Source organism: Arthrobacter globiformis, from assembly GCF_030818015.1.
Lineage (GTDB): Bacteria > Actinomycetota > Actinomycetes > Actinomycetales > Micrococcaceae > Arthrobacter > Arthrobacter globiformis_C.
The window spans coordinates 796,196-850,828 of sequence record NZ_JAUSZX010000001.1 but is presented as its reverse complement, the minus strand read 5'-3'; the positions used below and the strand labels follow the sequence as shown (position 1 = coordinate 850,828).

The 54,633-nt window shown below is 66.0% G+C and carries 57 protein-coding genes and 3 tRNA genes (1 of these 60 running past the window's edge); 18 read left to right on the top strand and 42 right to left on the bottom strand.

Going from position 1 to position 54,633, the window contains the following annotated elements; all coding sequences use genetic code 11:
* From QFZ23_RS04010 to QFZ23_RS03970, 9 genes are all read right to left on the bottom strand, one after another.
* Positions 1–943, bottom strand: partial view of a LacI family DNA-binding transcriptional regulator gene (locus QFZ23_RS04010; protein WP_306920642.1) — the 5' portion only. It extends 119 nt beyond the left edge of the window; only the first 943 of its 1,062 coding nucleotides appear in the window; its start codon is at positions 941–943; its stop codon lies beyond the left edge, outside the window.
* A gap of 116 nt (positions 944–1,059) precedes the next feature.
* A complete protein-coding gene (locus tag QFZ23_RS04005; RefSeq protein ID WP_306920641.1) occupies positions 1,060–2,226 on the bottom strand; it encodes a Gfo/Idh/MocA family protein in 1,167 nt (388 codons plus the stop codon).
* 28 nt (positions 2,227–2,254) lie between these two features.
* Positions 2,255–3,115, bottom strand: a complete 861-nt coding sequence (locus QFZ23_RS04000) for a sugar phosphate isomerase/epimerase family protein (protein WP_306920640.1) — start codon at positions 3,113–3,115, stop codon at positions 2,255–2,257.
* A gap of 48 nt (positions 3,116–3,163) precedes the next feature.
* Positions 3,164–4,039, bottom strand: a complete 876-nt coding sequence (locus tag QFZ23_RS03995; RefSeq protein WP_306920639.1) for an ATP-binding cassette domain-containing protein — start codon at positions 4,037–4,039, stop codon at positions 3,164–3,166.
* Complete coding sequence (locus tag QFZ23_RS03990) at positions 4,036–5,901, bottom strand: dipeptide/oligopeptide/nickel ABC transporter permease/ATP-binding protein (RefSeq protein ID WP_306920638.1); 1,866 nt, start codon at positions 5,899–5,901, stop codon at positions 4,036–4,038. The genes QFZ23_RS03995 and QFZ23_RS03990 overlap by 4 nt, the downstream gene beginning before the upstream one ends.
* A complete protein-coding gene (locus QFZ23_RS03985) occupies positions 5,898–6,839 on the bottom strand; it encodes an ABC transporter permease (RefSeq protein ID WP_306920637.1) in 942 nt (313 codons plus the stop codon). Before QFZ23_RS03985 ends, QFZ23_RS03990 begins: the two co-directional genes overlap by 4 nt.
* A gap of 6 nt (positions 6,840–6,845) precedes the next feature.
* Entirely contained in the window at positions 6,846–8,375 is a 1,530-nt protein-coding gene (locus tag QFZ23_RS03980; protein ID WP_306920636.1) for an ABC transporter substrate-binding protein, read from the bottom strand.
* Positions 8,376–8,621: 246 nt separating this feature from the next.
* On the bottom strand, positions 8,622–9,629 hold the full coding sequence (locus QFZ23_RS03975; protein ID WP_306920635.1) for a Gfo/Idh/MocA family protein: 1,008 nt from the start codon (positions 9,627–9,629) through the stop codon (positions 8,622–8,624).
* Between the two features lie 57 nt (positions 9,630–9,686).
* Positions 9,687–10,532, bottom strand: a complete 846-nt coding sequence (locus QFZ23_RS03970) for a sugar phosphate isomerase/epimerase family protein (protein WP_306920634.1) — start codon at positions 10,530–10,532, stop codon at positions 9,687–9,689.
* Positions 10,533–10,731: 199 nt separating this feature from the next.
* On the opposite strand from QFZ23_RS03970, the gene QFZ23_RS03965 reads away from it, so the two are divergent.
* Both QFZ23_RS03965 and nadE read left to right on the top strand, forming a co-directional pair.
* Positions 10,732–11,754 (top strand): LacI family DNA-binding transcriptional regulator, encoded by a 1,023-nt coding sequence (locus QFZ23_RS03965; protein WP_306920633.1) that lies wholly within the window; start codon positions 10,732–10,734, stop codon positions 11,752–11,754.
* Between the two features lie 58 nt (positions 11,755–11,812).
* Positions 11,813–12,667, top strand: a complete 855-nt coding sequence (gene nadE, locus QFZ23_RS03960) for an ammonia-dependent NAD(+) synthetase (protein WP_306920632.1) — start codon at positions 11,813–11,815, stop codon at positions 12,665–12,667.
* Between the two features lie 22 nt (positions 12,668–12,689).
* On the opposite strand, the gene QFZ23_RS03955 is transcribed toward nadE, so the two are convergent.
* The 3 genes from QFZ23_RS03955 to QFZ23_RS03945 all read right to left on the bottom strand — a co-directional run bounded on the left by QFZ23_RS03955 (position 12,690) and on the right by QFZ23_RS03945 (position 15,797).
* On the bottom strand, positions 12,690–13,604 hold the full coding sequence (locus QFZ23_RS03955; protein ID WP_306920631.1) for an NADP-dependent oxidoreductase: 915 nt from the start codon (positions 13,602–13,604) through the stop codon (positions 12,690–12,692).
* A gap of 96 nt (positions 13,605–13,700) precedes the next feature.
* A complete protein-coding gene (locus QFZ23_RS03950) occupies positions 13,701–14,657 on the bottom strand; it encodes a cupredoxin domain-containing protein (RefSeq protein WP_306920630.1) in 957 nt (318 codons plus the stop codon).
* A gap of 357 nt (positions 14,658–15,014) precedes the next feature.
* Positions 15,015–15,797, bottom strand: a complete 783-nt coding sequence (locus QFZ23_RS03945; RefSeq protein WP_306920629.1) for an IclR family transcriptional regulator — start codon at positions 15,795–15,797, stop codon at positions 15,015–15,017.
* 175 nt (positions 15,798–15,972) lie between these two features.
* Here QFZ23_RS03945 and QFZ23_RS03940 point away from each other — a divergent pair, with 175 nt between their 5' ends.
* The gene (locus QFZ23_RS03940; protein WP_306920628.1) at positions 15,973–16,689 is read left to right on the top strand and encodes a CoA transferase subunit A; all 717 of its coding nucleotides are present in this window, start codon (positions 15,973–15,975) and stop codon (positions 16,687–16,689) included.
* Between the two features lie 60 nt (positions 16,690–16,749).
* On the top strand, positions 16,750–17,424 hold the full coding sequence (locus QFZ23_RS03935; protein ID WP_306920627.1) for a CoA transferase subunit B: 675 nt from the start codon (positions 16,750–16,752) through the stop codon (positions 17,422–17,424).
* 18 nt (positions 17,425–17,442) lie between these two features.
* Here the strand turns inward: QFZ23_RS03935 and QFZ23_RS03930 are convergent, their stop codons facing one another.
* Entirely contained in the window at positions 17,443–18,078 is a 636-nt protein-coding gene (locus QFZ23_RS03930; RefSeq protein WP_306920626.1) for an ankyrin repeat domain-containing protein, read from the bottom strand.
* A gap of 163 nt (positions 18,079–18,241) precedes the next feature.
* Complete coding sequence (locus QFZ23_RS03925) at positions 18,242–18,844, bottom strand: GlcG/HbpS family heme-binding protein (RefSeq protein WP_306920625.1); 603 nt, start codon at positions 18,842–18,844, stop codon at positions 18,242–18,244.
* Positions 18,845–19,098: 254 nt separating this feature from the next.
* On the opposite strand from QFZ23_RS03925, the gene QFZ23_RS03920 reads away from it, so the two are divergent.
* The 5 genes from QFZ23_RS03920 (at position 19,099) to QFZ23_RS03900 (ending at position 22,435) form a co-directional block, all read left to right on the top strand.
* A complete protein-coding gene (locus QFZ23_RS03920) occupies positions 19,099–20,298 on the top strand; it encodes a sensor histidine kinase (RefSeq protein WP_373427920.1) in 1,200 nt (399 codons plus the stop codon).
* A complete protein-coding gene (locus tag QFZ23_RS03915) occupies positions 20,295–20,921 on the top strand; it encodes a response regulator (RefSeq protein WP_306920623.1) in 627 nt (208 codons plus the stop codon). Before QFZ23_RS03920 ends, QFZ23_RS03915 begins: the two co-directional genes overlap by 4 nt.
* Positions 20,922–21,044: 123 nt before the next feature.
* Complete coding sequence (locus QFZ23_RS03910) at positions 21,045–21,365, top strand: putative quinol monooxygenase (protein WP_306920622.1); 321 nt, start codon at positions 21,045–21,047, stop codon at positions 21,363–21,365.
* A 184-nt stretch (positions 21,366–21,549) separates the two neighbouring features.
* On the top strand, positions 21,550–21,753 hold the full coding sequence (locus QFZ23_RS03905) for a cold-shock protein (RefSeq protein WP_003799085.1): 204 nt from the start codon (positions 21,550–21,552) through the stop codon (positions 21,751–21,753).
* Positions 21,754–21,847: 94 nt separating this feature from the next.
* Entirely contained in the window at positions 21,848–22,435 is a 588-nt protein-coding gene (locus QFZ23_RS03900; protein ID WP_306920621.1) for a DinB family protein, read from the top strand.
* A 39-nt stretch (positions 22,436–22,474) separates the two neighbouring features.
* Here QFZ23_RS03900 and QFZ23_RS03895 read toward each other — a convergent pair whose 3' ends face one another.
* Positions 22,475–23,680, bottom strand: coding sequence for an acyl-CoA dehydrogenase family protein (locus tag QFZ23_RS03895; protein ID WP_306920620.1), 1,206 nt, complete (start codon positions 23,678–23,680; stop codon positions 22,475–22,477).
* Between the two features lie 137 nt (positions 23,681–23,817).
* Between QFZ23_RS03895 and QFZ23_RS03890 the strand changes: the two genes are divergently transcribed.
* Complete coding sequence (locus tag QFZ23_RS03890) at positions 23,818–25,578, top strand: AMP-binding protein (RefSeq protein ID WP_306920619.1); 1,761 nt, start codon at positions 23,818–23,820, stop codon at positions 25,576–25,578.
* Positions 25,579–25,581: 3 nt separating this feature from the next.
* Entirely contained in the window at positions 25,582–26,088 is a 507-nt protein-coding gene (locus QFZ23_RS03885; protein ID WP_306920618.1) for a MarR family winged helix-turn-helix transcriptional regulator, read from the top strand.
* A 32-nt stretch (positions 26,089–26,120) separates the two neighbouring features.
* On the opposite strand, the gene QFZ23_RS03880 is transcribed toward QFZ23_RS03885, so the two are convergent.
* Both QFZ23_RS03880 and QFZ23_RS03875 read right to left on the bottom strand, forming a co-directional pair.
* Entirely contained in the window at positions 26,121–26,807 is a 687-nt protein-coding gene (locus tag QFZ23_RS03880; protein WP_306920617.1) for a PAS and ANTAR domain-containing protein, read from the bottom strand.
* A 17-nt stretch (positions 26,808–26,824) separates the two neighbouring features.
* Entirely contained in the window at positions 26,825–27,100 is a 276-nt protein-coding gene (locus tag QFZ23_RS03875; protein WP_306920616.1) for a YegP family protein, read from the bottom strand.
* Positions 27,101–27,442: 342 nt separating this feature from the next.
* Here QFZ23_RS03875 and QFZ23_RS03870 point away from each other — a divergent pair, with 342 nt between their 5' ends.
* On the top strand, positions 27,443–27,865 hold the full coding sequence (locus QFZ23_RS03870) for an ArsR/SmtB family transcription factor (protein ID WP_306920615.1): 423 nt from the start codon (positions 27,443–27,445) through the stop codon (positions 27,863–27,865).
* Here the strand turns inward: QFZ23_RS03870 and QFZ23_RS03865 are convergent.
* The 6 genes from QFZ23_RS03865 to QFZ23_RS03840 form a co-directional block, all read right to left on the bottom strand.
* Positions 27,862–28,125, bottom strand: a complete 264-nt coding sequence (locus QFZ23_RS03865; protein ID WP_306920614.1) for a hypothetical protein — start codon at positions 28,123–28,125, stop codon at positions 27,862–27,864. The two genes, QFZ23_RS03870 and QFZ23_RS03865, sit on opposite strands and share 4 nt — an antisense overlap.
* A gap of 153 nt (positions 28,126–28,278) precedes the next feature.
* Positions 28,279–29,034: a CPBP family glutamic-type intramembrane protease gene (locus tag QFZ23_RS03860; RefSeq protein WP_306926650.1), complete on the bottom strand. Its 756-nt coding sequence runs from the start codon at positions 29,032–29,034 to the stop codon at positions 28,279–28,281.
* Positions 29,035–29,096: 62 nt separating this feature from the next.
* Positions 29,097–29,876 carry an enoyl-CoA hydratase gene (locus QFZ23_RS03855; RefSeq protein ID WP_306920613.1) on the bottom strand — a complete coding sequence of 260 codons (780 nt, stop codon included), beginning with the start codon at positions 29,874–29,876 and terminating at the stop codon, positions 29,097–29,099.
* Between the two features lie 39 nt (positions 29,877–29,915).
* Positions 29,916–30,836, bottom strand: coding sequence for a 3-hydroxyisobutyrate dehydrogenase (mmsB, locus tag QFZ23_RS03850; protein ID WP_306920612.1), 921 nt, complete (start codon positions 30,834–30,836; stop codon positions 29,916–29,918).
* Positions 30,829–31,902, bottom strand: coding sequence for an enoyl-CoA hydratase/isomerase family protein (locus QFZ23_RS03845; protein ID WP_306926648.1), 1,074 nt, complete (start codon positions 31,900–31,902; stop codon positions 30,829–30,831). The genes mmsB and QFZ23_RS03845 overlap by 8 nt, the downstream gene beginning before the upstream one ends.
* 44 nt (positions 31,903–31,946) lie before the next feature.
* Entirely contained in the window at positions 31,947–33,446 is a 1,500-nt protein-coding gene (locus QFZ23_RS03840; RefSeq protein ID WP_306920611.1) for a CoA-acylating methylmalonate-semialdehyde dehydrogenase, read from the bottom strand.
* Positions 33,447–33,709: 263 nt separating this feature from the next.
* Between QFZ23_RS03840 and QFZ23_RS03835 the strand changes: the two genes are divergently transcribed.
* Together QFZ23_RS03835 and QFZ23_RS03830 are read left to right on the top strand one after the other, a co-directional pair.
* The gene (locus QFZ23_RS03835) at positions 33,710–34,516 is read left to right on the top strand and encodes an exodeoxyribonuclease III (protein ID WP_306920610.1); all 807 of its coding nucleotides are present in this window, start codon (positions 33,710–33,712) and stop codon (positions 34,514–34,516) included.
* Positions 34,517–34,549: 33 nt separating this feature from the next.
* Positions 34,550–35,449 (top strand): hypothetical protein, encoded by a 900-nt coding sequence (locus QFZ23_RS03830; RefSeq protein ID WP_306920609.1) that lies wholly within the window; start codon positions 34,550–34,552, stop codon positions 35,447–35,449.
* A 39-nt stretch (positions 35,450–35,488) separates the two neighbouring features.
* Here the strand turns inward: QFZ23_RS03830 and QFZ23_RS03825 are convergent, their stop codons facing one another.
* From QFZ23_RS03825 to QFZ23_RS03805, 5 genes are all read right to left on the bottom strand, one after another.
* Positions 35,489–36,544, bottom strand: a complete 1,056-nt coding sequence (locus QFZ23_RS03825; protein ID WP_306920608.1) for a LacI family DNA-binding transcriptional regulator — start codon at positions 36,542–36,544, stop codon at positions 35,489–35,491.
* A 79-nt stretch (positions 36,545–36,623) separates the two neighbouring features.
* The gene (locus QFZ23_RS03820) at positions 36,624–36,887 is read right to left on the bottom strand and encodes a hypothetical protein (RefSeq protein WP_306920607.1); all 264 of its coding nucleotides are present in this window, start codon (positions 36,885–36,887) and stop codon (positions 36,624–36,626) included.
* A complete protein-coding gene (locus QFZ23_RS03815) occupies positions 36,884–37,783 on the bottom strand; it encodes a carbohydrate ABC transporter permease (RefSeq protein WP_306920606.1) in 900 nt (299 codons plus the stop codon). The genes QFZ23_RS03820 and QFZ23_RS03815 overlap by 4 nt, the downstream gene beginning before the upstream one ends.
* Positions 37,780–38,817, bottom strand: coding sequence for a carbohydrate ABC transporter permease (locus QFZ23_RS03810; protein WP_306920605.1), 1,038 nt, complete (start codon positions 38,815–38,817; stop codon positions 37,780–37,782). Before QFZ23_RS03810 ends, QFZ23_RS03815 begins: the two co-directional genes overlap by 4 nt.
* A 7-nt stretch (positions 38,818–38,824) precedes the next feature.
* A complete protein-coding gene (locus QFZ23_RS03805) occupies positions 38,825–40,120 on the bottom strand; it encodes an ABC transporter substrate-binding protein (RefSeq protein WP_306920604.1) in 1,296 nt (431 codons plus the stop codon).
* A gap of 126 nt (positions 40,121–40,246) precedes the next feature.
* Here QFZ23_RS03805 and QFZ23_RS03800 point away from each other — a divergent pair, with 126 nt between their 5' ends.
* Positions 40,247–42,154, top strand: a complete 1,908-nt coding sequence (locus tag QFZ23_RS03800) for a glycoside hydrolase family 13 protein (protein ID WP_306920603.1) — start codon at positions 40,247–40,249, stop codon at positions 42,152–42,154.
* 58 nt (positions 42,155–42,212) lie between these two features.
* Here QFZ23_RS03800 and QFZ23_RS03795 read toward each other — a convergent pair whose 3' ends face one another.
* From QFZ23_RS03795 to QFZ23_RS03745, 11 genes are all read right to left on the bottom strand, one after another.
* On the bottom strand, positions 42,213–42,824 hold the full coding sequence (locus tag QFZ23_RS03795; RefSeq protein ID WP_306920602.1) for a hypothetical protein: 612 nt from the start codon (positions 42,822–42,824) through the stop codon (positions 42,213–42,215).
* The gene (locus QFZ23_RS03790) at positions 42,821–43,471 is read right to left on the bottom strand and encodes a hypothetical protein (RefSeq protein ID WP_373427842.1); all 651 of its coding nucleotides are present in this window, start codon (positions 43,469–43,471) and stop codon (positions 42,821–42,823) included. Before QFZ23_RS03790 ends, QFZ23_RS03795 begins: the two co-directional genes overlap by 4 nt.
* Positions 43,468–43,851 (bottom strand): hypothetical protein, encoded by a 384-nt coding sequence (locus QFZ23_RS03785; protein ID WP_306920601.1) that lies wholly within the window; start codon positions 43,849–43,851, stop codon positions 43,468–43,470. Before QFZ23_RS03785 ends, QFZ23_RS03790 begins: the two co-directional genes overlap by 4 nt.
* A gap of 13 nt (positions 43,852–43,864) precedes the next feature.
* A complete protein-coding gene (locus tag QFZ23_RS03780; protein ID WP_306920600.1) occupies positions 43,865–44,056 on the bottom strand; it encodes a DUF2273 domain-containing protein in 192 nt (63 codons plus the stop codon).
* Positions 44,053–44,508, bottom strand: a complete 456-nt coding sequence (locus QFZ23_RS03775; protein WP_306920599.1) for an Asp23/Gls24 family envelope stress response protein — start codon at positions 44,506–44,508, stop codon at positions 44,053–44,055. Before QFZ23_RS03775 ends, QFZ23_RS03780 begins: the two co-directional genes overlap by 4 nt.
* A 102-nt stretch (positions 44,509–44,610) precedes the next feature.
* The gene (locus QFZ23_RS03770) at positions 44,611–45,021 is read right to left on the bottom strand and encodes a hypothetical protein (protein ID WP_306920598.1); all 411 of its coding nucleotides are present in this window, start codon (positions 45,019–45,021) and stop codon (positions 44,611–44,613) included.
* Between the two features lie 306 nt (positions 45,022–45,327).
* A complete protein-coding gene (locus QFZ23_RS03765) occupies positions 45,328–46,923 on the bottom strand; it encodes a glycoside hydrolase family 68 protein (protein ID WP_306920597.1) in 1,596 nt (531 codons plus the stop codon).
* Between the two features lie 605 nt (positions 46,924–47,528).
* A tRNA-Phe gene (locus tag QFZ23_RS03760) sits at positions 47,529–47,604 on the bottom strand.
* 48 nt (positions 47,605–47,652) lie between these two features.
* Positions 47,653–47,726 (bottom strand) — tRNA-Asp (locus QFZ23_RS03755).
* A gap of 93 nt (positions 47,727–47,819) precedes the next feature.
* Positions 47,820–47,892, bottom strand: a tRNA-Glu gene (locus QFZ23_RS03750).
* 6 nt (positions 47,893–47,898) lie between these two features.
* On the bottom strand, positions 47,899–48,084 hold the full coding sequence (locus QFZ23_RS03745) for a hypothetical protein (protein ID WP_306920596.1): 186 nt from the start codon (positions 48,082–48,084) through the stop codon (positions 47,899–47,901).
* Between the two features lie 49 nt (positions 48,085–48,133).
* Here QFZ23_RS03745 and QFZ23_RS03740 point away from each other — a divergent pair, with 49 nt between their 5' ends.
* The 3 genes from QFZ23_RS03740 (at position 48,134) to QFZ23_RS03730 (ending at position 51,285) form a co-directional block, all read left to right on the top strand.
* Positions 48,134–49,117, top strand: coding sequence for a DMT family transporter (locus tag QFZ23_RS03740; protein WP_306920595.1), 984 nt, complete (start codon positions 48,134–48,136; stop codon positions 49,115–49,117).
* 10 nt (positions 49,118–49,127) lie between these two features.
* Positions 49,128–49,556: a metallopeptidase family protein gene (locus QFZ23_RS03735; RefSeq protein ID WP_306920594.1), complete on the top strand. Its 429-nt coding sequence runs from the start codon at positions 49,128–49,130 to the stop codon at positions 49,554–49,556.
* A 193-nt stretch (positions 49,557–49,749) separates the two neighbouring features.
* On the top strand, positions 49,750–51,285 hold the full coding sequence (locus QFZ23_RS03730; protein ID WP_306920593.1) for a C40 family peptidase: 1,536 nt from the start codon (positions 49,750–49,752) through the stop codon (positions 51,283–51,285).
* 51 nt (positions 51,286–51,336) lie between these two features.
* Here the strand turns inward: QFZ23_RS03730 and QFZ23_RS03725 are convergent, their stop codons facing one another.
* The 3 genes from QFZ23_RS03725 to QFZ23_RS03715 form a co-directional block, all read right to left on the bottom strand.
* Positions 51,337–52,086 (bottom strand): ABC transporter permease, encoded by a 750-nt coding sequence (locus QFZ23_RS03725; protein WP_373427919.1) that lies wholly within the window; start codon positions 52,084–52,086, stop codon positions 51,337–51,339.
* A 232-nt stretch (positions 52,087–52,318) separates the two neighbouring features.
* Positions 52,319–53,275 (bottom strand): ABC transporter ATP-binding protein, encoded by a 957-nt coding sequence (locus QFZ23_RS03720; protein WP_306920592.1) that lies wholly within the window; start codon positions 53,273–53,275, stop codon positions 52,319–52,321.
* Positions 53,276–53,439: 164 nt separating this feature from the next.
* Positions 53,440–54,612: a LolA family protein gene (locus tag QFZ23_RS03715; RefSeq protein WP_306920591.1), complete on the bottom strand. Its 1,173-nt coding sequence runs from the start codon at positions 54,610–54,612 to the stop codon at positions 53,440–53,442.
* Between the last annotated feature and the right edge of the window lie 21 nt (positions 54,613–54,633).

Below are 54,633 nucleotides of genomic sequence, written 5' to 3'. Positions count from 1 at the left end.
CCGATCCGCACTCCCCCAGTGGCGAACGCACTGTGGTGAGCGGCGGCGTGGTGAAGTCGGCGCCGAAGATGTCATCGAAGCCAACAATGCTGATCTGGTCCGGCACCACTACGCCGGCGGCCTGGAGTTCCTGCATGAGTCCGATGGCCAGGAGGTCGTTGTACGTCAGCACGGCCGTGGCGCCGCTGTCCCGGACCTCGCGCGCCACTTGCCTGCCGCCGTCGAGCGTTGGCTTGCCGGATTCCAGGCGCACCGCCCCGAGCCGGGACCACTCGCAGGCTGCCTGGACGCCTTCCCAGCGGCGGGCGGACATCCAGGACTGCGGCGGGCCGGCAACGAACGCGACCTTCTTGTGGCCGTTGGCCGCCAGGCTGCGGACCGCCTCGCTGATGCCCTTGTTGACGTCGGGAACCACGCAGGGCACGCCGTCGACCTCGCGGTTGATCACCACCACGGGCTTGTCGCGGGCCAGTGCGCGGATGTCGTCGTCGTCCATGCGGGGGCTGGCGAGGATGAGTCCGTCCGCGGTGGTCATCATCCGGCGGGCTGCGGTGAGCTCGGTGACGGCGGATTCGGCGGACTCCGCCAGCACCAGGGTGTAGTCCCGGAGCGTGGCCGTGGTTTCGGCGCCGCGGATGATGTCGAAGAACGTCGGGTTGGTGATGTCCGCGACGATAAGCCCGAAGGTGTTGGTGCGGCCGGTCGGCAGGGCGCGGGCGAAGGGATTTACCTGGTAGTTCAGCTCCGCCGCGGCATCCTCGATGAGCTTCTGCGTCTTGGCGCTGACCCGCCCCGGCTTGCTGAGCGCCCGCGAGACCGTCGACGGGTTGACTCCGGCAAGCCTGGCGATGTCGTAGATGGTGGCGTTGGGCTTGCCGTCCCGGGCGCGCTTCCTGGCTGGACCTTCAGGTGCGGCAGCTTCCGGCGTCTTGGGTTCAGTCACTGCCCCATCCTAACGAGGAACCCGCCCAACTAGGTCGCAGCAGTGGGCGTTCCCAGCGCTGGGAACGCCCACTGCTGCTACCCGGATGGGCGGGCACGTGGTTTGTCAGGTTCGGGCTACGAGCGCTCGGGGAACTTGCCCTCGACCGCGATGCGCTTGTTCAGCTCCGTCAGGAACTCGTCCTCGTCGAAGTCCAGGCCCACCTCGGTGCCGGTCCAGCTGGAGAGGTGGATGGCGTTGGCCAGGCGGACACCGTTGATGCCGTCGGGGCCCGGAGCCAGCAGCGGGGTGCCGTCCAGGATATTGGCCGCGAAGTTTTCCAGGACGCCGGAGTGTTGAGCACCCCAGGCGGAGTCGAACTCGATGACTTCGGTGGTGTAGTACTCCTCAGGATTCAGCTCACCCATGAACAGCTTGCGGACGTCGTCCATGCCCATGCCGTCGCTGAGTTCACGCTCGGGCTTCTTCAGGCGCGTCACCGTGGCGGTCTTGGAGTTTTCGACGACGATCTTGCCCTGGTCGCCCAGGATCTCGAAGCGGTCAGTACCCACGATGTCGTGCGTTGCAGTGACGAAAACGCCGGTGGCGCCGTTGCCATAGTCCACTACGGCGGTGACCTCGTCCTCGACGGCGATGTCGCGGCGGAAGCCGTAGGCAACCTTCGCGTAAACGGACTTGGGTACGCCGCAGATCCACTGCCACAGGTCCAGCTGGTGGGGTGCCTGGTTGACCAGGACGCCGCCGCCTTCGCCGCCCCAGGTGGCCCGCCATTCGCTGGAGTTGTAGTAGCCCTGCGGACGCCACCAGTTGGTGATGATCCAGTTGGTGCGGCGGATGGCGCCGATCTCGCCGTTGCTGACGATCTCCTTGAGCTTCCGGTAGAGCGGGTTGTTGCGCTGGTTGAACATGATGGCGAAGGACAGCTCCGGCTTGCCCGCGGCAAATTCGTTGAGCTCCTTGACCTGCTTGGTGTAAACGCCGGCCGGCTTCTCTACGAGGGCGTGGATGTTGCGCCTGAGCGTTTCAACGCCCATTTCCGGGTGCAGGAAGTGCGGGACGCAGGTAACGACGGCGTCCACGTCGCCGCTTTCCAGCATGGCGATGTAGTCGTCGTAGAAGGGCGTGGCTGGGTACTGCAACGCCGCCAACTCCTTTTTGGCGGGGTCCACATCGCAGATGGCGCCTATCTCCATATTGGGGACCAGTCCGTCGGTGATGAACTTGGCGTAGGCGCCGCCCTGCTGGCCCAGGCCGATGATGCCGAGGCGTACTTTCGTGCTCATGAGTGAATTCTCCGTAGTCAGTGGGTGGTTAGAAAAGGTCGGCGTGGCCGAGTGCCACCAGGTTGTCGTAGGAGGTCTGCAGCGCGTCCCACACGGTGCACCCGTAGAGTTCGTCCTGCTCCACCAGCATGTACGCGGCACCGGCAGCCTGCGCGGCGGGAACGATGGAGGCGAAGTCGAGGTTGCCCTCGCCCACTTCGGCGAACTGCACCACGTCCTTGAACTCGGCCATGAAGCCTGCGACATCGCCGGATTCCAGCAGCCCGAAGGCGGAATCTGGCAACTGTCCGATCCGGTAGTCCTTGAGGTGCACCATGGCGGTGCGTCCGGCGTACTTTTCCAGGGTCCGGACCGGGTCCAGGCCGCCGCGCTGTACCCAATGGACGTCGATTTCCATACCCATGGCAGGCGAGTTCTCCGCAATGATGTCCAGCATGTATTGGCCGTCGAACTTCGCGAACTCGATGTGGTGGTTGTGGTAGTACAGGCCGATGCCGTGCTCCTGCAGGCGCTCGGCGTACCCGTTGGCTGCCCTGGCGAACTCGACGACTGCATCGACGGACTTCATCGCGGGGAAAGGCAGCATGCCGATCCGCAGGAGGTTGGAGTCGAGACGCTTGGCGTCGTCCAGGATCTTGTCGAAGTCCTGACGGAGGGAATCCCCCGGCCGCCCTTGGGGCTTTTCCAGCATGACGGACAGCGCCGCGATATCGATGCCAAGTTCACTGCGGGCGCGGTCCAGTTCGGCCACGTTTTGCGGCGTCATCGGGATCTGGGAAATTTCGACGGCGTTGTAGCCGATCGCGCTGACCTTGCGGAGAGTTTCAAACGCCCCGATCTCTGCGAAGCTGTCCTTCAACATCATCGCCTGCACGCCTATTTTGGTCACGTTATTCCTCCGCTGTTGTACATGGTGTGTTAAATCCGGCGTCCGCCGCTAGGCGGGGACACCGGCCTGTTCGTTCTGCTGCCGCTGGATCTCAAGCAGCCTGTGCCGGTCCGCCCGGCGCTGTTCCTGCCGGTCCGGGTCGGGCACCGGGGATGCCAGCAGGAGCCGCTGCGTGTAGGGGTGCTCAGGGTCGCGGGTAACTGTCTCGGCCGGCCCCTGTTCGACGATTTCACCGTGGTACATCACTGCCACGCGGTGGCTGATGTGCCGCACCACGTCCAGGTCATGGGACACGAACAGGTACGAAACGCCGGTATCCCGCTGGATCTGCAGGAACAGGTCGAGAACGCGCGCCTGCGTGGACAGGTCCAGGGCGCTGACGGGTTCGTCGCAGACGATCAGCTTGGGTGAGAGTGCCAGGGCCCGGGCGATGGCGACCCGCTGGCGCTGGCCGCCGCTGAATTCGCGCGGCAGGCGGTGGATGGCGTCCGAGGGCAGCCCCACCTGGTCAAGCAGTTCCCTGACGCGTTTCCTGGCATCCGCCTGGTCCATGCCCTGCACCCCAAGGGGTTCGGCCAGGATGTCGCCGATCTCCAGGGCCGGGTTCAGGGAGGTGTAGGGGTCCTGGAAGACCACCTGCAGGTCGCGGCTCAGGATCCGCCGCTGCTTGCGGGTCGCATGGCTGATGTCCTGGCCTTCGAAAATGACCCTGCCGCCGGTTACCGGAGCGAGACCCAGGACAGCCCGGCCCAGGGTTGTCTTTCCGGAGCCGGATTCGCCCACCAGACCAAGGGTCTCGCCCTGGCCGATGGAGATGCTGATGTCCGTCAGCGCCCGGAATGGCCTGGCCCGGAATTTCTTGCTGGGGTACTCGACCACCAGGTTGTCCACCGTCAGCAGCGGCGCGCTTTCCGTGGTGCTCATGTGACCGGCTCCTTCTGGCTGGATACAAGCATGGACATGGGGGTTTTGCCTTCGAGCATGGACCCCAGCAACGTCCGGGTGTACTGCTCTTTCGGGTTACGGAGGATGTCGCGGACGGACCCTTCCTCTACGAGGCGCCCGTTCTGCATGACGGCTACCCGGTCGCAGAGGTCCGCGACCACGCCGAAGTTGTGGGTCACCAGGATGATGCCGATGTTCAGCCGCTGCTGCAGCTCGCGCAGGAGGTCCAGCACGTCGGCCTGCACGGTGACGTCCAGGGCCGTGGTGGGCTCGTCGGCGATCACCAGGTCGGGTTCGCAGCTGATGGCGCCGGCTATCAGCACGCGCTGGGCCATGCCACCGGAGACCTCGTGCGGGTAAGCGTCAAAGGTCCGTTTCGGGTTCACGATTCCGACGTCAGTGAGCAGCTTGAGAGCGCGGGCGGTCGCCTCGGCCTTGGAGATTCCGAGAACACGCACCATGGGCGTGACCAGCTGGTAGCCGATGGTGAAGGCCGGATCCAGGTTGCTCATGGGTTCCTGCGGGATGTAGGAGATCCTCCTGCCGCGCAGTTTGGACAGACGTTCCTGGCTGACCCGGTCCTCGCCCGGAGCAACGGTGTAGTTGCCGTCGAACTGGATGGAGCCGCCCACAATCCGGGCATTGTCCGGCAGCAGGCCCAGGATGGAGAACGCGGTCTGCGACTTGCCCGAGCCAGATTCACCGACGATGCCCAGGATCTCGCCCCGGTCCACGTGGAATGAGACATCGTCCACCACCTTCTTGAGGGAACCGTCCGCCTGCGGATATCCGACGCCGAGGTTGGTCACCTTGACGAGGTGGTGCTCGGTGCCGGCGTCGACGGCGGCCACGGACTTACGCGACTGACGCGCCTTGGCGGCTTCCGCCGTCGGGCTCGCTCCCGTGGCCGAAGACGCGGCCCTTTTCTTGCGGTGCTTGATCTTCTCGCCGTCTTCCAGGGCATCGCGGATGGCGTTGCCGAGGAGGACGAGGCCGCCGATGGTGAGCGCCATGGCGAGGGCCGGCCACAAGAGCAGTGTTGGCGTCAGATAGACGTTCTTGAAGCCTTCGGAGAGCATGACGCCCCACGTGGCCTTGGTGGGATCGCCGAGCCCCAGGAACTCGAGTCCGGACTGGATGGCGATCGCCACCCCGGCGATCGCCGCCGTCTGGATGATTATCGGAGCACGGACCACGGAGAAAATGTGGCGGGCGACGATGCTCAGGTCCGATAGGCCGGAGACACGTGCGGCATCGACGTAGAGCTCATTGCGCACCGACTGGACCGCAGTGCGGGTCAGTCGGAAGTAGGACGGGCTGATAAGGACGCCGAACGCGATCATGGAGATCCACACCGAAGGACCGAAGGCCGCGCGGATGGTGAGCAGCACGATCAGGCCTGGCAGGCTCATGAGGATGCTGACCACCCAGTTGGAAACTGCCTCAAACTTGCCGGCGTAATAGCCGGCGATCAGGCCTGCCGGCAGCCCGATGGCGATGGCAACCCCGGCGCAGAGCAGCGCGGAAAGGAGCGTCAGTTGCGCGCCGAAGAGTAGGCGGCTCCAGTTGTCACGTCCGGCGCTGTCCGTTCCCAGGATGTTCACCGAGTCGGGCGCCGCCAGGGTCTTGGTGATGTTCGCAAAGTTCTCCTCGAAGGGTGCCAGGACCGGGGCAAGGATGGCCAGCAACGCGATGCTCCCCAGGATCACCAAGGATGCGATGCCGAGGGGGTTCCTGAGGAGGCGGCGCAGAACGGTGGAACGGATCACGGTGCCGCTCTGGCCGGTGTAAGTGGAAGGACCGGGAGCGGCAACTGCGGCTGTTTCTACGGAATCGCTCATGACACACGCACTTTCGGATTGAGCCAACCATTGAGGACGTCCACCAGGAGGTTCACCACGATGACCACCACCACGGTGTACATCACCACACCCATGACCACGGGAAGGTCCGTTTGGCCGGTGGCGGTGACGGCGAGCGGGCCCATTCCTGGAAGGGCGAAAATCTGCTCGATGATCACCACGCCACCCAGCATGCCGATCAGCTGCAGGCTCAAAACAGTAAGACCTGCCGGAGCGGCACTGCGCAGCACGTGCTTGAAGAGGATTTCACGTTCTCCGATGCCTCGGCTGCGCAGCGTCCGGACGTAGTCCCGCTCGAGTTGCTTGATCACGGCGCTGCGGATCTGCTGTGCTCCGCCGGTCACGCCGTTGATCAGCAGGGCGATGACCGGAAGGGTCATGGAGTAGACCCAGGCCTCAGGACCCACCTCGGGAGAAATGGTGCTGGTGGCCGGGAAGAAGCCCAGCTGGATGGCCAGGAGGGTCACGAGGAACACACCGATCACGTAACCCGGGATGGAGTCGCCAACGATCGCACCCACTTGGACCACCCTGTCCACCCAGCCGCGCTTGACGGCTGCAGCAACGCCGATCAGCGCCGCGCAGATGGCGATCAGGATCATTGCGGCGAAAACCATGGTCATGGTCACCGGGATTCGGGTGGCCAGGGAGTTGGCCACCGGCTCGGACGTGAACCAGGAGGTTCCCAGGTTCCCGCTCAAGGCGTCGCCCAACCAGGCGAAGTAACGGGTCACGAGGGGCTGATCGAGTCCCAGCTCCTGTTCCTTCAAAGCCACCTGTTCGGGGGTGGCCTGGTCGCCCAGGATGTTGCGGGCGATGCTGCCGCTGGATGTGTACAGCAGGGTGAAGGTGAGCGCCGAGACTACGAACAACACCACCAGACCGCTGCCCAGCCGTTTCGCAATGAACTTGATCATGGGGCCCTACTTGGCAGGCGAGTAGTTGTAGATGGACGGAACGGCCTGCTGCGCCTGCGGCGTCACCTCAACCTTGGAGTTGTGGTAGTACATCTGGTTTACGCGGAACAGTGGAGCGAACCATGCCTGTTCCACCACGTACTTGTTGACGTCCCGGGCCAGCGTGCCCGCATCATCGCCACCCGTGCGCACAGCCTGGATCTTGGCCTCGAGCTCCGGGGTGGTGTTCTTGAACGGGTTGTACAGGGCCTTGGTGGAGACGATCTGGTCAATCGCAACCGTGGGCTCGCCCTGGAAGAGGTTGTAGAACATAGCCGTGTACTTCTTCGCTGCAACGTCTGCGGTGAAGGTGTTGGTGATCGCGGCGCCGGGCTTCAGGGTGATGCCAACGTCCGCCAGTTGTTGCTGAAGGACGGAAATCAGGGTTTCAGCTCCCGGAAGGGTGGGGACGTCCAGAGTCACGCCGTTCTCGAAGCCGGCTTCCTTCAGCAGCGCTTTGGCCTTGGCGGGGTCGTAGCTGTAGAAGTTTTCCAGTTCTTCTGTCCATGCACCGCTGTCCTTGCCAAAAGGCTGCGAGGTGGCAGTGCCCTGGCCGAGCATGACCTGGTCCAGGATGGTCTTGCGGTCAAACGCATAGTTGATGGCCTGGCGGACCTTGACATTGGCCAGGGCGGGGTTCTTGGCGCCGGCGCGGTCCAGGAGGAGCAGGCCGGACCAGTCAACCTGGTTGGTTTCGAGCTTCATCTTGGCGCCCTCGGCCTGCTTGCCGTTCTTGGGATCCAGCAGGGTGGCGTCGATCTGGCCGGAAACCAAAGCGTTAGTGCGGGCTGTGGGATCGGTAAGGATCTTGAGGGTTAGCTTCCGGTACTTCTGGAGGTCCTTGTTCCAGTAGCCCTCGCGGGCAGTGAAGACGGTCTGTGAGTCTTTCACGGAGGCTGCCTTGTCCATCACGTACGGGCCGGAGCCCACTGGCACGGTCTTGATGGCGTCGGTGCCCAGAGCCTTGGGGCTTCCCATCAGGCCAGCTGCCTGGCTCAGGAAGTATTCCAGGGCGGGCTCAGTGGCACTGAGGTTGATGTCGATGGTGTCCGCGTCCACCACGGCAACGTCGGACACAGAAGCCAGCTGGGCCATCTGGGGACCATTTGCCTTCTTGAAGTGGTCGAGGTTGGCCTTGGCTGCCTCGGCGTCGAACTTGGCGCCGTCGCTGAACGTGACGTCGGTCCGGAGGTCCACGGTGAGCTTCGTGTTGGTGGCGTTGTACTTCCACTTCGTGGCCAGCATGGGGCTGAGCTTGCCGTCCGGTTCGCGCAGGATCAGGGTGTCGTACGCTGCTTGGTACGGCTGCAGGGCATGGCCGACGTGGGCCTGGGCGGGATCCCAGGAAGTGATGTCCCGGAGGGTGCCCAGGGTCAGCGCCGTGGAGGCATTGCCGCCGCCGTTTGAGCCAGCACCGGCCCCTCCGCCACATGCGGTGAGCGCCAGCGAGGCACTGAATACAAGCGCGGCTGCTGCCGCCTTGGGACCTAACTTCATTGTGGGCTCCTATTGAGTCTTTTGCCTGATGTGAACCAGAACAAAGAGGTGTGGTGTGCACCACATGTTTCTGGGTGTGGGATTTACAGTACGGACTTTGAGCGCTTCTGGCAACCGATTGTCAAAAGTTTCTGAAGTTGTTGCCACGATGTCCCTTTAACGGCCTGAACCAGTGGGTCGGCTCATGAGAACGGCCGGAAACCTGACTGGGTTTCCGGCCGAAATCGGGGCTCTGCCCCGGAAGGCTCAGCCCACGCGCTGGGACAGCTCCGGGTAACTCTGGGCGTAGATCTCCTTGACGATCCGGAGCGACTTTCCTGCTTCCGCCGGGTTGATCCAGAACGGTGCAGGGTCGCCCAGCTTGGCGTAGAAATCCTTGATGAGCAGCTCATGGGAGACACCCCAGTAGGAGCGTCCCCCGGTTTCGAGCACCCGCTCGCGGATGATCTCCACCGAGCCGTCGGCGTAGCTAACCGTGAGGTCGCCGCGCAGGCTGAGCGTCGCCTCCTCCATTACGATGTCCAGCGTTACTGGGGCATTGACGGCGTTGGCCAGCGTCCCGTAGAAGACGCTCCGGGCACCGCTTTCATGCTCGGCGACGAATTCGGCCGTGTCCTCCACCTCGATCACACCGGACAGCGAGCGCGTTGACGCCCGACCTTCCACTTTGGCTACATCGCCCACCAGCCACTGCAGCAGGTCAACTGTGTGGATGGCCTGGTTCATCATCAGGCCGCCGCCGCCTTCAGCCCAGGTGCCACGCCACGGGCGGTCGCGGTAGTAGTCGCCGGACCGGTGCCACATCACGGTGGCCGAGGCGCCGAGCACCTGCCCCAGCCCGCCGTCGTCGAGCATTTTGCGCATGGCTTGCGACGTCGCGTTGTAGCGGTTCTGAAAGCAGACCGCGATCTTGGCCGGACTCCGCCCTGCCGCCTCGATCAGCCGCCGCCCCTCTTCGAGCGTGTGCGCGAGCGGCTTCTCGACGATCACGTTGACGCCTCGCTCCAGGCAGTCCGCCGCCAGCGGCGCGTGAAGGTGGTGCGGCGTGCAGATATGCACGACGTCGGGACGCACCTTCTCGAGCAGATCCAGGTGGTTCGCGTAGCCGGGTACGCCGTAGGCAGCTGTCACCACCTCCAACCGTCCGGGGTCGGTGTCGCAGACCGCCACCAAGCGGGCGTCGCCCATGGTTGCGAGCGCACCGAAATGGACGCTCGAAACGTCACCGCAACCGATGACGGCGGTTGTAATCATGCGAAGCTCCTTCGACGGATTGCGTGGCTGAACCGGTGTTGCTAATGCGGCGGGCCGTCAGGCCAGGGTCACGCCGTTCTTCGCGGCCAGGCCGGCAAGGGCGCGGGCCGCGATTCCGAAGGCCACCGGCCCGGAGAATCCGCCGAGCTCGTGGGCGCTGGCCAGGTGCGGCTCCAGCGACGCGAAGCCGGCGAAACCGTCGTCCTTGAGTGCGGCGATGGTGGCATCCAGTTCGCCGTCGCCCTCGCCGGCGGGAACCACTTCACCGGTAGTGGCGATGGCGTCCTTGACTTGGAAGTACTCAAGGTAGGGACGCAGCATGGCGTAGCCCTCGGTGTAGGGCTTGACGCCCACCTGTACGAAGTTGGCGTTATCCCACGCGACGCGCAGGGCCGGCGAGTCGACGGTCTGCATGATGTCCAGGACGCGCTCCGGGGTATCGCCGTAAATGCCCTTTTCGTTTTCATGGAGCAGGACGATGCCCGAGGCCGTGGCCTCCTCTGCCAGGGCCGCCATGCGTTCCATCACGGCATCTCGGACATCTTCCTGGCCCTGCCCCTCCGCACGGTAGAAGGAGAAGATGCGGACATATTTGGTGTCCAAGCCCTTAGCTACCGAAATGATCTGGCGGAGCCGCGTGACCTCATGTTCAAGGGGCAGGCTCACGTCAACCTTGCCGACGGGGCTGGCGACGGCGGAGACCTTGAGGCCCTTCTCATCCAGGATCGTCTTGAGCCGCTCCACGGCATCCTGCTCGAGCTCGGACACGTTGGTGCCCCACGCACTGCGGACTTCGATGTGGCTGGCACCGAGGGCCAGCAACACCGCGGCCTGGATGGCCGGATCAGGGTCTACTTCGTCGCCGAAACCGGACAGGCTCCACACGGCATTGGGTTGAGTCATGAAATCTCCTTGGTAGTCCCGGCACATTCCATACCGAGCAGGCGCGGTGATGCAGTTCACAGGAATGTCTTGCCCCTGAGTCTAGCCAGCATGGCATCTGATTGACAACCGATTGCCATAAAATGGCAAACATGCAATCCTTGTTCCAAGCTGTGGCAGCGGTCACAGCCGAAGATCTGACGTTCAGAAAGGAACGCCCATGGCGATGCAACCAGTGGCAGCAGGCCGGCCTGCCACCATCCATGACATCGCCGCCTTGTGCGGCGTCGCCGCGTCAACAGTGTCACGGGCCCTGACCAACCCGGACCGCGTCAATGTCCGCACCCGGCAGCGGATCCAGGCGGCCGCCGTCGAACTCAACTACACACCGAATTCGCAGGCGAAGGCGCTCAGTTCCGGCCGCACCGGCGCCGTGGGCGTCATGGTTCCGGACATCACCAACCCGTTCTATTTCGACCTCATCAGGGGTACTCAGCTCCAGCTCAAGGCGGCCGGGTACACCCAGCTTCTGGTGGACACCGAGGAATCGGACGAGGTTGAGGCCAGCACTTTGGAGCAGCTGCGCAAGAGCGCCGACGGCGTGATCGTGGCAGCCTCCCGACTCAATGACGATACCCTCGCCGCTGCCGCCGCCCGGATGCCCATGGTCACGATCAACCGTGACGTTTCCGGTGTCCCCGCGGTCATCATCGACACGCCTGCCGCCACCAGCCAGGCTCTCGACCACCTCATCTCGCTGGGCCACTCCCGGGTGGCATACATCGCCGGCCCGGCAACCTCCCAGTCCAGCACCCGGCGGTGGGCCACGCTGTCCGATGCGGCGGAAGAGCGCGGCGTGGAGGTGCGCAGGCTGGGTCCCTTCGCCCCGAAGACGCAATCCGGTGCCGCGGCCGCCGACGCGGCCGTGCACAGCGGCGTCACGGCCTGCATCGCCTTCAACGACCTCATCGCCATCGGAATGCTCCAGCGCCTCCGCGAACGCGGTCTCAGGGTGCCGCAGGACATGAGCATCGTGGGCTGTGACGACATCTTCGGCGCCGATTTCTGCAACCCGCCGCTGTCCACCATGGCCTCCCCGATCGAACAGGCTGGCCGCGTCGCGGTGTCCATGCTGCTGGCCCAGCTGAACCCGCTCGCTGGAGGCATCACGCGAAGCCGCTCCGTCATGCCGACACATCTGACGGTCCGGGGCTCCACCGGCCCAGCACCGGCTGCACGCTAGCCGGGACTCAGGCGGAAACAGTTGAGCCTTGCGGATTCCGCTGACTAGGCTGTTTCCCATGCGCACACTCCAAGCCAAGATCATCGAAGAAATGGGCGTCCAGCCCCAGATCGATCCCGCAGAGGAGGTGCGCAAACGCGTCACTTTCCTCAAGGAGTACCTCAGGGCCACCGGCACCAAGGGCTTTGTGCTGGGCATCTCCGGCGGCCTCGACTCGTCGCTCGCGGGGCGCCTCGCGCAGCTCGCCGTCGAAGAGCTGCAGTCAGAGGGTACGGACGCGCAGTTCGTGGCGGTCCGCCTTCCCTACGGCGTCCAGCACGACGAGGAGGACGCGCGGGTGGCCCTGGATTTCATCAAGGCCTCCAAGGAATGGACCTTCAACATTTCCGCCGCCGTCGACGGCTTCGAGGACGAGTTCGAAAAGACGGTCGGCAACGGGATCTCTGACTTCCACAAGGGCAACACCAAGGCACGCACGCGCATGATCGCTCAGTACGCCCTGGCCGGGGAACACAACTACCTCGTCATCGGCACCGACCACGGCGCCGAATCCGTCACCGGGTTCTTCACCAAGTACGGCGACGGCGGGGCCGACATCCTGCCGCTGTTCGGCCTGAATAAGCGGCAGAACCGTGCCCTGCTGGAGCATCTGGGCGCCCCGGAGCGGGTGTGGAAGAAGGTGCCCACGGCCGACCTCCTGGACGACAGGCCCGGCCGCACTGACGAGGACGAACTGGGCCTGAGCTACGACCAGATCGACGACTACCTCGAGGGCCGCGACGTGGGCGACAGCGCAGCGGAGCTGATCGAACAGAAATACCTGCGGACCCGGCACAAGCGCACTGTTCCGGTCAGCATCTTCGACACCTGGTGGAAGCACGAGGGTCCGGAAGAGGCCAGGGCAGGACTCTAAGCCGTTTAGCTGGGCAGCGCACCTAGGGCAGCAGCAGGATCTTCCCGCGGCCATGGCCACTGCGGCTGATTTCGAGTGCGTCGGCGGCCTCGATCAGCGGCATCCGGTGCGCGATAGTGAAGGTGATCTGTCCTTCGGCGGCGAGCGTCCCCACTTCGGCCACCCGGCCATCCAGCTGCTGAACGGCGACCAGCCCGGCCGTGGATGACTGCTCGCCCGGAACGGTGGTCACCGCCCGGCCGGCGGCCGGGAACAGCTCGGCTGTTGCTGCCAGCGAGTCCTCGCTCCCCACGGTGTCCAGGACTGCCGTGACCGTTCCGGCGTCCTCGGCCAACGCCCGGACCCGGTCGGCGAGACCTGGGCCGTACGTCACGGGTTCGGCGCCAAGCTCGCCAAGGTACTCCTGGTTGGCCTCCGACGCGGTGCCGATCACCCGGGCACCGAAGGCCTGCGCGATCTGGACCGCGGCCGAGCCAACCCCGCCGGCGGCGCCATGGATTAGCACGGTGTCCCCGGCTCCCACGGCGAGCTGCTTCAGGGCCGAGTACGCCGTGCCTCCTGCCACCGGGATGCAGGCAGCCTGCTCGAAGTCCACACCCGCCGGCAAGGGGGTCAGCTGGTCCGCCGGCACCACGGTTTCAGTCCGGTAGCCGCCCAGCCATCCGTTCCACATGACCTCGTCACCCACCGCAAACCCCTCGAATGCGGGTCCGACGGCGGTCACGACGCCGGCCGCCTCGCTGCCGGGCACCGCCGGAAAGTCCAGGGGAACCCACTTTTTCAGGTAGCCCGCCACGAGCTTCCAGTCCGCGGGGTTTACACTGACCGCCCGGAATTCCACCCGCACCAGGGCGTCACCCGGATCGGCCAGCTTCTCCGTGCCCACCTTCAGGACCTGCGGATCGCCGTATTCCTCAAAGTAGACCCGTGTGCTCATGACTCTGGCTCCTTCGGTGCTGTCCTGCGCTGTAGTGAAAGCGTAGGCAGGACGGTTCAGGCACTACAAGGAGCCAGATCGCCTCATCGAATCCGGTCAGGGCAGAACTTCCACCTCCCCCACCATGCCCATGTAGTCGTGGAGCGCGCAGATGTAATCGAACTCGCCGACCTTGTTGAACGTCACGGTGAACTTGGCGCCTGGTTCCATCAGGCCGGAGCTGAGGTCCCCGCCCCTAAAGTTCTTGGGACTTCCCACTGGGGCGAATATGTTCGCTGGCTCGCGGCCGAACGTTACAGTGTGCGGCGCACCCATCCCGGTGTTCGCGAAGGTCACAGTGTCACCGAGGTGGACGACAATCTCGTGGTGGACGAACCGCATCAGCATGGCGGTTTCGTTGTCCGTTCCGGCGATCACCTTGTGGTTGCTGGCCTGCTTGCGGGCAGCCTCCCATTGCTTCTCGCCGTCCCGCACGATCTTCCGTTCCTCCTTCTTGGTCTGGCGGTCGTACTGCGACTGGGTGAACGGGTACTCGGTTCCGGCAGCCCGCACGTGGACAGCACCCTTCATCGCCTTGCCATGAACGACGCAGTAGTACGTGAAGTTGCCGGCGTGCGTGAACCTCAGGGTGTAATGCTCCACCGCTTTGAAGCCGGTGTTGGAGACATTGGCCATGATTCCGGAGTTGTAGTACGAGTGGCCGTCATACGTTGTGCCGCCCTGCCGGCCCAGTTGCTTCGGATCAAAAGGGTTGAACGGCTTGAGCGGCTGGCCTTTGGCCAGGAATGTGACGGTGTGGATTTCTGCGGAGTTTGCCACCCACTGGATGCTGTCTCCGGCGTTGATATAGATGTTCGACGGAAGGAAGAACATGCCCTGGATGGCCTGATCTGAGGACTCCGAGCCGACCTGGACACTCCAGGTCTTCGGTGAGTCCTCGTCGTCGGCAATGGTGGCGCTGCTGAGGGAGAGCGGCAGGAGCATGGCCGCCAAAAAGGCGAGGAGAAGGCGCAGCAGGTGCGGCCTTTGGTGGTTTGTTGGCTTGAGAGTCATGCGACTCATTCCTTTTACGCTGGGCGTTGGCGGCCGCTGTGCGGCCGACCGGGAAGGTGCCGACCCGCAGACTGCGGCGCCGGACCGATGCCAGAGCGGCACGGGGGGCCATCGGGACCCTGCTGGTTTCCTTGCCGCCCAGCCGAGCGAAGGAAAGAGGCCCCGGAACCGGACCCGCCACCGGACTAGGCGACAACACGGGACTTTCCGGTTCTCGAAGGGATAGGTTGTGGTTCTGTTGAGCCGTCAGAGCCCTGATTCGTGGCCGGCATGCGGCCGAAGCCGGCTGGCCAGATACTACAGATACAGTTCCTATCGTGCTCCGCGTCAATGTGTTTGTCGAGGTGCCAGGAATGTTCAGTTGCGGCTGCGCCTCTGGAGCCGGACGGTGAGCCGGTGGGCTTCCTCCAGCAGAAGCCGCCCCAGCAGTTCGCGTCGGTCATCACGGAAGCGTGGTTCGATCCCGGTCAGGGACAGCGCCCAGGACGGACGGCCGGCCTGGTCGAAGACGGCCGCGCCCATCCCCCAGCTTCCCTCCAGCACCAGTCCAGGGTTCACCGAGTAGCCCCGCCGGCGGGTCTGGTGCAGGTTGTCCCGGACCACGTTTTCCGGGTGGCCGTCGGCGTATTTGCCGGCGTGGGCAGCCCAGTCGCCCAGGATCTGTTCCTGTTCCGTTTCGGGCAGGAACGCCATGATCGCCGTTCCTGCCGATGCTACTCCCAGCGGAAACCGGACACCCTCGTGAAGCACGAAGGAGCGGACGGGGAAGCTGCCCTCCTCCCGCAGAAGGCATACGGTCTCGGCGCCCCGCCGGATCGAGAAGAAGGCGCTCTCACCGGTCTCCTCGGCAAGCCGTCGCAGGCTGGGCCTCGCCAGGTCCTCCAACGGAAAGCGCGCGGCCGCCACCGATCCCATCAGCAGGGCCTCGGGGCCGAGCACCCAGTTTCCGCTCAGGGGGTCATGGTCCAGGAGGCCCTCGGCCGCGAGTGACGTGAGCAGGCGGTGCACGGTTGGACGGGTCAGCCCCGAGTCCCGCACCAGCTCCACGAGCGGGCTTCCTTCCGGCTTGCGTCCCACGATTCGCAGCAGCCCTGCAATGCGGCTGACGACCTGCGCGCCCTGGACCGGTGCCTGGTTCACGATTCCTCCTTAGTATCCATAGTGTGGACATAATCCAGCCTATCGTCCACAGTGTAATAGCGCGATCCCCCTTGAACTACGGGCCCTTGACACTGCTTCAGCGGCGAGCATACGCTCCACAGTTAGAACATGCGTCCATAAAGTGGACTGCCAGACCGCTCAACGAGGAGATGCGATGTCCAAACTGAAATCCAGCGCGGCCAAGGCCCTGAACGATGTTCTCCGGGACGGGATCACCCTTGCCGTGGGCGGGTTCGGGCTGAGCGGTATTCCGGCCGACCTGATCGAGGCCGTGCGCGGTTCCGGTGTCAGGGATCTGACCGTGGTGTCCAACAACATGGGCGTTGACGGCAGGGGCCTGGGCATCCTGATCGAGGCTGGCCAGGTCCGCAAGGTTATCGCGTCCTACGTCGGTGAGAACAAGCTGTTCGCCGAGCAGTACCTCGCCGGGGACCTGGAGGTGGAGTTCACCCCGCAGGGCACCCTGGCCGAGCGGCTGCGCGCCGGCGGCGCCGGCATCCCCGCGTTCTACACCAAAACCGGGGTTGGGACCCTGGTGGCCGAGGGCAAGCCGCTGGCCGAGTTCGACGGCGAAACGTACGTCCGGGAGCGCGCCATCCGGGCCGACGTCGCACTTGTCCACGCCCACACCGCCGACACGGACGGCAACCTGATCTACCGCTACACCGCCCGGAACTTCAACCCGGTGGTCGCCACCGCAGGCGCCGTCACCGTCGCCGAAGCGGAGGTCATCGTCGAACCGGGCGCCCTGGATCCGAACCACATCGTCACGCCCGGCGTCTACGTCCAGCACCTGGTCCAAGTGAGCAACAGGGTCAAGGACATCGAACAGCGAACAGTCCGCCCTGCCGCCGATCGGATCAGCGTCTAAAGCGCGAACGAACACTTAAGCCCCCATTTTGACCTGACTTCCAAACCCCAAGGAGACCCCGTGGCCTGGACCCGGAATGAAATGGCTGCGATCGCCGCCGAAGAACTGAACGACGGCGACTACGTCAACCTCGGCATCGGCATCCCCACGCTCGTGGCCAACAACCTGCCCGAGGGCGTCCGCGTCGCCCTGCAGAGCGAGAACGGACTGCTCGGCATGGGCCCGTTCCCCTACGAGGGCGAGGAGGACGCCGACCTAATCAACGCCGGCAAGCAAACCGTCACGGTCCTGCCCGGCGGCAGCATCTTCGACTCCGCAACCTCCTTCGGCATGATCCGCGGCGGGCACGTCAAAGTCGCCATCCTCGGCGCCATGCAGGTCTCCGGCAACGGCGACCTCGCCAACTGGACCATCCCGGGCAAGATGGTCAAGGGCATGGGCGGCGCCATGGACCTCGTCGCCGGCACACCGCGCGTCATGGTCCTCACCGAACACAACGCCAAAGACGGCGCAACCAAGATCGTCACCGACTGCACCCTGCCCCTGACCGGCGTCGGCGTCGTGGACCGCATCATCAGCGACCTCGCCGTCTTCGACCTCCACAAGACCGACGACGGCGGCCGGCAACTCACGCTCACCAGCCTCGCCCCCGGTGTCACCGTAGAGGAAATCCGGGAGAAGACGGAGGCGGAGTTTACGGTTGCGGCGGAGCTCGCCGATCCGGCCCGGCTTTAACGCTGCCGGTCCCGGCCCTCAGCCGCGGGCGCGGATCAGGCGGGCGATTTCGGCAAAGCCCAGCCGCTCGGCGTTCTCCAAAGCTGTCCTGCCCTCCGGGTCCCGGATGTTGGGGTCGGCGCCGGCATCGAGCAGCTGCCGGACCACGTCCTGCTGCCTCGGGCCTCCGTTGTTCAGGAGGATGGCTTCCTGCATCGCGGTCCAGCCGAGCTTGTTCACGTGATTGACAGGGACGCCGGCGGCGATGAGGATCCGCACTGTCTCCACATGCCCGTGCTCACTGGCCGGGATCAGGGCGGTGCCGCCGAAACGGTTGATGCTCCTGACGTCCGCACCGTTGGCCAAGGTCAGCCGCAGAATCTCGTTGAAGCCCTCGGCACCCGCGTAGAGGAAGGCCGAGTCCTGGATGGAATCCTTGGCGTTCACGTTCCCGCCTTCCCGGATCAGCTGCGCCACCAGCACCGCGTCGTTGGCCTTGGCAGCCAGGACCAGCCGCTGGTCCAGCTTCTGCTGTTCAGCCGGGGACAGGGAGGGACGTGGGGCGGCGGGGGCGGACGACGGCGGCCGCGTAGTTCCGCCCATTACGGAACCGCCCGCCGCCGTCGGGCTTCCCTGGGTTGCACTGCCATCGCGTGCACTGGAACTCGCTGCCATTGAACCTCCCTGGCTTGAACTGGCCGGGGCCGGGCCACCGGCCGACGGGAAGCCGGAAGCGCACCCGGCCAGCAGGGACGCTACCAGTACCGCCAAGCCCGCGAGCGGAAGAGCGGTGGCCGGCCGGCCGCCGTCGTACCCGTCCCCGATCAAAGCCCGCAACCTACTTGACGGCGATTGCGGCGGCGCCGGCCTCGGCGCATGCTTCATCGAGCTTGCCGTCGGGGGCCCCACCGACGCCGATGCCCGCCACGGAGACGCCGTTCACCTTCAGCGGGACGCCGCCCGGGAGGAAGAGGGTGCCGGGAAGGTCGGCGATGCTCGGCCCGTTGCCGCTGATGCGCTTGGCGAGTTCGCTCGTGGGGCTGCCGAACGCTGCTGCGGTGTAGGCCTTCTGTTTGGCGGACTCGATGGTGTGCTCGGCGGCGTTGTCGCCGCGCAGGAGCGCCTGGACGGTGCCGAACCGGTCAACGAGGGCCACGGTCACGAACGGCAGCTTGTCGGCCTGGCACTTGGCGAGCGCCGCGCCCACCGCCTTTGCCGAGGCGCCAACGGAGATCCGGTTCTGGGCGACGACGTTGTCTGCATTCGGCTGGACATCTGCGGCGGGCACTGCTGCCGGCACTGCTGCCTGACCTGCCGCAGGCTGGACCGAAGCGGCCGCGGGGGAAGATCCTGATCCGGCATTGGCGACGGCGGTGGCACCGGCGGTGATCACGAGCGCTCCGGCTGCCGCGGCGGCAAAAATCTTCTGGGACTTCTTCACGGTGGTTCTCCTTCGGTGAGCGGCTTTCGGCGAGCGGCCGGCTGGGTTTGTCGGGACCGGAATCCCTTGATGGCAGGCGCAGCCAAACGGCTGCATTTCCATGGTGGACCTGCCTCGGAGCGGATGCATCAGGCCATCAGGTGCGGCTGGCTGGTTCTTTCGGCTGGTGGTATCAGCCAAAAGGCTGAGAGACCAGCAAAGGCGCGGGCAATAGCATGGTCCGTAGTACGTCACCCACCGGAACCGGACCCGCCATGCCCTCGCCAGCCCCCACCGCCGCACCGGAACTTCCGCCCTCGCGCACCGGCCCTGCTCCGGGCAGCCGGCTGGGACGGATCGACGCCGCGGTCCACCTCGGTTTCGCCGTGCTCATGGTCGCCTCGGCGGTGCGCTACGTGATGCGGCACAGCGCCCAGGACAACCTCCTGGTCCTCGCGCTGGCAGCAGCCGCCTGCGCCCTGTACGCGGTCATCGCGGTCCTCGCCCAGCGCCGGCGCCCCTGGGCACTGTGGATGTTCATCCTCGTGGCGGTCTGGGCCGTGCTGGTGGTCTCCGCGCCCAGCTTCGCCTGGTGTTCGTTTGCGCTGTTCTTCCTGTGCCGCATCGCCTTCACCGGGGCGGTCGCCTACGCGGCCGCGGGGGCGACGGCCGCGGCAACCGCCGCGGGGCTGTTCCGGCTCAGCGACGGCAGCGATCTGGCCATGCTCCTGGGCCCGCTCGCCGTCGGCGTCCTGCTGACGCTGATCTACGACCGCATTGAGCACGACGCCGCCGAGCAGCGGCGCCTGCATCACGAAGTATCACTCGCCCAGGGGCAGCTGGCCGCCAGCGAGCGCCGCGCGGGCACCATCGCGGAGCGCGAGCGGGTCTCCCGGGAGATCCATGACACCGTGACCCAGGGCCTCGCCAGCAGCCTGCTCCTGCTCGAAGCCGCTAACCGCGCCTGGCCGGAGCCGGCGTCCCGGCAGGATCTCCGGCAGGCCAGTGAGCTGCTGCGCCGAAACCTGTCCGACACCCGCAGCCTGGTCCACGAACTGGCCTCTCCCGGCCTCGACGCCTCACCGCTGCCGGACGCCCTGCTGCAGGCCGCCTCCCAGTACGTGCCGGACGCCAGGCTGCTGGTCACCGGTGAACCCCGGGCAGTCCCGGCCGAAGTCCGGCATACACTCCTCAGGGTGGTGCAGAGCGCCGCCGCGAACATCAAGCTGCACGCCTCCGCGGGCACCGCCACCATCACCCTTGGCTTCCTGCCGGATGCGGTCACGCTGGACATCTACGACGACGGTGCGGGCTTCGACCCGGCGGCGGTAGCACCGCCGTCGGACACCGGTGGTTACGGACTGCGGGCCATGCGGCAGCGGGTGGAGCAGCTGGGCGGCGCCTTCTCGGTGGAAAGCGCCCCGGGCGAGGGAACTGTTGTGGCGGCGCAGCTGCCCGTAAAGGGGGAAGAATGAGCGTCATTACCGTGCTCCTCGTGGACGATCACCTCGTGGTCCGCAGCGGGCTGAAGGCCCTGCTGGGGACCCAGCCGGACATCGACGTGGTGGCGGAGGCGTCCTCCGGCGAGGAAGCCCTGGCCGCCGTGGAGCGGCGCTCCCCCGACGTGGTGGTGATGGACCTGGCCATGGGCCCGGGCATGGATGGGATCGAGGCCATCAGGAGGCTCCACGAGCGCAACCGTAGGCAGGCCGTGCTGGTCTTCACCACCTACGATTCCGACGCCGACATTGTCCGTGCCGTGGATGCCGGCGCCATGGGCTACCTCCTCAAGGACGCCGCACCGGAGGAGATCTTCGCTGCCATCCGCGGCGCCGTCCAGGGCAAAAGCGTCATGAGCCCGCCGGTGGCCTCCCGCCTGTTCCAGCAGCTGCGCAATCCTGACGAGGTCCTGACCCCGCGGGAGGCCGAGCTGCTGAGCCTCCTCACCGAGGGGCTGAGCAACAGGGAGCTCGGGCAGCGGCTGTTCATCTCCGAGGCCACCGTCAAGACCCACCTCGCCCACATCTACGCCAAGCTGGGCGTGGAGACCAGGGCAGCGGCCATCGCCACCGCCATCCGCCGGGAGGGGATGCGCTGACAGCCGCCGGGGCGGTGCAGCGGCCCAGCCCGGTGCTGCTCACGCCATAAAACGGTTGCGCGGGTCCGGCACCGGGTCTACCGTGATCCGCATCAGACACCACCGCCGTCGAGGGGAGCCGTCATGGCCGGGTTTGTGCAGATCATCGAATTCCAGACCTCGCGCATCGAGGAGGTCGAAGCGCTGGGCCGCCCGTCAAGAACCGAGGGAACCACAGCCCCGACGTTCCGCCGCATCACCGCCACTGCGGACCGCGACCGTCCCGGGACGTACTTCACCATCGTGGAATTCGACTCCTACGAGTCGGCGATGGAGAATTCCAACCGGCCTGAGACGTCCGACTTCGCCGCGAAGATGGCGGCCCTGTGCGACGGTCCCCCGGTATTCCGCAATCTCGATGTGATGTGGGAGGACACCGGACAGGAGCCGGACAGCACGGCCTAGCCCAGGAAACGGCGTCTTTAATTAGCGATTGTGGACAGAATCTCCCGTGACAGGTGGGGCTCCTGATGACGGCAGCTATTGCACGCCCGGCGGAAGGCCCATAGGTTGGAGACAGCGGACAACAGTTTCCGCCTCTGCCTGCTGTCGGAGCAGGACCAGAATAAGGGTTACAAAGGAAGTAGCAATGGCAACAGGCACAGTTAAATGGTTCAACGCCGAAAAGGGCTTCGGCTTCATCGCTCCGGATGATGGATCGGCAGATGTATTCGCCCACTACTCGGCAATTGCCTCCAGCGGCTACCGCTCCCTGGATGAAAACCAGAAGGTCGAATTCGAAGTGACCCAGGGCCCCAAGGGTCCGCAGGCAGAGAACATTCGCCCGCTGTAACGGCTTTCCAAAGACTCCCCTGTCCGTGCCTGGCACGCGCAGGGGAGTTTTTGGTACCCGCAGTTTTCGGTGCCCCCGCCGGTAGAGTGCCGTCATGGATGAAAAAGCGACCCTGCACCATTACCTGCGGACACGGCGCGCCCAGCTCCTGGCCAAGCTCGACGGCCTGGGTGAGTATGACGTCCGCCGGCCAATGACGCCCACCGGCACCAATCTCCTGGGTCTGGTCAAGCATGTGGCCAGCGTGGAACTGGGCTACTTCGGCGAGGTGTTCGGGCGGCCCAGCGACCGGGACCTGCCATGGTTCGCCGACGGCGCCGAGCCGGACGCGGACATGTGGGCCACCCCGGAGCAGACCCGTGCCGAGATCACTGAGCTGCACCACTTCTCAGCGGCGCACACCGATGCCACCATCGAAGCGCTGCCCTTGGACGCTCCCGGGCTTGTGCCCTGGTGGCGGGAGGAACGCAGGCACGTGACGCTGCACCAGATGCTGGTGCACATGTGTGCCGAGACGGCGCAGCACCTGGGGCATGCCGACATCATCCGGGAACTCATTGACGGTTCCGCCGGACAGGGCCCCAACGACCCCAGCCTTCCACGGCGGGGCGCCGCGGAGCAGGCCGCCTACGTGGAGCTACTGGAGGCCGCAGCGCGGAAAGCCGCCACCCTGGCCAAATAATGGGGCTGGCCGAGTGACGCCCTGACCGGCCAGTGCGGCCTATACGAAGGCGGATTTCCCTGTCACCGCGCGCGCCACAATCAGGGAATTGATCTCGTAACTGCCCTCGTACGTGTACAGGATCTCCGCGTCGCCGAAGAGCTTACCCATCTCGAAGTCGCTGCTGATACCGTTTCCGCCCAGCAGCGACCGGCCCATAGCCACGGAGGCGCGGGCCAGCCGGGTGGTGGTGGCCTTGGCCATCGCCGCCTGTGCCATTTCCAGCCTGCCCTCCGCCTGGATCCGGGCCAGCTGCGCCATCAGAGCCAGCGAGGCCGAAGCGTTGCCCAGAATCTCGGCGAGCTGCTGCTGGATGAGCTGGAAGCGCGCCAGCTCCTTGCCGAACTGGCGGCGCTGCAGCGAATAGGAGCGGGCAACGTCAAAGGCCGCCAGCTGAATCCCGGCAGCCTGCCAGCCCACCCACGCCCGTGAATCCCTCAGCAGCTCATTGGCCTTGGTGAAATCCGTGGCCCCCGGGAGCATGTTGGCTTCCGGAATGCGGACTCCATCCAGCTGAATGTCTGCGTTTTGCATAATCCGCAGCCCGATCTTGTTGCTGATCTTGGTGGCCATATAGCCGGGGCGGTCCGTCTCAACAATGAAGCCCTTGATCTGCTGGTCGGCCGTGTCCCTGGCCCACACGAGCGCAAAGTCGGCGATCGTCCCTGCGCCTATCCACCGCTTGGCGCCGTCGATGACCCATTCGCCGTCCACAAGCCGGGCGGTGGTGGCCAGGCCGCCGGCAATGTCCGAGCCGTGCTCCGGCTCGGTCAAAGCGAAGGCCCCTAGCTGCGTGAAAGCGGTCAGTCCCGGCAGCCACCGCTGCTTCTGCTCGTCCGACCCCAGGGCGTCGATCATGCCGACGATCAGCTCGTTGTGAATGCCCACCAGGGCTGACAGGGAGACGTCGGCCCGGGCCACCTCAACGTACATGAGGCCCTTGAAGAGCGTGGATGTCCCGTCCGTCTGCAGCCCGCCCAGTCCGTGCTTTCCCAGCTCCGCGAGCAGACCGAACGGGAACTCCTCCCTGTTCCAGTATTCGATGGATTGGGCCCGGACCCTGGACTGCAGGAAGTCCCGGATTTCGAGATAGCGCGTCCGCTCGGCTGGCGGAAGCAGGTCCGCTACGTACATAAGATCCGCATCGGCAAACGGCGGCGCTGCACTCCCCGTTGCCCCTGCCGCGGCCTCCGCCGTTGTCGGCATTGCGGGCTGTCCGCTGTCACGTCCTTGTGGCTGCACGGGCACAGATCCCTTCGCTCTTCCAAACCCTTGGATGTCCTAGTATATTGCACAGTGATGTGGATCACTAGGACGTGCATCCCCAGGTGAAAGGCGCCCCCATGACAGTCACCGACGACTTCCGTGCCGCACGAGACCAGCTGCTCACTTTGCGCCAGGACTACCGCCAGGCAAGGACCAGCTTCGAATGGCCGAGGCCCACGGAGTTCAATTTCGCACTTGACTGGTTTGACGCCATCGCCGGTGATCCTGCCAGCGGCGCCAACCCGGCGCTGGTCATCGTGGAGCAGGACGGCTCGGCCGCCCGGCGCAGCTTCGCCGAGCTGTCGGCACGGTCCAACCAGGTGGCCAACTGGCTCCGCAGCCAGGGCGTGAGGCGCGGCGACCGCATGATCATTATGCTGGGCAACCAGGTGGAACTGTGGGAACTCGTGCTGGCCGGCATCAAGCTTGGCATGGTGCTGATCCCCACCACCACCCTCATGGGTCCCGCGGACCTGAAGGACCGGGTGGAGAGAGGGGAGGCGGGCTGGGCCGCCGTCGGCAGTTCCAACCTTGGCAAGTTTGCCGACGTGCCCGGCAGCTACCGTCTCATCGAAATCCCCGATGCCGGGGGCGCCGACACCGGCAGCCGCGCGGGCGAGGCGCTGCAGTATGCGGGTTCGGCGGAGTCCCCCGCCGATTTCACGCCCGACGCGCCCACCCTGGCGGACGAAACCCTGCTCCTGTACTTCACCTCGGGCACCACCTCCAAGGCCAAGCTCGTGGAACACACGCACACCTCGTACCCGGTGGGCCACCTGTCCACGATGTACTGGATCGGCCTGGAGCCCGGCGACGTGCACCTCAACGTGGCCTCCCCGGGCTGGGCGAAACACGCCTGGTCCAACCTGTTCGCCCCGTGGATTGCCGAGGCCTGCGTGTTCGTCTACAACTACCAACGCTTCGATGCCAGGGCGCTCATGGTGCAGATGGACCGCGAGAAGGTCACCAGCTTCTGCGCCCCGCCCACTGTCTGGCGGATGCTCATTCAGGCCGACCTCAGCATCCTCAGGAATCCGCCCACCAAGGTTGTTTCGGCGGGCGAGCCGCTCAACGCGGAGGTCATCGGCCAGGTCCAGCGCGCCTGGGGCCAGACCATCCGCGACGGCTTCGGCCAGACCGAGACCACCGTGCAGGTGGCCAACACGCCCGGCCAGCCCGTCAAAATCGGCGCCATGGGCCAGCCCCTGCCGGGCTACGACGTGGTCCTCGTCGATCCGATGACGGGAGAAGAAGCCGACGACGGCGAGCTCTGCTTGCGCCTGGATCCCCGCCCCGCCGGGCTGATGAAGTCGTACTACGGTGACCCGGAGAGAACGGCCGAGGCTTTCCGCGGCGGCTACTACCACACGGGCGACATGGCCAGCCGGGACGAGCACGGCGTCATCACCTACGTGGGCCGGGACGACGACGTCTTCAAGTCCTCCGACTACCGGCTGTCCCCGTTCGAGCTGGAGAGCGTGCTCATCGAGCACCCGGCGGTTGCGGAGGCCGCCGTCGTCCCATCCCCCGATCCGCTCAAGCTGTCCGTACCCAAGGCATTCGTGGTGCTGGCGGAGGGCCACGAACCGGGACCGGAGCTCGCCGAGGAGATCCTGCGCTACTGCCGCGACCACCTGGCGCCGTTCAAGCGCATCCGCCGTTTGGAGTTCGCCGAGCTGCCGAAAACCATCTCGGGCAAAATCCGCCGGGTCGAGCTGCGGCACAGCGAGGAGCTCCGCCACGCGGACGGCACTCAGCACAGCGCGGCCAGTGTTCCCCTCGGCCTGGGAACGGAATACTCCGAAACGGATTTCCCGGGCCTGAAAAGCCAGGGCTGAGCCGTGAGCCCCCCGCTGCCCCGTGACCCGATTGCCGATGCACAGCGCAACTGGGAGAGCCACGGCTGGGGTGATGTCGCCGCCCCGATGGCTGCCATCACCGCAATCATGCGCACCCAGCAAATCCTGCTGGCCCGCATCGAGGGGGCCCTAAAGCCGTTCGGACTGACCTTTGCCCGCTATGAGCTGCTGGCGCTGCTCAGCTTCGCCAGGAGCGGCGCCCTGCCCATGAACAAGGCGAGCGCCCTGCTCCAGGTCCATCCCACCTCGGTGACCAACGCCGTCGACCGCCTCCAAACGGCGGGGCTGGTAGTCCGGTCGCCGCATCCAACCGACGGGCGCACCACCCTGATCGAACTCACGGCCGAAGGCCGCACTCTGGCAAAACGGGCGACGGCGGTGCTCAACGCCGAGGTTTTCGCCCACTCCGGTTTCGGCGAACAGGATGTGGACCAGCTGATCCGGATTCTGGGCGACTTCCGCCGCGGCGCCGGAGACTTTACGGACTGACCGGCTTTACGGACTGACCAGCGGCCCTGCGGCTAGCAGCTGGGCACGCCGTCCTTCTCCGCCGGGCTGTCCGCGTGGCTTTCGGAGGGCCGCCGCAGCTCCTGGATGAACGTGTCAAGCAATGCCGACTGCTGCGGGCTGTTGGCGAGCTGCACGAGGTCGGCAGCCGTGCTGGCCACCTTGATGTTGGTGTCCTGGCTGTACTTGGCCAACAGGTCGAAGGCGGCCTCCGAACCAATCCGCAGGATCCCCATCAGAATGCCTTTCGCCTGTTCGATGGTGCTCCGCGTGCCAAGGGCACCTGCAACCGCTTCCCGTGCCGCCCGTTCCGTTTCCCAGTGCAGCGTGCTGGTCAGGTCAACGATGAATCCCTCAACAGCAATGAGCCTGCCGTCCTCCAGGAGCGCCTCGCCGGCGGTGAGGACACGGTGTTCCCGAAGGCGCGCATCAATGATGCGGTGGTAGCTGCAGAAGAATCCGCCCGCTTCGCAGGCCGCCATGAAGATGTCGTGGCAGCGGTCCCTGTCATCCGGGTTCTTGTGGGCGTAGAGAAGCTCCACGGTGGGCACGATCTCGCCGCGGCGGTAGCCGTGGAGCGTATACAGCTCATCGGACCATTCGAGCCGCCCCGAAGTGGCGTCGTAGTGGAACGTGCCGGCAACACAATCTGCCGGCCCGAGGGCGCTCGAGTAGGCCCGCACGGGTTTCGGAAGGCTCATGGCAGCTCCCTGCCGCCCTACCTGGCCGTCCCCTGGAACTGGAGGGGCATGCGCGTGGACAGGGGGCGGACGGCGGTATGCGGACGGGAAACGAAGCGGTGCTCCGCCGGTGCCGCGGCCAATTCCTTCACGTGCCCCATACCGGCATACTCACGAACGGCAGCAATGCCCTCGACCGCAGCGGCTTTGCTGGGAAAAGGGCGGGATACGGCCATCACGGTGCCGTCCGGGGCGGTGAGCTGGAATCTGAATGAAGCCTCTGCGTCAATGAAGAGTTCGAACATGCCAGCCATTTAGCCTCCTGGATCCGGGAACACGGCGTCCGGGACGCCGTCGTCGCCGGAAGCAGCTGAGATTTTCTTCCTTGCCACTCCCGCGGGTGAGCGGGGGCGGTAATTGAGGAATTTATGAAATTGTGAACTAGTTACGGCCTCTTGGCAAGGTCTGTCCGCCGCTGTTGGCGGGCCAGCGCGCCTCTGCAGGGCGGACTAACCCAACAAAAAGTTCACCCGCTCGGCGGAGACAGACCGTTCTGTCTCTATACTTAGGTCTATACGCCTTGGGGGCACCAGTTCGGCGGGCCGAGCAATACCTGGCTAGCAACATCTGGCAAGGAACAGTGGAAGGAATCCATAATGGGTGACATGCCCGACGGCGTGATTCACACCGAGGTAAAGGCGGACCTGTTCAAGTCCATGGGCCACCCGGCACGCATCCTGGTCCTGGAGATGCTGGTCAGCGGTCCGGTGACCGTGAGCAACCTGCGGGACTGCACCGGTCTTGAAGCCTCGAACCTCTCCCAGCACCTCGGCATACTGCGGCGCCAGCGTCTCATCGTTCCGTCCCGTAAGGACGGCCGCCTGTTCTACGAACTGACGTCTCCCGAAGTACGCCACGTCCTCGAAGCGGCCCGTGGCCTGCTGGGCACCATCCTCGACGGCGGCCTGCAGCAGCAAAACGGCGGATCCGACGACGCCCCCGGCGCGGCGCCAGCATCCGCCCTTACGCCGGCTACACAGGCCGCAGGCCAGCCGGCGCCCGCTTCTGCCCGCTTTTAGGCAGGGTCGGCGACGGCAGCCGGTGCGGAATGCCCGAAAAGCCAGGCTGCGACGTCGCTTCTCAGCACCACGTGCGGGCTGCCGGTTCCGCTGACACTTCCGGCCGGAACATAGTAGCCGCGGCCGCCGCCCGGACCACCGGCAGCCCGGTCCAGCGCGTCCACGATCCTGCGGCTCAGGTGCCCCTGCGGACCTGTGGCGTGGATTTCTTCAAGCTCAGCCGCGGTGAGCCGTCCCAGTACAGCAGCGATGTCGGCCACGATCGTTCCCCTTTTTTGACGTTTGCCTGAATAAACACGTTTGCCTGAAGTGCAAGGCTAAGGCATAGCGATTAACTGCAGGTGAAATCCGGGCGGCCATTAGCGGACGGACCCTGCCTCTTAATGGACCCTGCCTCTTCTCAGGCCCTGGAATCAGTACAGGAAGATGTCGATCCACGCCCGGTTGTGCGCGTGGAGCAGCACCAGGAACAGCACGAAGTCGAAGAGCAGGTGCACGCTCACGATATACGACAGCGACTTGGTCACGGTGAAGATGCGGGCTTGCAGCAGGGCGAACGGGTAGATGAAGAGCGGTGCCCAGGACCTGAACCCCAGTTCCCACAGGAAGGAGGTAAACAGGACGGCCTGCAGCAGGTTGGCCTGCCAGTCAGGCAGGTGGCGGCGCAGCAGCGCGAAGCAGGTGCAGATGAAGAACAGCTCATCCCAGATGCCCAGGGCGTTGGTGCCGACGAAAAGCCGCGCGATGCCCTCGGGGTCGTGCACTGCCGGCCAGTTAATGTAGACCCCGGTCCGGATCATGTACACGGGCAGCAGGGCATAGCCAATCAGCACGACGGCGGGCAGGTACCATTTCTCCGCACGCGTCCATTTCTGCCCGGTCCGGACCGGAAACACCACCGTATGTTCCTTGGTGACGAACCGAGACACGGCATAGGGGATCCCCACGGCCGCGATCATGGCTGAGCCCATGACGAGCATGTGGGAGGTGCTGACGTCGGTGGTGATCGGCACGGCACTGATGATGGCCACTCCGGCTGCAATCAGCGCGAGGTCGCGGAGCAGCAGCCGGTCCACCAGCGCCGCCACTACGAGCCCTGCGGCGAGCAGGGCATACCCCGGCAGGCTCTGGTCCAGCCCGAACAGGACAAAGCCGGCCAGCGAGACCATGGCTGCCGGGACAACGCGCAGGGATGTCCCCTGCACGGTGCGCTCCCCGGTCAACCGGGCGCTCACCGGTGCCTGAACTCCGGCTGGCGCTTCTCTGCGAAAGCAGCCATGCCTTCCTTCTGGTCCTCAGAGGCGAAGAGCGAATGGAACAGCCGCCGTTCAAACAGCACGCCCTGTGCCAGCCCCGTCTCGAAGGCCGCGTTGACGGCTTCCTTGGCCAGCATGGCGGCCGGCTTCGACTTGGACGCGATGACCTCCGCGGCCTTCAGGGCCTCCTCCACGGTATCCGCGGCAGGTACCACCCGTGCCACCAGGCCTGAGCGTTCTGCCTCGTCCGCGTCGATGAACCGCCCGGTGAGGATCATGTCCATCGCTTTGGCCTTGCCCACGGCGCGGGTGAGCCGCTGGGACCCGCCCATGCCCGGCACAACTCCGAGGTTGATCTCGGGCTGGCCGAATTTGGCGTTGTCGCCGGCGATGATGAAGTCGCACATCATGGCCAGCTCGCAGCCGCCGCCCAGCGCGAATCCGGACACGGCCGCGATCAGCGGGATGCGCAGCCGGGTGAGGTCCTCCCACCCGCGGAACCAGTCGGCGTCGTACATCTCGAGGTATCCCTTGTCCGCCATCTCCTTGATGTCGGCGCCCGCGGCGAAGGCCTTTCCCGAGCCGGTGATTACGACAGCGCCAACGCCAGGATCCGTGTCCATGGCCGAAACCGCCGCCACGAGTTCTTCCAGGGTGGTCCTGTCCAAGGCATTAAGGGCCTCGGGCCTGTTCAGGGTGACGAGGCCAACGCGCCCGCGGCGTTCCACCAGAATGTTCCCGTACTCGTGCGTCATCCCTGTCCCTCACGTGGTTGGTACGTCCTAAAACTAAGCCTACTGTCCTGACTTGTCCCGGATGTCGGTGATGATGCCGGAGAAATCCCGGCCGGCGCCGCCTTCCGCCGCAAAGGCGTCGTAAATTTCGGAGGCCAGCGGGCCCATACGGGCGGCGACGCCGTTGGACTGAAGGGCGTTCAGGGCCAGCCGAAGGTCCTTGGCCATCAGGGCTCCGGCGAACCCCGGCTGATAGTCGCGGTTCGCCGGGCTGGTGGGCACCGGCCCCGGGACAGGGCAGTTCGTGGTGAGGGCCCAGCACTGCCCTGACGCCGCGGACGCGACGTCGAAGAGGGCCTGGTGCGACAGGCCCAGCTTCTCCCCGAGCACGAACGCTTCGCTGACGGCGATCATCGAGACGCCCAGGATGAGGTTGTTGCAGACCTTCGCTGCCTGACCGGCGCCGTGCTCTCCGCACAGCACCGCGCGTTTGCCCATGACGTCAAACAGTGGCCGCACTGCCTCGAAGTCCTCCGGCAGTGCGCCGACCATGAACGTCAGCGTGCCGGCCTCCGCCCCCACAACGCCGCCGGAAACTGGCGCGTCCACGGAGCGGTGCCCTGCGTCGAGGGCCAGCCGGGCGGCTTCCCGCGCCTCGTCCACATTGATGGTGGAGCAGTCCAGGAACATGGTGTTCGGCGCCGCTGCCTCCAGCAGTCCGGGCTGTCCGTCCCCGCCGCGGTAGGCGTCCAGCACATGTTGCCCGCTCGGGAACATCGTGAGCACGACGTCCGCTCCGGGGATGGTTTCCGCGGCACTCTCGGCGACCGGGATGCCTTGCTCGCGCGCGGCATCCAGCGCGGCGGGCACCACGTCGAAGCCGGTGACTTCGTAGCCTGCCTTGACCAGGTTGACCGCCATGGGACCGCCCATGTGGCCCAATCCCAGGAAGGCAATGCGCGGTTTCGCTTCTTCAGGCATGGTCCGACTCCCTTTCCCACAAAACCAGTTCCCGATCCCCCAACGGCGCAAAGTACCGCTCGACGTCGTCCGCGTGTACCTCGTGCAGCGTGGCGGGCTGCCACTGAGGGTTGCGGTCCTTGTCCACCACCTGCGCCCGGATCCCCTCCCGGAAGTCCGGTCCGGCGAGGCACCGCAGTCCCACGCGGTATTCCTCGGTTAGCGCTTGGTCGAGCGTCAGCCCCCGCGACCTGCGGAGCGAGGCCAGGGTCACCTTGACGGAAGTGGGCGACTTCTCTTCGATGGTGTCAGCGGCCGCAGCGGCCTCCCCGCCAGCGGCACGAAGCCGCCGGACTATCTCCTCGGCGTCGTCCGCTGAATAGCAGGCGTCGATCCAGTCCCGCTGTGCCTCCAGCGCCGAGGCAGGCGCCTTTTCGGCAAAGCGCACGACGGCGGCTTCCGCACTTTCGTTTTCCAGCGCCGCCGCGAGGTCCGCGAGGCTTCCGGACGGGACAAAGTAATCGGCAAGCCCCAGGAAAAGCGCATCCGCCCCGCTGAGGTGGGCGCCGGTGAGGGCGGCATGCGTACCAGCCTCCCCGGGTGAGCGTGACAGCAGGAGGGTGCCGCCGACGTCGGGCACGAACCCGATGGTGGTCTCCGGCATCCCGGTCCGGGTCCGCTCGGTGACGACGCGCAGTGAACCGTGTGCGGAGATGCCCACGCCGCCGCCCAGCACTAGGCCGTCCATGAACGCCACATAAGGCTTGGGGAACCGCCCGATGAGCGAGTTCAGCCGGTATTCGTCCGCCCAGAAGCCGGCGGTTTCGTCGCCGCCGGCGAGGATGTCCCGGTAGATGGCCACGATGTCCCCGCCGGCGCACAGTCCGCGGTTGCCGGCACCCTGGACCAGCACGGTGGCCACGCTGTCATCGTCCGCCCAGGCGGTGAGCTGTTCCAGAATGGCGGAGACCATGCCGGCCGTGAGGGCGTTGACTGCCCTGGGCCGGTTGAGCGTGACCACCCCCAGCTTGCCCCGTTGTTCGAACACCACCTCTTGTTCGGAAGGCACCTCCTGTTCAGGAAGCATCTCGGCCGGGTTTGCCGGCGTCCCGTTCGGGGCAGGTTCAGTCATCAGCTTCCTTCCGGCATGATGAAGCTGGCGCCCTGCCGGATGCCGGAGGGCCAGCGTGAGGTCACGGTCTTGGTCTTCGTGTAGAAGCGGAAGGCGTCGGCGCCGTGCTGGTTGAGGTCGCCGAATCCGGATGCCTTCCAGCCGCCGAAGGTGTAGTAGGCAATGGGCACCGGAATGGGGACATTGATGCCCACCATGCCCACCTGCACCCGGCTGGCGAAGTCCCGGGCCGCGTCCCCGTCGCGGGTGAAGATGGCCACGCCGTTCCCGAACTCGTTCTCGCTGCAGAGCCGGAGGGCCTCGTTGTAGTCGGATGCGCGGAGGACGCTGAGCACGGGGCCGAAGATCTCCTCGCGGTAGATCTTCATGTCCTTGGTGACGTTGTCGAACAGCGTGGGACCAACCCAGAACCCGCCGTCATAGCCGTCCACGGCCAGGCCGCGGCCGTCCACCAGGAGCGAGGCGCCCTCCTCCTCGCCGGATTTGATGTATCCCTCGATCCGCTCCTTGGCGGCTGGCGTTACCACCGGTCCGAAGTCGGAGTCCTTGGCCAGGCTGTGGCCCACCTTCAGGGACTTGATCCGTTCCTGCAGCCGTGCCACAAGGCTGTTCGCGGTCTCCTCCCCCACAGGAACGGCCACGGAAACTGCCATGCAGCGTTCCCCGGCCGACCCGTAGCCAGCCCCGATCAGGGCATCGGCGGCCATGTCCAGGTCTGCGTCCGGCATGATCACCATGTGGTTCTTGGCGCCGCCGAAGCATTGCGCCCGCTTGCCGTGCGCCGCCGCCGTGGCGTAGATGTACTGGGCGATCGGGGTGGAACCCACGAAGCCGATCGCCTGCACGCGCCCATCCTCGAGCAGCGCGTCCACGGCTTCCTTGTCGCCGTTGACCACGTTGAAGACTCCGTCCGGCACCCCAGCCTGGGAGTAGAGCTCGGCCAGGCGCAGCGGCACGGACGGATCGCGTTCGGACGGCTTGAGGATGAAAGCGTTGCCTGCCGCGAGCGCGGGTCCGGACTTCCACAGCGGGATCATGGCCGGGAAGTTGAAGGGCGTGATGCCTGCAACCACGCCCAGCGGCTGGCGCATGGAGTGCACGTCGATGCCCGCGCCGGCGTCGTCGGAGAACTCGCCCTTGAGCAGGTGCGGGGCGCCGGCGGCGAACTCCACCACCTCGATGCCGCGCTGGATGTCGCCCCTCGCGTCGGCGAGGGTCTTCCCGTGCTCCGAGGACAGGAGGGCGGCCAGCTCGTCCATGTTCTCATTTACGAGGTCCACGAATTTGAGCAGGATGCGGCCGCGCCGCTGGGCGTTCATGGCGCCCCACTCCGGCTGGGCCTTTTCGGCGTTCGCGACGGCGTTGCGGACTTCCTCCGCGCCCGCCAGCGGCACCTTGGCCTGGACCTCTCCGGTGCAGGGATCAAAGACATCGCCGTACCGGCCGGACGTGCCGTCTACCCGCCGCCCGCCAATGTAGTGGGAAAGTTCGCGAACCATCAATGCTCCTTTGCATGACCCCGGCTATCTCTGGTGCTGAATCTACTCGGACTTCCTACTAAATTCCAGAGTCCCTGAGGCGGGGTTGGCAGCGGCCGTGAGCTGCCGCCGTCGCGGGGCACTTTGATGCGTAGGCACTGCCCCGGGGTGCCAAATCCCGGCGTGTCCGCGCCAAAGTGCCCCGTTTTGGGCGCGGTTCGGGCGGCACCGCGCCGCCATCCGCCTGGAGTCCCATCCGGGTCCAAGTTCGGTAAGTTAGGACTGTGAAGATAGCTACCTGGAATGTGAACTCGCTGCGTGCCCGTGCCGACCGTGTGGAGGCGTGGCTGCAGCGCTCCGACTGCGACGTCCTGGCCATCCAGGAAACCAAGTGCAAGGACGACAACTTTCCGTGGGAGCTGTTCGAGCGCATGGGCTACGAGGTGGCGCACTTCGGCGTAAACCAGTGGAACGGTGTGGCCATCGCCTCGCGCGTGGGCCTGGACGACGTCGAACGCGGCTTCACGGACCAGCCGCACTTCGGCAAGGCGGGCAAGGAACCGGTCCAGGAAGCCCGCGCCATGGCCGCTACCTGCGGCGGAGTCCGGGTCTGGAGCCTCTACGTCCCCAACGGCCGCTCCCTCGACGACGAGCACATGCCCTACAAGCTCAAGTGGCTTGATTCCCTGAAGAACCACGCGGCAGGCTGGATCTCCGAGGACCCGTCCGCGCAGGTCGCGCTGATGGGCGACTGGAACATCGCGCCCACGGACGATGACGTCTGGGACATCGACCTGTTCCTCACCCAGGGCTACACCCACGTCAGCGAACCGGAGCGCGCCGCGTTCCGCGCCTTCGAGTCCGTGGGCTACTCCGACGTCGTGCGCCCGCACACCCCGGGCCCGGGCGTCTACACGTACTGGGACTACACCCAGCTGCGCTTCCCCAAGAAGGAGGGCATGCGGATCGACTTCGTGCTCGCCTCGCCTGCCCTCGCCTCGCGGGTCTCCGGCGCGTCGATCGACCGGGAGGAACGCAAGGGCAAGGGCGCGTCCGACCACGCACCGGTGATTGTGGAACTGACCGACTGATGGAGGCTGACGGCTGATGACAGGCAGGCATTCATGACGGGCAACCTCTACCGAGGCCAGGCCGGGCTCCCGTTTTCCTCCACGCTGCGCGTTTATGAGCCGCTGGACGCGTTCCCCGAGGAGCAGCGCGCCGCCATCAAGTCAGCCGGCGAGCGGGCGGTGTCCCGCGCTGCGGTCGAAAACGCGGAGCTGCTGGCTTCCCTGGGGCGGATCACCCGGCCCGGCGGCGATCCGTTCCCCACCGGGCGGACCGACCTGGTGCGCGTCACCCGCGCCCCGGGCGTCCCCGTGGAGGATGCCGGCAAGGAAGGTTCGGAGGAGGAAACGGCCGACGGCGTCGCGCTGCTTTACTGCCCCAGCCAGCTGGTGCTTCGGGCCGGGTTGGCGGCAAACGCGCTGATCGAGGGCATCCACGGACCCCTGGCCGAGCTGTTGATACCCGAGGAGCAGCGGGACAGGCACCAGGAACGCATCGACCTGGTCAATGCCCGCGAGGGCATCACCAAGGTGCACACCCGGGCTTCCACCTGGGGCATCCCCTTCAGCTGGTTCTCGCTGTTCCTCGAGTCCGATCCGCAGGACGTTGTGGAGGCGGGTGGCCGGATCCTCACCGTGCGCGTGTGGACGCCCATTTCCGACGCCCTCGACCGGGTGCGCTACGCCGTGGCGAACCTGGCCCTCGCCGCGCCGGACCTGGACATGCTGGATGACCTCACCCAGCTCACTGAATGGCTGGAGCTCTTCCACGCGGATTCGATGGTGGAACTGGACTACGGCGCGGTGGCGGACAAGGTCTACCCGGACGACTCCCCCATGGACGTGCGGCTGGGCATCGAGTGCCTCGCGGAGGGTGACATGACCGGCGCCGCCGCCGCCTACCGCCGGCTTGCCTCGCGCTGGATCCCGATCCGCCAGCTGGCCCGGGCCTCGTAACCCGGCGCTGATCCCCAGTCCGGCACCCACGGTGCGCTGCTAGGAGGACCGGGGAGGCGCCGTCGTGCGTCTGACTATGAGGCGGTGCGGGGCGACGGAGGACCGTACCGAACCCGGGATCCCCAGGAGTTCATCGAGCAGCATCTTGGTACCAAGCTCTGCCTGCTCGTCGGGCCGTTGCCCCACTGTGGTGAGGCCGACGGCGTCGGAAAAATCGTGGTCGTCGATGCCGATCACGGACAGCTCCTCCGGAACCCGGACGCCGACACGCTGCGCTTCGAAGATGACCCCCATGGCCATTTCATCGGACGCGCAGAAGATGGCGGTCGGTTTTGCACCGGGCTGGGCCCACAGGCGCCGGATCGCTTCCTGGCCGCTGCGGAGGGTGAAGTCTCCCCACTCATCCCACTCGGGCCGGACGTCAAGGCCCGCGGCCGTCATGACGTCCTGGAAGGCCAGGATGCGGACCCGCGGAACATCGAAGTTGAGGTCCGTTTCGTCGTCGCCGTGCAGCAGCGCAATGTCCCTGTGGCCGAGTTCGATCAGGTGCTTGACGGCGGTGGAGGCTGCCGCGTAGTCGTCGATGCCGATGTAGGCGCATTCCTCCACGTGGCCGCCGACCACCACCAGCGGAATGTCGATCTTCTGCAGATGCTCCAGCTCGTCCCGGGTCAGCGCCATACACAGGACCAGGAGGGCGTCGATCTGCTTGTAGACCATGGTCTTGCTGAAGAGCCGCTCGCGGTGGCTGCCGTGGCCCCCGAGGTTGAAGAGGGAAAGGTTGTACTGCCGGGCATGCAGTTCGCGGTCAGCGCCCTCGATGGCCTTCGAGAAGAACCACCGGCTCACAAACGGAGCCAGCACGCCGATGGTCTTGGTGCGCCCGGTGGCAAGCCCGGACGCCGAGGATGAGGCGACGTAACCCAGCGCCGTGGCCACCTCAAGGATTTTTTCCCGGGTGGCCGGCGAGACGCGGGGCAGGCCGCGCACGGCTCGGGAAACGGTCGCCGTGGAGACGCCGGCGGCCGCCGCCACGTCTTCGATACTGACTCCTGAGTGGCCACCGCGCTGTGCCCTTTCAGTAGTGCGCGCCACGATGTCCTCTCTATACCCTCATGCAGATTTCCGCCACGCTGTTCTCCCGGCGGCAAGAATCCAGTTTAATCCCGCGTGCTCACGTGCGGCGCGTGGCCGTGCGTGCGGGGAGGCGCCTACGGAGCCTGACCATGCCATACAGTGCCAGCAGTGTGGCCAGCAGCCCCAGCGCCCACCCTAGGGCGGACTGCGCCGTCAGCTCCATCCAGACGGTGGCGACGAGCAGCACCACGGCCCAGAAGCCAAGGAATCCGATGATGATGTCGAAGTCCTCCCCGGACCGTACGCGTTTTGGCGCGATCGGTGCCGGCTTCCTGCCCTGTGGTGCTGCTCCGTGCGTCACTTGACAGCGCCCGCCGTCAGGCCGGCCACAATCTTGCGCTGGAACACCAGCACCAGGATGACCAGCGGGATGGTGACGATGGTGCCGGCAGCCATGATGGCCGTATACGGCACCTGGTTCGGCTGGGCCCCGGCGAAGTTGGCGATGGCCACCGTCACCGGCTGCGTCGCATCGCTGGAGAGCTGGCTGGCGATCAGGAATTCATTCCACGAGGAGATGAACGCCAGGATCGCCGTGGTGAAGATGGCCGGCGCGGCGAGGGGCATGATGACCTTGCGGAACGCCTGTCCCTGCGTGCAGCCGTCCACCCGGGCCGACTCCTCCAGTTCCCACGGCATCTCCCGGAAGAAGGAGGTCATGGTGTACACCGTCAGCGGCAGGACGAACGAAATGTTCGGGATGATCAGCGCCTGGTAGGTACCCATCCAGCCGATGTTGGTGAACAGCTGGAACAGCGGGGTGATCAGGGCAACGCCCGGGAACATGGATGCGCCCAGGATGAAACCGAGCACCAAGTACTTGAACCGGAAGTTCAGCCGCGCGAGCGCATATGCCGCGAAAACACCGATGACCAGCGATACCAGCGTGACCACGCCGCCGATGAAGACGCTGTTCAGCAGCGCCTGGCCGAACCGGTTGCCGAACGAGGTGTCGAATGCGGTGTTGAAGTTGTCCAGCGTGACATGGCTGGGCAGGAGCGAGGTGTCGTAGGTGAAGCCCACCTCGCGGAACGCCGTCACCACCATCCAGTACGCGGGTGCCAGGCACCAAATCAGGATGACGGCGGCGCTGATGTAGGTCCTGCCCTGCGCCCACTTCTCCTTGTTCTGGGCGTTGCGGCGGCCTCGGTCCTGCTCCGCGCGCAGAGTTGTGGCGGCGGATGTCGCGGCGGTCATTTCTTCCCCTTACCGGTGGCGCCGCTCTGTTCAACAACATTTGCCCCGAGGAACCGGACAAAGATGAACGCGACAAGAAAGATGATGATGAAGGTGATGGTCGACAACGCCGCGGCGGCATTGAACCCTTGCCTGATTTGGTTGATCACCAGGATGGACAGCGTGGTGGTGTTGTTCGCCCCGCCCGTCAGGATGTACGGAAGGTCAAACATGCGCAGCGCGTCCAGCGTGCGGAACAGGATGGCCACCATCAGGGCGGGCTTCACCAGCGGGAGCGTGATCAGCCTGAAGCGCTGCCAGGCGGTGGCGCCGTCGACCTTGGCAGCCTCGTAAACCTCGGCCGGGATCATCTGGAGTCCGGCCAGGATCAGCAAAGCCATGAACGGCGTCGTCTTCCAGACGTCCGCGATCACCACTGCCCACTTCGCCGGCCATTCGCTGCCGGTCCACAGGATCGAGGTGTTGAACATCTTGTTGGCGATGCCTTCAAACGCGAAGATGAAGAACCAGAGCTTCGCGGTGACGGCCGTGGGGATGGCCCACGGCACCAGTACAGCGGCGCGGACCATGCTCCGGCCCTTGAAGGTGCGGGCCATGATCATTGCCATCCAGAAACCCAGAACGGTTTCGAAGGCGACGGTGACCACGGTGAAGAAGAACGTTGTTGCCGTGGCCGACCAGAACTGTGCACCAAGCGTGCCCGGCGGGCAAGCCACCGTTCCGCCGGCAGGGGCGGAACACTGCTGGGCGATCCAGTTGACGTAGTTCTGGACGCCTGCCGGCCCGCCTGCGGTAAAGAGGCCGGTCGCGGGATCGAGGCCGGCATCCTTCTGGAAGGACATCACGATTGCGCTGACGATCGGGTAAACGATCACCACGGCAAGGGCGATGATGGTCGGGGCAAGGAGCCACGAGGCCCACTTCCCCTGACTGAGAATCTTGTTATCCTCACCCACGCCCTTGGGGCCGTGGTGGATCGGGGCGCCGCCCGACGCCGGTGCCTTGACCGGCGTCGGGCCTACTTCGGTTGCCATGGCAGAACTACGATCCCGCACCGGCGGATTCGATGGACTTCTGCATGTCAGACAGTGCAGTGTCCACGGGCTTCTCGCCCTTGATCGCCGAATAAGCGTTGTCCTGGATCGCCTTGGTGACCGCCGGGTAGAACGGCGTGACCGGACGCGGCACGGCGTTCTCAATGGAGGTCTTCAGCACCGGCAGGTACGGTAGCTTCTTCACCAGGGCAGCGTCAGTGTAGAGGCTGCCCAGCACCGGAGCCAGTGAACCCTGGGTCGCATAGAACTTCTCGGTCTCCTCGGACGTCATGAACTTCAGGAAGTCCAGGGCAGTCGCCTTGTTCTTGGAGTAGACGCTGACAGCCATGCTGTGGCCGCCCAGAGTGGAGGCACCGGGGCCGTCCTTGCCCGGGATCGGGGCGATGCCCAGCTTGTCCTTCACCGCCGAGGAACCTTCAGTGGTCGCCAGGTTGTAGACGTAGGGCCAGTTTCGGTGGAAGAGGAGCTTTCCGCTCTGGAACGCCTGGCGGCTCTGCTCCTCCTGGAAGGTGATGCCTTCCTTCGGGATGTTGCCGTCGGCGTAGGCCTTGGCCAGGTTCTCCAGGCCCGCCTTGGCCTGGTCGGTGTTCAGGCTGGGCTTGCCGTCCGCATCCAGGACGGTGCCCCCGGCGGAGTTGATGGCCTCCGAAGCGTTGACGGTCAGGCCCTCATACTTGCTGAACTGCCCGGCGTAGCAGCCAATGTTGTTCTGCTTGGCGATGGAGCACATGCCCATCATCTCGTCCCACGTCTTCGGTGCGGTGGGGACCAGGTCCTTACGGTAGTACAGCAGGGCCCCGTCGGAGGTCTGCGGCGCCGCGTACAGCGTTCCCTTATACGTGGCACTGTCGACGGTCGGCTTCAACATGGCGCTGGTGTCGAAGGCCATCTTGTCCTTCAGCGGCTGGAGCCATCCCTTGGCCGCGAACTCTGCGGTCCACACGACGTCAACGTCCACGACGTCGTAGCTGGCATCCTTGGCCTGGAAGTGCTGCACGATGTCGTCGTGCTGCTGGTCGGCTTGGTCCGTCTGCTCCTTGAAGGTCACCTTCTCGTTCGGGTGGGCGGCGTTCCATTTCGCGATCAGCGGGCGAACGACGTTGCTGTTGTCCTTGCCCTGGACGTACGTGATGGGACCGCGGCCGTCCAAGTTGTTGGCGGCGTCGCCTCCCCCGGCGCCGCCGCCCGTGGTGCCGCCCCCGCCGCCGCCGCCACAGGCAGACAGGGTCAGGGCAAGCACACCGGCAGTGGCAACCGGGAGTAAGAACTTAGGGGTTTTCATTGGCTGGAGACTCCTCGCTGAGTGACATGGAAATCATTCGTGCGGTTGATGTGGTGACTGTCACACTAGTAACGTTGCCCGAAGATATGCAAGCGTTTACACCTAATTGTTACCCGAGAGGCAACTATGACCCACCGCCCGATCACCACGCCGGCTTCCGAGACAGCGGCGTGGTGGGCCCACGCAGTTGTTTACCAGATCTATCCGCGTTCCTTCTCGGATGGGAATGGTGACGGCATGGGTGACCTGCCCGGCGTCACGGCACGCCTGCCCTACCTGCAGCAGCTCGGTGTCGATGCCGTCTGGCTCTCGCCGTTCTACCGGTCCCCGCAGGCCGACGGCGGCTACGACGTCGCTGATTACCGGCAGGTGGACCCGGCGTTCGGTACGCTGGCCGACTTCGACTCCATGCTGGACGAGGCGCACAGCCGCGGACTGAAAGTGATCGTCGACCTGGTGCCCAACCACACGTCCGATGAACATGTGTGGTTCCAGGAGGCCCTTGCGGCGGAACCCGGCTCGGCCGCCAGGGAGCGCTACATGTTCCGGCCGGGGAAGGACGAGGTTCCCGGCTCCGGCGACGGAAACATCGCGCCCAACAACTGGAAATCCATCTTCGGCGGACCGGCCTGGACGCGGACCACGAACGCGGACGGCTCCCCCGGCGACTGGTACCTGCACCTGTTCGACACGAAGCAGCCGGACCTCAACTGGGAAAACCCCGAGGTCTGGGAGGAGATGCGTTCCGTGCTCCGCTTCTGGCTGGACCGGGGTGTGGACGGCTTCCGGGTGGATGTGGCCCACGGGATGGTGAAGGAGGCTGGCCTTCCGGACTGGGAAGGCGTGGCTGCCATGGTGGAAGGCTCCGCCGAAGCCGCCCACGTGACGGATCCCCCTGGCGCCCACGGAGAGACCGTGGAACCGCATACGGCGCACGCTTCTCCGTCCGGCGCCGGCTCAGGTGCCGCCGATTTGGGGGCCGGTGATTTGGGGGCCGGTGATTTGGGGGCCGGTGCCGGCTCAGGTGCCGCGATGGGCTCGGAACACGAGCCCGTATCGCCGCTGTATCCCCCGTCGCCGTTCTTCGACCAGGACGGCGTCCATGACATCTACCGTGACTGGAACCGGGTCCTGGCCGGATACGACGGCGACCGCATGCTGGTGGCCGAGGCGTGGGTTGAACCCGCGGAACGGCTCGCCCGGTACATCCGCCCGGACGAGATGCAGCAGGCCTTCAACTTCGACTTCCTCCTGGCCGGCTGGGATGCCCAGCGGATGGCCGTGGCCATCGAGGACTCCCTCGAGGCCGCAGCATCCGTAGGGGCGCCGTCCACGTGGGTCCTGAGCAACCACGACACGGTGCGCCACCCGAGCCGCTTCGGCCTGCAAAACCCCACCACCTTCCCCAAGGGCATTGCCGCGGAGGACGAGCAACCCGATGCAGCCCTGGGCCTGGCCCGTGCCCGGGCCGCCACGCTGGTGTCCCTGGCCCTCCCCGGCTCCGCCTACATTTATCAGGGCGAGGAGCTTGGCCTCCCCGAGCACACCACGCTGCCCGCCGAAGCCCGCCAGGACCCCACGTTCTTCCGGACCAACGGCATCGAGCGCGGGCGCGACGGCTGCCGGGTGCCGCTGCCCTGGAAATCCGAAGCGCCCGGGTATGGCTTTGCAGAGGCATCCGCTGCGCAGGACCCGGCCGCGCCCTGGCTGCCCCAGCCCGAATCCTTCGAATACCTGGCCGCCGACAGGCAGGACGGCGTCAAGGGCTCCACACTGGAGCTGTACCGGTCCGCGCTCACCGCACGCCGGAGCCATGGGCTGGGGTCCGGAACGTTCTGCTGGGCGGATAACCACGATCCCGAACTGGGCGTCCTGGCCTTCCACAACCGTGATGTCCTGGTGGTCGCCAACACGGGGGCGGAGCCGACGCCGGTCCCCGACGGCTACCGGGTGGCACTGTCCAGCGCCGAGGAATCAGGCGCTGATGAAGCCGTGGTTGGGCCCAACAGCGCGGCCTACCTGGTGGCCGGATAAGCAGCCCGCCCGGTTCTGACTAACCGAGTTCCGGCTGTCAGAGTTCTAAATAATGGAGCTAGCGGACCCGCTCAGCACGGCTGAAGCGGGTCCGTGCGCCTGCCGCGATGTGCACCAGGACCGGCGTACGCTGGCCCACCACCGCGCTCAGGGCATCAACAAGGTCCGCCGCTTCGGCTGCGATGGCCTGCGGCGACACCCCCGGCCGCGGGTGCAGCCGGAGCTTCAGCGCCGGCTGGCCCTTGACGTCGTAGATCGAAACCGTGGCCCCGGCGAGGTCGGGACGGTCGGCCAGGGCGTTCTTCAGCGCCTGCTCGGCCACTCCCCCGCCGATCCGGATGTCGCCGGGAACGCCGCCCGGGTCCTCTGCTGCCAGCAGGAGATCGGTGCGGCCCTTGCCCTGCTGGGCGATCCACGCGACCATCAGGCCGATCAGCAGCACCACCGCGAGGGCCAGGACGATCCACAGCCAGCTCCCCTGCCGGCCGGGGAACTGCGTCCCCTCAAAGACCGTGGCGGCGTTATCCAACACGCTTTTGGACCACGAATGCCACCACGCCGAGACGGCGGGGACCGTTGCCAGGAGCATGAGCAGCACGCCAATGACCAGCAGTTTGAACCCGAGGATGCCGATGATGATCCGGTTGAGAAGCCTTGGTGTACCGTTCACGCACCCACCACCCCTGAGGTCGACAGATTGACGATCACCTGGGGCATGGGCGAAGGGCCCATCGCCTGCAGTTCGTCCTCCACCGCCTGCAGGATGGCGTTTTCGCTGACCGGCACACCGGAAGTGGGGCGGACATTGACCACCACCTGGCGCCGGGAAACCACCACCATGACCTGTTCCTGCGTGACGTTGGCCGCCAGGCGCGCCCTACGCGCGAGGTCCGCGGCGATGACTTCATCATCAACCACCACGGCAATCCGCCGCTCATCAAGCAGACGCCTGGCCCGGCGCCCGGGCAGGATCGCACTCAGGAAAAAGAAGAGCCCTGCTGCCGCAGTCACGGCTCCCGCAGCAGCCAGCAGCAGCGGCGGCACACCCGACGGGAGCGCCACGATCCGCTCGGCGGCCGTCTGCGGATCGATGAGCCAGGGCGGCTGGCCGATGGCGCGTACTGCGGATTCCAGGAGGGCGTAAAGACAGAGCACGATGACCAGGGATCCCGCGATGACTGCTGCAACGGCGCGGGAGGAGTGGGTCTCGCGGTGCAGGACGCGCCGCATGTCGATGGCGGCGGCATGCGCGGCACCGGAGCCGCCGTGCGCCGGGTCCCCGCCGGCCTCATGCCGCTGTTCAACGACGGAACTCACCGTACCCTTCCCCCTTCCGTGACGTGGGCTCCGCTGATGCGGATGTCCACCCTGCTCAGACTCGCACCGCTGAGTTCGGTGACCTTGGTCAGAATCTCGGTCTTGGCGTGCACGGTCCTGTCCCAGATGGAGCCGCCGAGAGCCTGGACGCGTCCCGGGTCGCGAAGGACGGCAGCCAGGCTGGGAACCCTAATGGGGGCGACGAGCGACAACGCCAGAAGGCCGTCGTCGTCCGACCAGTCAGCGCGAACGTCATGGGCATGGATGCCCAGGGCCTCGGCCGCGGCAGCCTTGGCCAGGCTCGTAAGCGCCTGGGTGCTGATCCTGTTGTGGCCGCTGTACTGCCGCCGGGGCGTCACCGCGTCGACTGCCTGGTTCATGTCAGCCGCCCGGTCATGAGGACGAGCGCCGGCCAGTGATGGCATCGATGACGCTGCGCAGGTCCAGTTTCCCTTCTGCGGCGCGGCCCAGGAGCGCACCGATTCCCATGAACAGCAGGGAGATCAGAAAGCCCCAGAGGCCGAACTGTAGTGACATGAAGGCCACGAAGGCGCCGACTGCGATTCCGACGACAGTGGGGCTCACAGGACCGCCTCCCTTTCAGCGACAGCGGGCGCACCCGCCGGCTTCACAGGCGGTGCAATGTAGACGTCATTGATCTCGACGTTCACCTCGATGACCTGCAGGCCCACGAGTTTCTCGACGGCCGAATAGACGCTGGCCCGTACCTGGTTGGCCAGGGGATGCAGCGGAGTGCCGTAGACGGCCACCAGCGTTATGTCTACTGCGACCTGGGTTTCGCCGACCTCGGCGTGCACCCCTGCAGCATGATCGGAGCTGCCCACCGCGTCCCTGATGGCTCCGAGCGCCCGGGAGGAACCGGTTCCCAGGGAGTACACGCCGGGCACGGCCCGGGCCGCGATCCCGGCGACTTTGGCCACTGCGGTCTCGGAGATCACGGTCCGCCCGCCGGCTGCGGCCGGCGTCAGGGCAGGGTCCGCTCGATCGGCGGCGGTTTGTGGATTCTGGTATTCCATCAGCGCTCCCCTTCTGTTGAACACAACCCTATCCCCTAGGCAGGACAACGTCAGGGGGCCGCCGCACCGCGTTCCGCGCGGTGCCCTGCGGCCCGAGGCGGGTCAGTGGCAGTTCGCGGACAGCCAGCTTGTCACGGGGGCCATGGCGGCTTCGAACTTGCCGTTGGAGTACACGCTCTGGTCGGAGAGCCCGGCCAGGGCCACCTCGTTCAGCCGCGCGAAGTCCGCCTCCAGCGCCTCCGGCACCCGCTGGGCCGTTTCGGCGAGTTCCGCTTTTTTCTGCTCCAGTTCCGCCGTCTTGCCCTGCGCTGCGGAGAGGGGCAGCAGGGACGCCCCCGTGGCCTGAGTGGAAATGGCGTCACAGGCCTCGGCCGCCGAGGCGTAGCCGCCAAAGGGGCCGGACGCGGCGCTGGCGGATGCGGTGGGAGCGGCGCTGCTGGCCGCCGTCGTGGACGGTCCAGACGCCGACGGCGTGCTGCCGGAGGCAGGCGCGGAGCAGGCGGTAAGTGCCACTAGGGCAAAGAGAGGGCCGTGGCGTGCAGCGGGCGGGCAAGATGTTTCACGGTTTCCATTCCTGGAGTGGTTTTGCCGCCTTGGGCGGCCTGGCTGGGCAGCCGCAGAACGCCTGCCCCGTCCCCCGGCGTGCGAGTCTAGCCCGGCTGCCGCACCTCTTTCCAAGTTGACAGGCCGGGCGCACTTTGCAGTCGTCCTTGGATTGCACTGTATATACCGAGATGCAGACATATACGGAGATGCAGACGCAGCAGGAGGCGCCCGGACCAAGTCCGGGCGCCTCCTGTTCATTTGCTTCAGTCAGGATTACTTGTAGAGGCCGTTGCCGCCAACGTGGACGTTGGTGGGCAGGTATCCGAACGGGCCGAGGCCGTTCTGGCCGAAGCTGCGGTCAACCTTGGACACGCCATCCCGGAAGTTGATCTTCACGGTGGGCGACAGGGATCCGCCGCGGACGCCGTTCACGTTGTCGATGAAGGACTGGACCAGGCCGCCCGGCTGCACGTAGTGCGAGTAGGCCTGGAACTGACGGCCGTTCTGGTTCGGCGTCGGGGCTTCCGGGGATTCGGAGGGCAGGTTCAGGTCCGTCGGGGAGCCCAGGGCCAGGCCGCTGTTGTTCATCGGCTGGTAGTCGGAGCGGACGCCGTCGCCTACAAAGCCGTAAACGCCGTCGGGTCCGCGCATGCCTGCAGCGTAGGTGAACTGGTGGCTGATGGTGAACAGGTAGTACTTGTTCTTGCCGTTTTCATTCTGGATGAAGATCTGCGGACGCTCGGTCTGGTCGTTGACGCAGTTGGCGGAGAGGATCGGCGGCAGGAAGTGCCACTTGGTCAGGTCCTTGTTGTCTGCCACGGCCAGGCCAACGTTGGCGGTCTGGTAGTAGGCACCCTTGCTGTTGACCTCGTCAACGTTCTCGGCGTTGGGATCACCCTTGGCGTAGCCCAGGTCCTCGTTCTTGCAGCGGTAGTCGCCGCGCTTGCCGCCGGTGTTGCCTTCGAACACCATGTAGGTCTTGCCGGGGTGAGCCGGGTCGGCGAAGGTGTACGGGTCGCGGAACGCGAAGCCCGGGTTCTGTGCCTTGTTCTGGTACAGCTTTCCGTCCGGCTCGAGCAGCTTGGTGTGCTGGAAACCGTCGAAGGTCACGCCGTTCTTGTCGGCGTGGATGTTGCCGAGCGCCTTGGCGATGACGGCGTCCGGGGCGATGCCGCCGCCGCCGGCGTTGCGCTCCTTGACGTCGTAGAACGTGGTGGCCGTGTAGAACACGTTCACCTGGTTGCCCTTCATGAGGCGGGTGGAGCCGGACCATTCGGTGTTGCCGATGGAGGAACCGTCCACGAACAGGTGTCCGCCGTAGTTCCACTTGTCCTTGGCCGGGTCGGCGTTGGTCTTGCGGAAGAAGTAGCCGATGCGGGCGTTCCAGTGGCGCTGGTCGAACCCGTAGCCTGCGTGCCGGTCAGCAACCAGCGAGAAGATCACGTCGTAGCCCTTGTAGCTGATCTGGTTCGCGTTCTCGTCGGTCAGCGACCAGGTGTCCCAGACCCACACGTCATCGTTCATGGCAGGGAAGTCCTCGGGGATCTCCGGCATGGTGACATCGGGGCTCATCGAGTTCTGGCCCGGCTTTACCTTGGAGTCGCTCTGCGCCATGATCTGCTTGGCATCCGCGCGGGTCCACTTCGAGGTGAAGTCCGACGCCGGGTCGTGTGCCGCCCGGGTGTGGGGCGTCGGCAGTGGGAAGCCCGGGCTCGGTGCCGGCATCTGCGTGCTCGACGGCGGATCCGATGGCTCATTTGCCTGCGCCGAGGGCACGGCGAGGAACGCCGTGGCGGCGACAGTTGCCACCAGAGCTGCGGCGGCGGGGCGCCACCGCAGCATCCGGGGGGTGTTGGGGTGCTTGTGCATTCTTTGCTCTTCTCGCGGAGTTACGTTCGTGGAAGACGGGCAGCTGCCCTTGTCCCCCGAACTCCGGCGGCCCCGCTGACACGGCATGCGTCATCGAGGACGCCGTTGTGTCGAGGGAGAAAAACGGGGTTTGGGTAGGACCCCGTGGGCGATTGGAAATGTCATACATTTCGCGGCCCACACTCCACGCTAGACAACGTTGTCAGCCGAGTTCAACCCGGTTTTCGGCACATAGTCTCCGGGGGCTGCACCGAGGTGCAAGCGCTTACATCTCGTTGGCGCGCGCGTGCCCCACCTCAGGGCTGGAATCAAATGTGTCTTCATAAACGCGTCATCAATGGCATTGATCACACCCGTGACCGGGCGTTCAATCGACCAAAACGGGGCATCTTTATGCGGAACACGCCGGACGTTGTCGCGAATTAGGACGGCCGGGGCCTCCGAAGTGCCCCATGACGGCTCACCCTCTGGCCACCCAGGACTCCGGGGGTTCGCGGCACCCTCGGCTGTCCGCGGCGAGAAGCAGGGCTTAGCCGCAGCAGGGGCAGCGGAGCCCGGGCAACGAAAAAACCCCGCTGTTCCTAATGGAACAGCGGGGTTTTAGCTGGTGGCTCCGACCGGCGTCGATCCGGTGACCTTTCGATTTTCAGTCGAACGCTCTACCAACTGAGCTACAGAGCCTAGGTGACATGTCACCATGACGGCCGGAATTTCTTCCGGCAATCAAAGCGACCCTGACGGGACTTGAACCCGCGACCTCCGCCGTGACAGGGCGGCGCGCTAACCAACTGCGCTACAGGGCCTTGCTATTTCTTGCTTCCGCAGTATCGCTACCGCGTTTTTTCAAGGACTCCAGCCTACCAGACTTTTTTGCCTGCTTTGACCACTTCCTTGCGTACCCCCAACGGGATTCGAACCCGTGCCGCCGCCGTGAAAGGGCGGTGTCCTAGGCCGCTAGACGATGGGGGCCTGGACTCAATCTGGCTGAACAAGGGCAAAAATAAAGGGCCGAAGCCTTTCGTTCTTGTCCTTCCGTGTTCCTCCGAACTGGACCTGTAAAACTATAGAGCCTATCCCCGGAATATCCAAAATCAGCCCGAAGATCACCCAAACGGCAGGCAGTTCATGGCCCACCACAATGGCAGTTTCTTGGCTAGACATGGCCGATTTCCGCCAGCCACCGCGGGGAGAACAGAGCTAGATTGGCACCATGGCATCCACCGCCGGCACCAGCCCACTCCAGCCCCATCCCCCCGAAGGCCCCTCCACTGGAGGATCGGCGCCAGCCGGACCAGCCACCGAGACACCCGCTCTCGAGAAGCCTGCCTCTTCCGTGAACGCGCTGGGCGTCGCCGCCGTCGTGGTCACCGTAGTGCTCTGGGCCTCCGCCTTCGTGGGCATCCGCGCCGTCGGCCCAAGTTTCTCCCCCGGAGCCCTGACGCTGGGGCGGTTGGTGATCGCCGCCGTCGTGCTGGGCGCGGTGGTGCTGCCAAAGTTGCGGGCGCTGCCGCGGGGCCGCGAGTGGTGGCCGATTCTCGCCTATGGCGTCATGTGGTTCGCCGGGTACAACGTGGCGCTCAACGCCGCGGAGCATTCCCTCGACGCAGGAACCAGCGCGCTGCTCATCAACGTGAACCCCATCCTGGTGGCCGTGATGGCAGGCATCATCCTCAAAGAGGGTTTTCCGCGCTGGCTGATCATCGGCACCCTGGTGGCGTTCGGCGGCGTCGCGGTCATCGCTTTGGGCTCGGGGACGCGTTCGACGGCGGACGTGGCCGGCGTGCTGCTTTGCCTCCTCGCTGCGGCACTCGCCGCAGTCAGCGTCATCATCCAAAAGCCCGTGCTGCGGAAGTTTCCGGCCGGGCAGGCCACGTGGTTCGGAATCATGGTGGGCCTGGTCTGCTGCCTGCCCTTCGGCGGCCAGCTCGTGACGGAGCTGCAGGCGGCGCCGCTGCCGGCCACCCTTGGCCTGGTCTACCTGGGCATCTTCCCCACCGCCATCGCCTTCACCACCTGGGCCTACGCGCTGTCCCTGATCGACGCCGGGAAGCTGGCGGCCACCACCTATCTGGTTCCCGGCACCACCGTGCTGATCTCATGGCTGGTGCTCAGCGAGATCCCGACTGCCTGGGGACTCGTGGGCGGCGCGATCTGCCTCCTCGGCGTAGGGCTGACCCGGCGGAGATCCCGCTAAAGTTTTGGATATGCCCGCAAACCTGCCGCCCGGCCTCCCGATCGTGCCGGACGGAGCCGGCGACCCGCCGGGGTTCGAGATGTCCGAAACCGATTTCGAGGCCGCCGTCAGCGACGCCCTCGATCAGCTTCCGGCCGAGGTGGCGCGGGCCATGGACAACGTAGCGGTGTTCATCGACGACGACTACGTCCCACAGCCCGGCGAGGACCCCGACACAGTGCTCCTGGGACTGTACGAGGGCGTGCCCCTGACCGAGCGCGACTCCTGGTGGGACGCCGGATCCCTGCCGGACCGCATCACCATCTACCGCCAGCCCATCCTGGACATCTGCTCCTCGCGCGAGGATGTGGTGGAGGAAGTCGCGGTAACAGTCATCCACGAAATTGCCCATCACTTCGGAATCGACGACCAGCGGCTTCACGAACTCGGATGGGACTAGCCGCAGCGCAACGTTCCACGACACGCCCGCCGCATCTGCGCCGAAATGACACTCGTGTTGTTTATGTTATTGATGTGACCAGTGTTGCCAAAGTGGCAAACCGCACCTAACCTCAGAGGGCTGGGCATCTTCAGAGGGGCACTTCCGTGCCGCTCCCGACTCGTTCGCCCCGCCCTGACTTGCGAGGTTATGAATGAGTTTGACCGGCCCAGGCCGCACAGCGGCTGTCCTGTGCACCGCCGTCGTCCTCTTTGGAACCCTTGCAGCACCTGCCCGAGCTGACCGGGCATTCGCGGTTGCGCCGCCAACATCGGGCCATGGGGCAACGGCCCTGACAGTTCCGGCGTCGGAAATCCCCTCCCCAGGGGACATCGCTGCCGCCAAGTCCAGTGAAAGTGCGACGGCGGCAAAGGTCGCCGACATCGAGGGCATCCTCGCCGACGCCGCGGCGGCCCAGGAGGTCACGTTCGCCCGGACGCTCGAAGCCAACAACGCCTACAGCAATGCTCTGGTGGAGCTGGACACGAGGTCGGACGCGGCCGCCGTGGCCACGGCCAGGGCTGCTGCCGCGGACAAGGAACAGTCCAAGAGCCGTAAGGCCGTGGGGCAGCTGGCCGGGGACCTGTACCGGAACGGCGGCCTTAATCCGGAGCTGAGCGGCCTGGTCACGGGCACGGGCGACGTCCTCGCCAAGGCCGCAACGCTGCAGGCCCTCACCGCCGGCCGGAGCAGGGCCTTCGCCACCGCCGAAACCACCGCCGCAGCCGCCGAATCACTTACCGCTGCTGCCGCCGACGCCCGCCGCGCCGCAGACGACGCCGCGAAAACCGCCGAGACGCTCAAGGCCGAGGCAGACCAGGCCAACGCCGCCCAGATGAAGGCAGTGGCGGACGCCAAGGCGCAGCGGACTGTCCTTGTGGGGCAGCTGGCCTCGCTGCGGAACACCACGGCAGCGCTCGAATCCGCCCGCGTGGACGGGCTGGAGCGCCAGCGCCAGCAGGCCCGCCTCGCCGCCGTGACTGCGGCAGCCGAACGTGCCGCCGCAACCCAGGCGGCCGCAGACAAGGCAGCGGCTGCTAATGCTGCGGCGTCCGGCAACGGGAGTTCAGCCCCGGCGGAACAGTCCGCTTCCGCGCCGGGCCGGACGCCTGCCCAGGCCGCTCCTTCACAGGCCGCTCCGCCAGCCCCTTCAGCACCTCTACCTGCGGCTCCGGCTCCGGCCCGCCCGGCTCCGGCCCGCCCGGCACCCGTCCGCCCTGCTCCCGCGCCCGTCCGGCCGGCACCAGCCCCCGCCCCGGCGCCAGCGCCTGCTCCAGCGCCAGCACCTGCGCCCGTTCAGCCAGCCCCTACTCCGGGCGGTTCCAACCAGGCGGCCATTTCGGTGGCGATGGGCAAAGTTGGATCACCGTACTTCTACCAGTACGGCGGTACGGGTGCGTATGGCTTCGACTGTTCCGGCCTGGTCCAGAACGCGTTCGCAGCCATCGGAAAGCAACTTCCGCGCACGGCTGCGGAGCAGTTCGCCCAGGCACCCGTCCACGTACCCCTGTCCCAGGCGCAGCCCGGTGATCTCCTGGTCTGGGGATCGGCCCCCGGTTTCTACCATGTGGCGATCTACCTGGGCGGCGGCAAGGTGGTCCAGGCGTTGAACCCTTCCGCGGGCATTACCGTGACTGACCTGAGCATGATGGCCGGCATGCAGCTCCACCCCGTCGCGGCGCGCTACTAGCGGAAAAGCGCGCCTCCTCACGACCCGTTTAGCTAAGCCAGCTACTAATCCCTAGGACAGAACGTCCTTGCTCACGAACCTGCCGTACGCAAGCGCGCCGAACACTGCGATGTAGCCAGCCTGCAACAGCGCGTTGTCACCGAACGAGTCCCAGCCGATGGGCTGGCGAAGCAGGTCTGCGAAGCCGAACCAGTAGTGTGTGAACAGCCACGGGTGCAGCCACTCCAGCTGGGGCAGCTGGTCGAGCACCTGGGATACGACGGACAGGACGATGGTGGCAGCCATGGCGCCTACGGGCACGTCGGTCAGCGTTGACAGAAACAGCCCGATGGCCGACAACCCCAGCAGCGATACGGCCTGATATGCGGCGATCAGCAGCATCCTGACCAGCGCCTCGTCCGGTTCCACCAGGTCGCCCGAAAGCAGCGCCACCGGTCCCACCGGGAAGAGCGCCCAACCGATGCCCGCGCCGGCGAGCGCCACGGCCAGCGGCGCGGAAATACAAAAAACAGCCGCCCCGGCATACTTCACCAGCAGCAGGCGCACCCTTCCGGCGGGAGCCACCAGCAGGTATCGCAACGTGCCCACTCCGGCTTCCCCGGCAATGGTGTCCCCCGCGACCACGCCAATGGTCAGCGGAAGGAACAGCGGAACGGAAACCAGCATCGCCGTGACGGCCACGAACAGTCCGTTCTGGCTGATCCGGTCCAGGAATGCGGGCCCCCTTCCCGGTGGAACAGCCGAGGAAACGCGGACGACGACGGCGATCACCACCGGGATGGCGGCCAGCGCCAGAAGCATCGCCTGGGTCCTGCGGCGGCGGAACAGCTGCTTCACCTCCGAGGCGAGCAGCGAACCGCTGGACGGCCGGCGCTTGGTAACCGACACCGGGCTGTTTTGCACGGTCAGTCGCTGCACTGCCGGTTCCTGCACTGCCGGTTCCTGCACTGTCGGCCCGTGCGGGTCGCGTTCATGCGTCGGCGGTTCGTGCACTGCCGGTTGGTTCACTGCCGGTTCCTGCACTGGCGGCCGATCACTGTGCGACATCGAAGCCCTCCCCCGTCAAAGCCACGAAGCGGTCCTCCAGGCTGCCACGCTCCACCGTGAACCCGCGGACACGCACCCCGTCCGCCACGAGGGCAGCCACGATCGCTTCCGGTGGCACGCCTCCGTTTGTGGATGGTTCACCTGCGGGCGCTGGGTGATCCGCAGGACCTGAGAACCCGCTGCCAAGGGGCAGGCTGGACGTGATGACGGCATCCGCGCCGTCGGGGTGTCCCACAATCGGGGACAAGCCGAACCGCGTCAAAACGCCCGACGCAGTACCGGCGTCGGGCGTCAGCAGGCGGAGCTGCGCAGTGCCCGCCTGGCGGAGTTCGGCCAGGGGTCCTTGGGCCACCAGCCGGCCAGCGCTCATGATCGCCGCATGCGTGCAGATCTGCTCCACTTCGGCGAGCAGGTGGCTGGACACGAACACGGTGGCACCGTCGGCGGCGAGGGATCGCACCAGATGCCGGACCTCCCGCGTGCCCTGCGGATCCAGCCCGTTGGTGGGTTCGTCCAGGACCAGCAACTCGCGCCTTGCCAGCAGCGCGTTGGCGATTCCCAGCCGCTGCTTCATTCCGAGCGAGTAGGCCCGCACCTTCTTGCGGGCAGCATGGGAAAGCCCCACGCGTTCCAGCGCTTCAGCCACCCGCGCGCGGCGGGTGGCCGGCGCGGCATGGCGGTCCGCTGCATCAAGGCGGTGAAGATTTGCCGCGCCCGAGAGGAACGGATAGAAAGCCGGACCCTCCACCAGCGCACCCACCCTGGGCAAGACCTCATCCAGCTGCCGCGGCATGTCCAGCCCCAGGACCCTGACCTCCCCCGCGGTCGGGGCGGCGAGGCCGAGCATCATGCGGATGGTGGTGGTCTTGCCGGAACCGTTGGGGCCGAGGAAGCCGAAGACAGAGCCCCGGGGGACGGCCAGGTCGATGCTGTTGACCGCCATCTGGTGGCCGAACCGCTTGCTCAGCCCCTTGGTTTCTATGGCCGGGCCGCCTGTTGCCCTGAAAGCGGGCAGGCCACTTTCTGGTACGGCGGCTGCCGATGCGTCAGTTGCCGATGCAGGTGCAGTTGCGTCAGTTGCGGAACCCGGACCGCGGCCAGCGGCTGTCACCTCGCGGCAGCGGCGGCCTGGAGCCGCTCCAGGGGCACGGAACCAACAAACGTCCGGCCGTCGTCGGTCAGCAGGACATTGACCAGTGATGTGGAGATGGCCCGGCCGCCCTCAACAGTCACGGTCGCCTGGCGCAGCAGGGGATCATTAAGCAGCCTGTCGACGGATTGCTTTCCAGACTCAGGAGACGCGGGCGGGGCGGAAACGGATGGGGCCGGGATGCCGACTATCCGTTCCCAGCCGGAGCCGGTTACCGTCGGGGCGTGCCCGCGCAGGTCCTTGTTGGCTGCATCCTTATTGGCCGGATCCTTGCTGCCCAGATTCCTGTCAGTCCGGTTCTTGTCAGCCAGGTCCTTCGTGCCCCTCGGCTTTGCCGGCACCGCAAGTTCCTTTACCAAGGCACCCGGCGGCGGCGAGAAGTTGAACAGGCTCGCGTCGGGAGCCCCGAGCGTCAGGTTGGAGAACGCGGTCCGGAACGCAGGCTCCTGTTGCCCGCGCGCCCGCACTTCCACGCTAAGCGGCATGCCGTTCTCACCATCCACGGCCACCGCCACGGAGCCCACCAGGGTCACGCCCGACCGCGGCGTGAGGACCAGATTGTAGGCCGTCCTGCCTGCCACCTCGATGTCTCCGGCCACCGCCACGTCGGTGCTGCCGTCCAGCTTGTCAAGCATCTTGGCGGCCAGTTCCTCCGGCGTTGCCACACCTGCCGGCATGTCATGGCTGTGGGGTTCCTTCGATGCAGCCGCGGGAAGCGTGACGTGCGTGGCCGTGTTGTCCTTGGAGTTGTACAGCCACAGTTCGTTGCCCTGCCGGACGGCGTCGCGCTCGGCCATCCGGTCCATCACTTGTATGCGGGCCTTGGTCAGTCCGTCGACGTAGACCCGTGCGCTGTGTGGCCCGGTCAGCAACTCGGCGAGCGAACCCGTGCCTGCACCCGAGGTGGGTCCTACCTGGGGGACATCGGGCAGGCCGAGTTCGGAGGACTGCTCCACCGTGCCGGAGAAGGACTTGGTTTGGTGTTGTCCGATCATCGCCAGCACCTGTGCCGGGGTCTTCTCGGGCAACGGATCCCGGGCGCTCGCGGGCAGGGACCCCGCCAGGACTCCGGCAGCAATAACAGCAGGTACGGCCACGGCGGGCGTCCACCGTAGCCAGGTGGCAGTCATGTCAACTCCGCTCCGACGTCG

What these genes read in the sequence shown, in the direction of transcription:
- QFZ23_RS04005 (WP_306920641.1), bottom strand. Translation starts at nt 2,226, where the DNA reads ATGAGCACGAAAGTACGCCTCGGCATCATCGGCCTGGGCCAGCAGGGC.
- QFZ23_RS03995 (WP_306920639.1), bottom strand. Translation starts at nt 4,039, where the DNA reads ATGAGCACCACGGAAAGCGCGCCGCTGCTGACGGTGGACAACCTGGTG.
- QFZ23_RS03990 (WP_306920638.1), bottom strand. Translation starts at nt 5,901, where the DNA reads ATGAGCGATTCCGTAGAAACAGCCGCAGTTGCCGCTCCCGGTCCTTCC.
- QFZ23_RS03985 (WP_306920637.1), bottom strand. Translation starts at nt 6,839, where the DNA reads ATGATCAAGTTCATTGCGAAACGGCTGGGCAGCGGTCTGGTGGTGTTG.
- QFZ23_RS03980 (WP_306920636.1), bottom strand. Translation starts at nt 8,375, where the DNA reads ATGAAGTTAGGTCCCAAGGCGGCAGCAGCCGCGCTTGTATTCAGTGCC.
- QFZ23_RS03975 (WP_306920635.1), bottom strand. Translation starts at nt 9,629, where the DNA reads ATGATTACAACCGCCGTCATCGGTTGCGGTGACGTTTCGAGCGTCCAT.
- QFZ23_RS03970 (WP_306920634.1), bottom strand. Translation starts at nt 10,532, where the DNA reads ATGACTCAACCCAATGCCGTGTGGAGCCTGTCCGGTTTCGGCGACGAA.
- QFZ23_RS03965 (WP_306920633.1), top strand. Translation starts at nt 10,732, where the DNA reads ATGGCGATGCAACCAGTGGCAGCAGGCCGGCCTGCCACCATCCATGAC.
- nadE (WP_306920632.1), top strand. Translation starts at nt 11,813, where the DNA reads ATGCGCACACTCCAAGCCAAGATCATCGAAGAAATGGGCGTCCAGCCC.
- QFZ23_RS03955 (WP_306920631.1), bottom strand. Translation starts at nt 13,604, where the DNA reads ATGAGCACACGGGTCTACTTTGAGGAATACGGCGATCCGCAGGTCCTG.
- QFZ23_RS03950 (WP_306920630.1), bottom strand. Translation starts at nt 14,657, where the DNA reads ATGACTCTCAAGCCAACAAACCACCAAAGGCCGCACCTGCTGCGCCTT.
- QFZ23_RS03940 (WP_306920628.1), top strand. Translation starts at nt 15,973, where the DNA reads ATGTCCAAACTGAAATCCAGCGCGGCCAAGGCCCTGAACGATGTTCTC.
- QFZ23_RS03930 (WP_306920626.1), bottom strand. Translation starts at nt 18,078, where the DNA reads ATGGCAGCGAGTTCCAGTGCACGCGATGGCAGTGCAACCCAGGGAAGC.
- QFZ23_RS03920 (WP_373427920.1), top strand. Translation starts at nt 19,099, where the DNA reads ATGCCCTCGCCAGCCCCCACCGCCGCACCGGAACTTCCGCCCTCGCGC.
- QFZ23_RS03915 (WP_306920623.1), top strand. Translation starts at nt 20,295, where the DNA reads ATGAGCGTCATTACCGTGCTCCTCGTGGACGATCACCTCGTGGTCCGC.
- QFZ23_RS03910 (WP_306920622.1), top strand. Translation starts at nt 21,045, where the DNA reads ATGGCCGGGTTTGTGCAGATCATCGAATTCCAGACCTCGCGCATCGAG.
- QFZ23_RS03905 (WP_003799085.1), top strand. Translation starts at nt 21,550, where the DNA reads ATGGCAACAGGCACAGTTAAATGGTTCAACGCCGAAAAGGGCTTCGGC.
- QFZ23_RS03900 (WP_306920621.1), top strand. Translation starts at nt 21,848, where the DNA reads ATGGATGAAAAAGCGACCCTGCACCATTACCTGCGGACACGGCGCGCC.
- QFZ23_RS03895 (WP_306920620.1), bottom strand. Translation starts at nt 23,680, where the DNA reads ATGCCGACAACGGCGGAGGCCGCGGCAGGGGCAACGGGGAGTGCAGCG.
- QFZ23_RS03890 (WP_306920619.1), top strand. Translation starts at nt 23,818, where the DNA reads ATGACAGTCACCGACGACTTCCGTGCCGCACGAGACCAGCTGCTCACT.
- QFZ23_RS03880 (WP_306920617.1), bottom strand. Translation starts at nt 26,807, where the DNA reads ATGAGCCTTCCGAAACCCGTGCGGGCCTACTCGAGCGCCCTCGGGCCG.
- QFZ23_RS03875 (WP_306920616.1), bottom strand. Translation starts at nt 27,100, where the DNA reads ATGGCTGGCATGTTCGAACTCTTCATTGACGCAGAGGCTTCATTCAGA.
- QFZ23_RS03870 (WP_306920615.1), top strand. Translation starts at nt 27,443, where the DNA reads ATGGGTGACATGCCCGACGGCGTGATTCACACCGAGGTAAAGGCGGAC.
- QFZ23_RS03860 (WP_306926650.1), bottom strand. Translation starts at nt 29,034, where the DNA reads ATGGTCTCGCTGGCCGGCTTTGTCCTGTTCGGGCTGGACCAGAGCCTG.
- QFZ23_RS03855 (WP_306920613.1), bottom strand. Translation starts at nt 29,876, where the DNA reads ATGACGCACGAGTACGGGAACATTCTGGTGGAACGCCGCGGGCGCGTT.
- mmsB (WP_306920612.1), bottom strand. Translation starts at nt 30,836, where the DNA reads ATGCCTGAAGAAGCGAAACCGCGCATTGCCTTCCTGGGATTGGGCCAC.
- QFZ23_RS03845 (WP_306926648.1), bottom strand. Translation starts at nt 31,902, where the DNA reads ATGCTTCCTGAACAGGAGGTGCCTTCCGAACAAGAGGTGGTGTTCGAA.
- QFZ23_RS03840 (WP_306920611.1), bottom strand. Translation starts at nt 33,446, where the DNA reads ATGGTTCGCGAACTTTCCCACTACATTGGCGGGCGGCGGGTAGACGGC.
- QFZ23_RS03830 (WP_306920609.1), top strand. Translation starts at nt 34,550, where the DNA reads ATGACGGGCAACCTCTACCGAGGCCAGGCCGGGCTCCCGTTTTCCTCC.
- QFZ23_RS03815 (WP_306920606.1), bottom strand. Translation starts at nt 37,783, where the DNA reads ATGACCGCCGCGACATCCGCCGCCACAACTCTGCGCGCGGAGCAGGAC.
- QFZ23_RS03810 (WP_306920605.1), bottom strand. Translation starts at nt 38,817, where the DNA reads ATGGCAACCGAAGTAGGCCCGACGCCGGTCAAGGCACCGGCGTCGGGC.
- QFZ23_RS03805 (WP_306920604.1), bottom strand. Translation starts at nt 40,120, where the DNA reads ATGAAAACCCCTAAGTTCTTACTCCCGGTTGCCACTGCCGGTGTGCTT.
- QFZ23_RS03800 (WP_306920603.1), top strand. Translation starts at nt 40,247, where the DNA reads ATGACCCACCGCCCGATCACCACGCCGGCTTCCGAGACAGCGGCGTGG.
- QFZ23_RS03785 (WP_306920601.1), bottom strand. Translation starts at nt 43,851, where the DNA reads ATGAACCAGGCAGTCGACGCGGTGACGCCCCGGCGGCAGTACAGCGGC.
- QFZ23_RS03775 (WP_306920599.1), bottom strand. Translation starts at nt 44,508, where the DNA reads ATGGAATACCAGAATCCACAAACCGCCGCCGATCGAGCGGACCCTGCC.
- QFZ23_RS03765 (WP_306920597.1), bottom strand. Translation starts at nt 46,923, where the DNA reads ATGCACAAGCACCCCAACACCCCCCGGATGCTGCGGTGGCGCCCCGCC.
- QFZ23_RS03745 (WP_306920596.1), bottom strand. Translation starts at nt 48,084, where the DNA reads ATGTCTAGCCAAGAAACTGCCATTGTGGTGGGCCATGAACTGCCTGCC.
- QFZ23_RS03740 (WP_306920595.1), top strand. Translation starts at nt 48,134, where the DNA reads ATGGCATCCACCGCCGGCACCAGCCCACTCCAGCCCCATCCCCCCGAA.
- QFZ23_RS03735 (WP_306920594.1), top strand. Translation starts at nt 49,128, where the DNA reads ATGCCCGCAAACCTGCCGCCCGGCCTCCCGATCGTGCCGGACGGAGCC.
- QFZ23_RS03730 (WP_306920593.1), top strand. Translation starts at nt 49,750, where the DNA reads ATGAGTTTGACCGGCCCAGGCCGCACAGCGGCTGTCCTGTGCACCGCC.
- QFZ23_RS03725 (WP_373427919.1), bottom strand. Translation starts at nt 52,086, where the DNA reads ATGCTTCTGGCGCTGGCCGCCATCCCGGTGGTGATCGCCGTCGTCGTC.
- QFZ23_RS03720 (WP_306920592.1), bottom strand. Translation starts at nt 53,275, where the DNA reads ATGGCGGTCAACAGCATCGACCTGGCCGTCCCCCGGGGCTCTGTCTTC.
- QFZ23_RS03715 (WP_306920591.1), bottom strand. Translation starts at nt 54,612, where the DNA reads ATGACTGCCACCTGGCTACGGTGGACGCCCGCCGTGGCCGTACCTGCT.